This is a genomic window from Bradyrhizobium sp. USDA 3397, assembly GCF_054060965.1.
On sequence record NZ_JBSSDS010000001.1, the window covers coordinates 1,008,164 to 1,065,834 of the forward strand.

Annotated in this window: 49 protein-coding genes and 1 tRNA gene (2 of these 50 running past the window's edge); 21 read left to right on the top strand and 29 right to left on the bottom strand. The window is 63.2% G+C overall.

Translation table 11 applies throughout. The features are described 5' to 3' along the window. Positions 1-473, bottom strand: the 5' end (the start) of a protein-coding gene (locus tag ACVWYQ_RS04735) for a hypothetical protein (protein WP_456725473.1). It extends 559 nt beyond the left edge of the window; the window shows 473 of its 1,032 coding nt (coding positions 1-473); it begins with the start codon at positions 471-473; its stop codon lies off the left edge, out of view. After that, positions 451-1,704 carry an MBL fold metallo-hydrolase gene (locus ACVWYQ_RS04740; RefSeq protein ID WP_456725474.1) on the bottom strand — a complete coding sequence of 418 codons (1,254 nt, stop codon included), beginning with the start codon at positions 1,702-1,704 and terminating at the stop codon, positions 451-453. Before ACVWYQ_RS04740 ends, ACVWYQ_RS04735 begins: the two co-directional genes overlap by 23 nt. Before the next feature lie 150 nt (positions 1,705-1,854). Between ACVWYQ_RS04740 and ACVWYQ_RS04745 the strand changes: the two genes are divergently transcribed. From ACVWYQ_RS04745 to ACVWYQ_RS04760, 4 genes are all read left to right on the top strand, one after another. Continuing rightward, the gene (locus ACVWYQ_RS04745) at positions 1,855-2,013 is read left to right on the top strand and encodes a metallophosphoesterase (protein WP_456725475.1); all 159 of its coding nucleotides are present in this window, start codon (positions 1,855-1,857) and stop codon (positions 2,011-2,013) included. Positions 2,014-2,024: 11 nt separating this feature from the next. Then, entirely contained in the window at positions 2,025-2,579 is a 555-nt protein-coding gene (locus ACVWYQ_RS04750; RefSeq protein WP_456725476.1) for a serine/threonine protein phosphatase, read from the top strand. A gap of 9 nt (positions 2,580-2,588) precedes the next feature. Further along, the gene (locus ACVWYQ_RS04755; RefSeq protein ID WP_456725477.1) at positions 2,589-3,416 is read left to right on the top strand and encodes an LEM-3-like GIY-YIG domain-containing protein; all 828 of its coding nucleotides are present in this window, start codon (positions 2,589-2,591) and stop codon (positions 3,414-3,416) included. 430 nt (positions 3,417-3,846) lie between these two features. Further along, positions 3,847-4,185 (top strand): very short patch repair endonuclease, encoded by a 339-nt coding sequence (locus ACVWYQ_RS04760; protein WP_456725478.1) that lies wholly within the window; start codon positions 3,847-3,849, stop codon positions 4,183-4,185. On the opposite strand, the gene ACVWYQ_RS04765 is transcribed toward ACVWYQ_RS04760, so the two are convergent. After that, positions 4,182-10,313 (bottom strand): DEAD/DEAH box helicase, encoded by a 6,132-nt coding sequence (locus ACVWYQ_RS04765; protein WP_456725479.1) that lies wholly within the window; start codon positions 10,311-10,313, stop codon positions 4,182-4,184. The two genes, ACVWYQ_RS04760 and ACVWYQ_RS04765, sit on opposite strands and share 4 nt — an antisense overlap. A 631-nt stretch (positions 10,314-10,944) precedes the next feature. On the opposite strand from ACVWYQ_RS04765, the gene ACVWYQ_RS04770 reads away from it, so the two are divergent. Together ACVWYQ_RS04770 and ACVWYQ_RS04775 are read left to right on the top strand one after the other, a co-directional pair. Further along, positions 10,945-11,445, top strand: coding sequence for a GrpB family protein (locus ACVWYQ_RS04770; RefSeq protein ID WP_271542237.1), 501 nt, complete (start codon positions 10,945-10,947; stop codon positions 11,443-11,445). 246 nt (positions 11,446-11,691) lie between these two features. Beyond that, a complete protein-coding gene (locus tag ACVWYQ_RS04775; protein ID WP_456725395.1) occupies positions 11,692-13,044 on the top strand; it encodes a transposase in 1,353 nt (450 codons plus the stop codon). Positions 13,045-13,145: 101 nt separating this feature from the next. Here the strand turns inward: ACVWYQ_RS04775 and ACVWYQ_RS04780 are convergent, their stop codons facing one another. After that, a complete protein-coding gene (locus tag ACVWYQ_RS04780) occupies positions 13,146-13,625 on the bottom strand; it encodes a GNAT family N-acetyltransferase (RefSeq protein WP_271542238.1) in 480 nt (159 codons plus the stop codon). A 382-nt stretch (positions 13,626-14,007) separates the two neighbouring features. After that, positions 14,008-15,384, bottom strand: a complete 1,377-nt coding sequence (locus tag ACVWYQ_RS04785; RefSeq protein WP_271542239.1) for an FAD-dependent oxidoreductase — start codon at positions 15,382-15,384, stop codon at positions 14,008-14,010. Positions 15,385-16,408: 1,024 nt separating this feature from the next. On the opposite strand from ACVWYQ_RS04785, the gene ACVWYQ_RS04790 reads away from it, so the two are divergent. Then, positions 16,409-16,588, top strand: coding sequence for a hypothetical protein (locus tag ACVWYQ_RS04790; RefSeq protein WP_271542240.1), 180 nt, complete (start codon positions 16,409-16,411; stop codon positions 16,586-16,588). 193 nt (positions 16,589-16,781) lie between these two features. Further along, on the top strand, positions 16,782-16,949 hold the full coding sequence (locus tag ACVWYQ_RS04795) for a hypothetical protein (protein ID WP_271542241.1): 168 nt from the start codon (positions 16,782-16,784) through the stop codon (positions 16,947-16,949). Positions 16,950-17,325: 376 nt separating this feature from the next. On the opposite strand, the gene ACVWYQ_RS04800 is transcribed toward ACVWYQ_RS04795, so the two are convergent. The 17 genes from ACVWYQ_RS04800 to pncA all read right to left on the bottom strand — a co-directional run bounded on the left by ACVWYQ_RS04800 (position 17,326) and on the right by pncA (position 38,433). Continuing rightward, entirely contained in the window at positions 17,326-20,541 is a 3,216-nt protein-coding gene (locus tag ACVWYQ_RS04800) for an alpha/beta fold hydrolase (protein ID WP_271542242.1), read from the bottom strand. Between the two features lie 316 nt (positions 20,542-20,857). After that, entirely contained in the window at positions 20,858-22,030 is a 1,173-nt protein-coding gene (locus tag ACVWYQ_RS04805; protein WP_404541080.1) for a tyrosine-type recombinase/integrase, read from the bottom strand. A gap of 161 nt (positions 22,031-22,191) precedes the next feature. After that, positions 22,192-22,281: transfer RNA gene (locus ACVWYQ_RS04810), tRNA-Ser, on the bottom strand. A 274-nt stretch (positions 22,282-22,555) separates the two neighbouring features. Beyond that, positions 22,556-22,879, bottom strand: a complete 324-nt coding sequence (locus ACVWYQ_RS04815) for a hypothetical protein (protein ID WP_036028057.1) — start codon at positions 22,877-22,879, stop codon at positions 22,556-22,558. A 314-nt stretch (positions 22,880-23,193) separates the two neighbouring features. Beyond that, positions 23,194-23,511 (bottom strand): hypothetical protein, encoded by a 318-nt coding sequence (locus ACVWYQ_RS04820; RefSeq protein ID WP_036028058.1) that lies wholly within the window; start codon positions 23,509-23,511, stop codon positions 23,194-23,196. Between the two features lie 392 nt (positions 23,512-23,903). Further along, the gene (gene ilvD / locus ACVWYQ_RS04825) at positions 23,904-25,754 is read right to left on the bottom strand and encodes a dihydroxy-acid dehydratase (protein ID WP_225174935.1); all 1,851 of its coding nucleotides are present in this window, start codon (positions 25,752-25,754) and stop codon (positions 23,904-23,906) included. A 253-nt stretch (positions 25,755-26,007) separates the two neighbouring features. Then, positions 26,008-26,871, bottom strand: a complete 864-nt coding sequence (locus ACVWYQ_RS04830) for an ABC transporter permease (RefSeq protein WP_157284484.1) — start codon at positions 26,869-26,871, stop codon at positions 26,008-26,010. Further along, a complete protein-coding gene (locus ACVWYQ_RS04835) occupies positions 26,868-27,797 on the bottom strand; it encodes an ABC transporter permease (protein ID WP_271542252.1) in 930 nt (309 codons plus the stop codon). Before ACVWYQ_RS04835 ends, ACVWYQ_RS04830 begins: the two co-directional genes overlap by 4 nt. After that, the gene (locus ACVWYQ_RS04840; RefSeq protein WP_271542254.1) at positions 27,797-28,783 is read right to left on the bottom strand and encodes an ABC transporter ATP-binding protein; all 987 of its coding nucleotides are present in this window, start codon (positions 28,781-28,783) and stop codon (positions 27,797-27,799) included. The genes ACVWYQ_RS04835 and ACVWYQ_RS04840 overlap by 1 nt, the downstream gene beginning before the upstream one ends. Further along, entirely contained in the window at positions 28,780-29,763 is a 984-nt protein-coding gene (locus tag ACVWYQ_RS04845) for an ABC transporter ATP-binding protein (RefSeq protein ID WP_404541063.1), read from the bottom strand. Before ACVWYQ_RS04845 ends, ACVWYQ_RS04840 begins: the two co-directional genes overlap by 4 nt. Positions 29,764-29,765: 2 nt before the next feature. Further along, on the bottom strand, positions 29,766-31,403 hold the full coding sequence (locus ACVWYQ_RS04850) for an ABC transporter substrate-binding protein (RefSeq protein ID WP_404541061.1): 1,638 nt from the start codon (positions 31,401-31,403) through the stop codon (positions 29,766-29,768). Positions 31,404-31,431: 28 nt separating this feature from the next. Continuing rightward, on the bottom strand, positions 31,432-32,247 hold the full coding sequence (locus tag ACVWYQ_RS04855; protein WP_275509906.1) for a sugar phosphate isomerase/epimerase family protein: 816 nt from the start codon (positions 32,245-32,247) through the stop codon (positions 31,432-31,434). A gap of 437 nt (positions 32,248-32,684) precedes the next feature. Continuing rightward, positions 32,685-33,980: a DUF1236 domain-containing protein gene (locus ACVWYQ_RS04860; RefSeq protein ID WP_456725480.1), complete on the bottom strand. Its 1,296-nt coding sequence runs from the start codon at positions 33,978-33,980 to the stop codon at positions 32,685-32,687. Positions 33,981-34,084: 104 nt separating this feature from the next. Continuing rightward, a complete protein-coding gene (locus tag ACVWYQ_RS04865) occupies positions 34,085-34,468 on the bottom strand; it encodes a GrlR family regulatory protein (RefSeq protein ID WP_036012369.1) in 384 nt (127 codons plus the stop codon). Between the two features lie 30 nt (positions 34,469-34,498). Then, positions 34,499-36,532 carry an NAD(+) synthase gene (locus ACVWYQ_RS04870; RefSeq protein WP_271542264.1) on the bottom strand — a complete coding sequence of 678 codons (2,034 nt, stop codon included), beginning with the start codon at positions 36,530-36,532 and terminating at the stop codon, positions 34,499-34,501. A gap of 142 nt (positions 36,533-36,674) precedes the next feature. Continuing rightward, positions 36,675-37,790, bottom strand: coding sequence for an alpha/beta fold hydrolase (locus tag ACVWYQ_RS04875; RefSeq protein ID WP_271542266.1), 1,116 nt, complete (start codon positions 37,788-37,790; stop codon positions 36,675-36,677). Positions 37,791-37,806: 16 nt separating this feature from the next. Then, positions 37,807-38,433 (bottom strand): bifunctional nicotinamidase/pyrazinamidase, encoded by a 627-nt coding sequence (gene pncA, locus ACVWYQ_RS04880; protein ID WP_456725481.1) that lies wholly within the window; start codon positions 38,431-38,433, stop codon positions 37,807-37,809. A gap of 266 nt (positions 38,434-38,699) precedes the next feature. Here pncA and glk point away from each other — a divergent pair, with 266 nt between their 5' ends. Together glk and ACVWYQ_RS04890 are read left to right on the top strand one after the other, a co-directional pair. Next, on the top strand, positions 38,700-39,671 hold the full coding sequence (gene glk, locus ACVWYQ_RS04885; protein ID WP_271542269.1) for a glucokinase: 972 nt from the start codon (positions 38,700-38,702) through the stop codon (positions 39,669-39,671). 138 nt (positions 39,672-39,809) lie between these two features. Continuing rightward, on the top strand, positions 39,810-40,022 hold the full coding sequence (locus ACVWYQ_RS04890) for a hypothetical protein (RefSeq protein WP_036012396.1): 213 nt from the start codon (positions 39,810-39,812) through the stop codon (positions 40,020-40,022). A gap of 33 nt (positions 40,023-40,055) precedes the next feature. Here ACVWYQ_RS04890 and ACVWYQ_RS04895 read toward each other — a convergent pair whose 3' ends face one another. Both ACVWYQ_RS04895 and ACVWYQ_RS04900 read right to left on the bottom strand, forming a co-directional pair. Beyond that, a complete protein-coding gene (locus ACVWYQ_RS04895; protein WP_036012398.1) occupies positions 40,056-40,433 on the bottom strand; it encodes a response regulator in 378 nt (125 codons plus the stop codon). Between the two features lie 112 nt (positions 40,434-40,545). Further along, positions 40,546-41,349, bottom strand: a complete 804-nt coding sequence (locus ACVWYQ_RS04900) for a Spy/CpxP family protein refolding chaperone (RefSeq protein ID WP_271542272.1) — start codon at positions 41,347-41,349, stop codon at positions 40,546-40,548. A 491-nt stretch (positions 41,350-41,840) separates the two neighbouring features. Between ACVWYQ_RS04900 and ACVWYQ_RS04905 the strand changes: the two genes are divergently transcribed. The 8 genes from ACVWYQ_RS04905 (at position 41,841) to ACVWYQ_RS04940 (ending at position 49,745) form a co-directional block, all read left to right on the top strand. Then, positions 41,841-43,181, top strand: coding sequence for an ABC transporter substrate-binding protein (locus ACVWYQ_RS04905; protein WP_456725482.1), 1,341 nt, complete (start codon positions 41,841-41,843; stop codon positions 43,179-43,181). 134 nt (positions 43,182-43,315) lie between these two features. Then, the gene (locus ACVWYQ_RS04910) at positions 43,316-44,254 is read left to right on the top strand and encodes a carbohydrate ABC transporter permease (protein WP_456725483.1); all 939 of its coding nucleotides are present in this window, start codon (positions 43,316-43,318) and stop codon (positions 44,252-44,254) included. Next, positions 44,254-45,165, top strand: a complete 912-nt coding sequence (locus ACVWYQ_RS04915) for a carbohydrate ABC transporter permease (protein ID WP_225152665.1) — start codon at positions 44,254-44,256, stop codon at positions 45,163-45,165. Before ACVWYQ_RS04910 ends, ACVWYQ_RS04915 begins: the two co-directional genes overlap by 1 nt. Before the next feature lie 20 nt (positions 45,166-45,185). Then, positions 45,186-46,286, top strand: coding sequence for an ABC transporter ATP-binding protein (locus ACVWYQ_RS04920; RefSeq protein ID WP_456725484.1), 1,101 nt, complete (start codon positions 45,186-45,188; stop codon positions 46,284-46,286). A 37-nt stretch (positions 46,287-46,323) separates the two neighbouring features. Further along, positions 46,324-47,313, top strand: coding sequence for a hydroxyacid dehydrogenase (locus ACVWYQ_RS04925; RefSeq protein ID WP_456725485.1), 990 nt, complete (start codon positions 46,324-46,326; stop codon positions 47,311-47,313). 165 nt (positions 47,314-47,478) lie between these two features. Continuing rightward, positions 47,479-47,988: a hypothetical protein gene (locus tag ACVWYQ_RS04930; RefSeq protein WP_198400025.1), complete on the top strand. Its 510-nt coding sequence runs from the start codon at positions 47,479-47,481 to the stop codon at positions 47,986-47,988. 370 nt (positions 47,989-48,358) lie between these two features. After that, positions 48,359-49,210, top strand: a complete 852-nt coding sequence (locus ACVWYQ_RS04935; protein WP_275509917.1) for a DUF2147 domain-containing protein — start codon at positions 48,359-48,361, stop codon at positions 49,208-49,210. A gap of 178 nt (positions 49,211-49,388) precedes the next feature. After that, on the top strand, positions 49,389-49,745 hold the full coding sequence (locus ACVWYQ_RS04940; protein WP_456725486.1) for a hypothetical protein: 357 nt from the start codon (positions 49,389-49,391) through the stop codon (positions 49,743-49,745). 139 nt (positions 49,746-49,884) lie between these two features. Here the strand turns inward: ACVWYQ_RS04940 and ACVWYQ_RS04945 are convergent, their stop codons facing one another. Then, positions 49,885-50,289, bottom strand: a complete 405-nt coding sequence (locus tag ACVWYQ_RS04945) for a (R)-mandelonitrile lyase (protein WP_157287590.1) — start codon at positions 50,287-50,289, stop codon at positions 49,885-49,887. A 22-nt stretch (positions 50,290-50,311) separates the two neighbouring features. Beyond that, positions 50,312-51,010, bottom strand: coding sequence for a ribonuclease activity regulator RraA (locus ACVWYQ_RS04950; protein ID WP_036012452.1), 699 nt, complete (start codon positions 51,008-51,010; stop codon positions 50,312-50,314). Between the two features lie 257 nt (positions 51,011-51,267). On the opposite strand from ACVWYQ_RS04950, the gene pxpB reads away from it, so the two are divergent. Genes pxpB through ACVWYQ_RS04965 form a run of 3 tightly spaced genes read left to right on the top strand, consistent with a single transcriptional unit; the run spans position 51,268 to position 53,836 of the window. Beyond that, positions 51,268-51,999 (top strand): 5-oxoprolinase subunit PxpB, encoded by a 732-nt coding sequence (gene pxpB / locus ACVWYQ_RS04955; RefSeq protein WP_157287589.1) that lies wholly within the window; start codon positions 51,268-51,270, stop codon positions 51,997-51,999. Further along, complete coding sequence (locus tag ACVWYQ_RS04960) at positions 51,996-53,033, top strand: 5-oxoprolinase subunit C family protein (RefSeq protein WP_456725487.1); 1,038 nt, start codon at positions 51,996-51,998, stop codon at positions 53,031-53,033. The genes pxpB and ACVWYQ_RS04960 overlap by 4 nt, the downstream gene beginning before the upstream one ends. Before the next feature lie 32 nt (positions 53,034-53,065). Next, entirely contained in the window at positions 53,066-53,836 is a 771-nt protein-coding gene (locus ACVWYQ_RS04965; protein ID WP_271537982.1) for a LamB/YcsF family protein, read from the top strand. Positions 53,837-53,945: 109 nt separating this feature from the next. Here ACVWYQ_RS04965 and ACVWYQ_RS04970 read toward each other — a convergent pair whose 3' ends face one another. The 3 genes from ACVWYQ_RS04970 to ACVWYQ_RS04980 all read right to left on the bottom strand — a co-directional run. After that, positions 53,946-54,098 carry a hypothetical protein gene (locus ACVWYQ_RS04970; protein WP_036028094.1) on the bottom strand — a complete coding sequence of 51 codons (153 nt, stop codon included), beginning with the start codon at positions 54,096-54,098 and terminating at the stop codon, positions 53,946-53,948. A 236-nt stretch (positions 54,099-54,334) separates the two neighbouring features. Next, entirely contained in the window at positions 54,335-55,951 is a 1,617-nt protein-coding gene (locus ACVWYQ_RS04975; RefSeq protein ID WP_271537981.1) for a sulfite reductase subunit alpha, read from the bottom strand. After that, on the bottom strand, positions 55,948-57,671 hold the 3' portion of the coding sequence (locus tag ACVWYQ_RS04980) for a NirA family protein (protein WP_275509922.1). It continues 58 nt past the right edge of the window; only the last 1,724 of its 1,782 coding nucleotides appear in the window; its start codon lies off the right edge, out of view; the stop codon is at positions 55,948-55,950. The genes ACVWYQ_RS04975 and ACVWYQ_RS04980 overlap by 4 nt, the downstream gene beginning before the upstream one ends.

Here is a 57,671-nt window from a genome sequence, read left to right on the forward strand (position 1 = left end):
GCAATTTCGAGATCAACGACCTTCGGCTCCTTCCTGGCGATCTTGTGCACGCCGCTTTTCTCCGGCCCGGCAAATCGCGCTGCCGTTCTGATGAGTTGCGGCAAGGTGACCTTGGACTCGTACTCTGTGTTCACGATGTCGGCAGGCTTGAGATCGAAGGTCTTTCCATCAAACGCCACATACGGATCTTTTTTCTCAAGGTCCGGCTTCACCAGATATTTGTAGTGGATAGCGAGGCGGGGCTGGCTGACAGCGCTGCCGCCTCGGTCGAAGGCAATCTTGAAGACGCTTTGACCTTTGACATATGCGTTCAGGTATCCGTTCCGGACTGCAAGCAACAGGTCCTTGCTCTCCAGAACCTCCTTCCACCAATTGTCCGCGGGGCTCGCCGCGAGCTCCTTCAAACCCGCGAGCTGCGGACTGGAGAGACCGCGCTTGAGGAAGTTCAGTTCAGACGTCGATCCATTCGCCATCGTTTGCCAATCCCACGTTGCTAAAGAGATCCGGGAATCTAAGCCGTTCAAATGTATGGATGGGGATCAGGCGCTTCGCCGCCACGGCGGCGGCAAGGCGCTTCAGGTCGGACGCTCCGGCGTGTCCCGAGGTATGAATCGTTTCGAACGGGATGCCGCGGCGCTCGCAATCGGCCCGCAAGGCAGCCCCAGCCTGGCCGGCGGCCAGATAGCCATCCCACTGCGACCAGAACACTCGCGCGCCTGTGAGCGCGTTCGCCTGCGCGAGATCGGACATCATCCAGCCCCGAAACAGCATGACCGAGCGCGGGGCGCTCCCGGCGAGTTGACCGGGCCAGATCCGAAAGCCGCGATAACCATCGACCAGGGCCGCGATCCCCTTGGCCTTCAATTGCACGCGCTGTCTTTGCGGGATGTAGACTGCGATATTCGACCACCCCGGCGCGGGTTGGGGAATGCTGTCGCGCCCCGTGGCCTTCAGCACCTCGGCGGCGTAGGCATCGATGACGAGGGTACGGCCCGTTCGCTTCACTGCGCGATAGACGGTGACCACCCGGTCGATGTTCTGGGCCGAGCATGCGACCAGGGCGAAGCCTTCAGTATGCTCGAAGCGCGTGACGAACGTCTCCTCCAGGTCCTCCTCGGACGGAAACGTCGCATCGTCAGCCAGGCGGCCGAGGCTCGATCCTTCCAACAGCATCAGGTCGATGTCGCGGGGCGGATCGCTGATCAGCGCGTCGAATAGCCTGCGCTTACGGCCGTGGGCGCGCAGATCGCCGGAATAAAACACGCGCTTGCCGCCGGACGAAATTTCCATAGCATAGGCATCGAAGCCCGAATGATCCACGAGGCGGGGTGTGATCGTGAAGGGGCCAAGCTTGATTGGTTTGCAATGCTCGAGGTAATGGCTCGCATTCAGAGCCACGCCATCGGGAACGAAATCGGCGGCCGCCCGGATGATGCTCTCGGTCGCCTGCCCCATCGCGAGTGGAATCGCAGAATTTGCCTTCGGCACCAAGCCCCAATGGTCGCGATGACCATGAGACAGAACGATACCGAGAAGGCTGGCGCTGGGCGCGGAAAGCCCTTCGACTTCGGGCAGTGGTGTTGAAGCAAGATCCTTGGCGTTCAGCGGAAGACCGAGATCGAGCAGAATTCGGGCCCCCTCGCTCTCCAACTCAATACAGCTGCCGCCAATCTCGCGCGTCCCCCGATGGATTCGCAATCTCACGACGCGACCTCGCCCCCGCTCATTCCAATCTTCCTATATTCAATCCAGACCCCGAGAAATTTACGCATTATGGAACATTTGCGAAAAATATTTGCCTAGCGAAGCACGCCCGCTGATGTCAGCTAGATTGATTTGCAATGGGAGGTCAATATGAACGAACGCATGACCTTCGCGGTTGGAGACATCCACGGATGCTTCGAGGAGCTCAAGTCACTGCTCGACGTGTGCCGAAAGAGCGCGGGCGACATCGAGCACGATTTCATAATTCTGGGCGACTATGTCGACAGGGGCCCGCCTCTGACCAGGTGATTGGCTATTTGATGCGAGAGCAGATCAGCGCCCCCTCGCAGTTCCGCTGCCTCATGGGGAATCACGACAATATGCTTTGCTGCGCCGCCGATCAGAGCCGATCCGATGCCGAGCTCATTGAGTGGTGGGCGAACGGCGGCGAAGAGACGCTGGATGCTTACGGCATAGATGACCCCTTCGATCTCCGGGCGGAGCACCTTGCGTGGATGAGAGCGCTGCCACTTCAAATTCGCGACAAGCACAGGTTGTTCGTTCATGCCGGAGTAAGACCCGGCGTTTCCTTGGAGGCGCAGTCCAAGGAAGACATGTTGTTGATCCGTGAGCCCTTCCTGTCCTCAAGGCTGTGGCACGGTGCTCTGGTGGTGCATGGCCATACGCCAACTGCAACTCGCGCCCCCGACGGCAAAGCCAATCGCATCAACCTCGATACGGAAGCCGGTTTCGGGGGACCTCTTGTGGCTGCAGCGTTTGGTCCGATACAGCTAGGGCCCCTGTTTTTTCTCAAAAGCGACGGCTTGAAGTTTGAACCGAAGTCCGAGCCGGCAACACGGCGAACTCCTTTATGAGCTTGAGAAATGCCCCAGTCGCGCCTAGCCAGCCCCATGAATTATTACGTCTATGTCTACATAGACCCTCGCAATTACGAGGAATTCTACTACGGAAAAGGCAAAGGATCGCGCAAACTCGCGCATCTTGTAGATACCACCGACAGCGAAAAGTCCAGGCGGATAAAGGCCATCCACGCAGCCGGACTTAAACCGATAATCCGGGTAATCGCGCGCAATCTGACCGAACAAGAAGCGCTGCTTGTTGAGCGCACTCTGCTCTGGAAGTTGGGAAAACAACTTACAAACATCGCGTCCGGGCATTTCGCCAACAATTTTCGTCCTCACGATAAGCTCCATTTGGAGCTATCTGGCTTCGACTATAACGCGGGCGTTTACTACTACAACGTAGGCCATGGGCTCGTCCGAAAGTGGTCCGACTTCGTGGAGTTCGGTTTTATCTCGGCTGGGCAAGGTGCGCGTTGGCGAGACGCTATTTGCCAGTTCAGTGAAGGCGACATCATCGCGGCCTACCTCAAAGGGCGAGGATACGTGGGCATAGGGCAGATAGTTGCGCGCGCAAAACCGGTTCGCGATGTCAAAATCAAGAACAAACCACTACTGAGCCTTGGGCTCTCCAGCAAAAAGATGGACCGCAACGTTGAATCGGACGAGCTATGCGAATACGTCGCCTTGGTAGATTGGATAAAGACAGTCTCCTACTATCAGGCGAAGAGCGTGTCCGGCAAAAACCTGTTCACAACAACACATGTACGCGCCTCGCTAGACGGGCAACCGAAGACAAAGGCTTTTCTTGAGAAATCATTCGGCGTCGATTTCGCTAAGCTAGCGCGTTAGCAACATTGGCATCCGTCGCCGCCACGGACCAAGAGATCAAGTACTTAGGTGGCGCCTCTATCCGTAACAACAACGCTTCGGTCGAGGCGGCTTCTATACCCCGCCGGACCGGCTCGTAGTTTGTCTCCGTAGCTACTCACGAGCGTCTAGCCCGCACTATCAGAAATTGGCGATGCTCCAATGGCTTATCAATTTGGGTGCGGAGGAGCGGTGATCCGCCAACGGCCTCGCAACCGCTTTCGCCGAAACCACATCAGTGCGATAACTATCCCTTCGCAACTTGCTCACCAGACACGCATGAAACAGCGCGGTTCAAGAACCCAAAAGGGCCTTAGCGTAGGTGCTGTCAGGTCAAAGCAAAGCTATCGCTCCCATCGCTCGTGGACGATGGCGCAAATCAAGTCAAAAAACACCACGCCCGAGCTCAAGCGTGAGGCGCGCGGCGCACGGATTAGGACTGCGTTTCCGGCTTCATAGCAAAGATCTTCCTGGCAAGCCCGATCTCGTCTTCCGGCGGTGGAAAACGGCGGTGTTCGTCCACGGCTGCTTCTGGCATCAGCACCATTGCAAGAGAGCGCGGCAGCCCAAGACCAACATCGACTATTGGACAATGAAGCTGAAGCGCAACGCGCAGCGCGACAAGTCGACTGTCAGGATCCTCAGAAAGTCCGGTTGGCGATGTGCGGTCATCTGGGAATGCCAGGCGAATGATCCGGCAAAACTAGAAAGGATCCTCCGTCGCATTTTCGCCCAGGGCCAGCGGGGCTAGTCGGCAACGTTGGCACGGAACGGCGGCGCGGGAGCCCGGTCGTTGGCCATCTCCAACGCGCGGAGCGGCCGTCGCTCAAGATCGAATGTGTCGATCGGGATCGAGCGCGTGCCAGGAGACGAGACGCCCAACCGGCTGAGAAGCGTCGGATCGGCGCGCCAAAGCGGGTGGATGACGACCAGCCTGCGGTTCACGCGTTGCTGGCCGTCGGTTTCGACGAGGCATGGCAGCCCCACGGCCCCCGCACGCTCCGCCCGCCAAAACTTAGGCCGCATCGACACCACCGTTTCTGCCAGCGCGCGCGCCTTGGTCAGCCATCCCTTTAGTTCCGGATGGGATCCGAAGTCCCCGTCGAGCCCGCACTGGAAGTCAGGGTCCGTCATCGCGCGCAGATACGCGAGCCCGAGCCGCCAATCGAGAAGCGGATGATAGCGCCGGTTCTGGTACTGCTGGATGCACATGTAGCACGACGTCGAGCACTGCGCTTCGTGATCCGCGTCCATGAAGTCGACAAGCGGCCATTCATCGGCCTTCTCTAGGATTTCGTCGATCAGGCGCGCGATGTCAGGCCGGCCGTCGGCGCCCGTCTGGCAAAGCCGCCGGCAAAGCCCGGAGCCGTTGATCAGCGTGTCGGCGATTTGAAGCAGCGGGCGCCCATGCCTAAGTCGCGGCTCCAGAGCTTCGAATTCGTCCGGCGCCACGTCGAGTTCGAGCGCGGCCTTCTGCACCAGCAGGTGTGTCGCACTGATGGCCGCGGCTCGAGCAGCGATATGCGTCCGGTCACCCGCTTTAGCGACGAGATCGATGCTGAGCCGCTCGTTGAACCGGATGGCCTCGACGAATACGGCGTCCGTCGCCTTGCGCGCGAAGAGGCCGAATTGGCCGATGCCGTCGTCGGTCTTCAGGAAGCGCCGGTTCTTGTCCTTGATCGACACGCTGGTGTCGATGGCCTGCTCCGGAAGGTGGATGCCGCGTGGGAACGTCGCGACCTCCTGATCGGTCATGATGTCCACCTCGAACAGCTGCTGCTCGCCGAGCTCGTTCGGACGGCCGTCGTTTAACTGCATGATGGTCGTACCGGCGCCCGCGTGCACCCGGATGCTTCCGACATCCTGCGGCTTGCCCTCCTTCGCGACGGTCGCGACCGTCCTTGTCGACATCACGCCGACCTCGTCGAGATCGCCATCCTCAGGGCGGAAATCGGTCCTGAAGGCGGAGGGCGAGATGTAGTGTCGGAACTCGCCGGGAGAGACGTCGCCGCGGCAATCGTCGCATTTGACGTTTACGGCAGGCCGCTCACGTTCATGCTTGGCGGCACCGCACGCGACGCACCAGCCGACGAACCCGTACTCGCTGATCCAATCAGTCATGGGAGGCTGGACGACGACGTTCCGTCCCCTCCGCTCTGGATCCAGGAGACTGCCGGTGAAGCCGATCGCCTTGTGCTTCTCCTTGTCTTTCACAAGGAGGCTCCCAGGTGCGAACTCGAAGATCGCCATCTCCAGATCGCGGTCCATCGAAAGCCACGACAGTTCCTCGTCCGAGCCACTGCCTTTCGTAAGCATTCCCAGGTAAAGATTTCGAACGCGGGTGGGCATCCCGTACATAGGCAGCAGCCCCTGCTCGGCCAGGAACTGCGCCAAGCCGGCATTGTCGCGAGGCGCCGCGTCCCGCCTCGCCATGATTTCGTCGAGCAGCGCTTCGGGCGCGGACGCCGCGAGTAGCCGCGCTCTTTGAGCACTATCCAGAATGGCGGAATTGACGAAGCCGTCGCGGACATGCTGCGTTTGGCGAAGGGCCGCCAGCAACCGATCCGGCCAAGGAGAGCCGGCGATATAGAACGGCCCCGTCGGGATGTACTCTCCGTGGACGTCCGGAGGCACCAGGTCGTCGCCTGGAAAAGTCTCGCCGCGCGTGATGCAGTCGTCGCGGACGACCGCGAATGCCGCCCGCAGCCAGACCTTCCTGAGAAGCCTGTGCGGTATCGGATCGTGATCCACGGCGAGGAACGGCGGCGGCGGCGCATCGCCGGTGATTGATTCAGGATGGCGGAAATAGAACGCGTCGTGGCTGCGCCCGCGGCAGAATGTCGTCACGAACGAGAACGCCTGGCCGCGGCGCCCTGCCCGGCCGACGCGCTGTTGATAGTTGAAGCGCTGAGGCGGCATGTTGGCCTGGTACACCGTCTGCAGTGAGCCGATGTCGATGCCTACCTCCATCGTGGTCGTCACGGACAGCATGTCGATCTCTTCCGCCAAGCGGCCGACCTCGTTGGATTGTCCGACGAAGATGTCCTTGAAACGCCGCAATCGATCCGAGAAGTCCTCGGTCTGACCGCTTAACTCCTCGCACTTCAGGCGGAAGCGCTTGATGCCCTGGTCATGTCCCCGGACGATGCGCCGGCCTAGGAAGTTTGAATCCCACAGCGCATCGACCGTCCCAGTCGGATTGTCAGGCAGCGGCATGTAGCAGCGGGTGCATATCTGCTCGCCGCGATGCAGATGGACACGCTCGCAAGACACGCACCTCCAATACGGGTCTCCCGGCTGCGCCACGCGCAGGTGAAGCTTTCCGACCTCTATCACGCCGCCGAGGTGACCGATCGCGGCAAGGTCGTCGAGGACTTGCTTCAGGCCGTTGTCGAACGAGGCTCCGAACACCTTGTCGGCGAACCGCCGCACGCGGTTGTTCTTCGGCACGGCTTGCGGCCTGTCCCAGGTCATGTAGCTGTGGACGTCAAAGAACTTGCCTTCCCGGACCCTGGACGCGCTGGCGAACACGCGCAGCCACGCGTCGAGCTTGCGGGTCGCTTCCGAAGAGTCACGCGAAAGCGACGGATACGCGAGCCCGGTCTCCTCAAGCGCAAAAAATGTGTTCGCGAAGATCACGTCCTCCACAAGTTCGTACTGGTTGGTCATGATCTTCCGCTCGAGCTCGAGACGCCGGTCGGCCGGAAGCTGGGGCGAGAATTGACTAACGCCGGCCGTACGGACGAATGCCTCCCACCAGGGCTTGTTGTCGAACTTGGCCCTGCCGACCTCGTCGAACGGATGGATACCGAGCCCCACGAATTCGGCGGTGATGCGCGATAGCGAGCGGTCCCTGCTGCCGTATTGCAGAAGGTAGTCAAGACGGATCTTCTTCGAGCCGAGGTCGATATCCTTCAACTCGTCCTCGATTCTCGTCCACTCGGCCATGCGCGCCATCATGGCCATCATGTCGCCTTTGAGCTCGGCGTAGACCCGCTCCTTCTCTTTGTCGGTGACGTATTTCGCCTGAGCCTCGGCAAGGCATTCACGCGCGGCGGTGACCAGAATCTCTCGGCGCAGGTCCCGAAGATGAAGGCGCTCGATCTCCAGTGACTGGTTTGCGGCGTCCTGCCGGCTGTCGGAGAACACGATGCTCTTCGGCTCCGCGCCGATCGCGTGGAGCAGTTCGAAGAGCTCCGTGGCCACCATCTGCGACGCCTTTCCGACACCGGTCCGGAAGGCCCTGACCGGGGAATTCGCGCGGCCGGACCGCGGCCGCAACGAATAGTCCGTGCCGCACTTCGGGCAGCAGAAGGGCTGCGCCATTCTCAAACGGTCGACCTGCCCGCGCGAATTCGTGATCGCGGCGTCCGTCTGAAAGTAGACATGCCCGCCGATATGGCCTGCCGGGACGTCGTCGCGCTCGGTCACGGCTCCGGACGATGGGTCCAGCGCCGCCTTGGTCCAGTGGTCGTAGCCGCGCTCGGAGGTCCGGGGGTCAGCAGTCTTCGGCCAGAAGACCGCGAACTGCGCCCAAGTCATCTTGTCGTAGTATTCCGAACCGACCTTCTCCGGGATGGCCTCGAGATCGGCCGCGGAAGGCAGAAGCTCCACGACATTAGTGTTGCCGGCAGACGAGCCGCGCTGCCCGCCAAGAAGAAGCTCGCCGCATGCCTCGCAATAGAGAAGCTCGAAAAGCCGGCGGCCGCGGGCCGAGTCCGCGGACGGCTTGCCATGCGAAACGCCTCGCTCGATCGTCAAGTCGCGCACGCGGATCCCCTCGTTGCCGAGATCGACCGAACCGAACAGCCCCTCGACGTTTCGGATGAACCCATGGAAACGGAACGATGGAAGCCCGATCGGCGTATCGGCCACGTAGCCGTCGCTCTCGGGCAGCGCACGGGCCAACATCAGGCCGCGCAGAGCCTTCGCCGCGTCCTTCGCTCCGAAGATCTTTTCAGCGAGTCGGTCGATCGACGTCGCCCTAAGATTGCCCCCTGCGATGCAAGCGCTCGTCAAAATCTCGGCCGCGCGGCGCGACAGCTTCTGCACGAAGTCGGAGGCGGCGGAGTCCAAACCGAGTGCGACGGCGACGGCGCTGAGCGCGGCTTTGACGCTATCGGATCTCGGAACGTCCCTGATCAAGCCTTCCGCCTTGGGATCCGAGGCATTGACTAAGTTCTCGAAAGGCTCGCGAGGGAGCCTGACGAGCGCGATCTGGTCGAGGTGCGGTTTGCCGGGCACGACGCAATCGCGCCAGAACGCAGGATCCTGGGTGCCTGAATCGGCTGGGCCTTGGCTAGTGCCGTACGGCGCGAATAGATCGCGCAGATATCTGAGACTGTGGCGTTCGTTCTCCTCGTCGAGCGGAAGAGACGCGCTGGAAGCCAAAATGCGCAGCTTATGGAGCTTGCTTGGGTCATCGAGCCCCAGGCGCTGCAGCAGCGACTTGATGAGGAAAGACACTTCGGTCCCGGCCGAGCCGCGGACGAGATGCAGTTCGTCGATGATAAGGAAGAAATACGAGTCCGGATCGCTGGCGAGCCACTGACGTGTCGCTTCGAAGACCTTGTCCTCCACTTCGCGCGACAGCATCGTGCCCAACATCGAAGCGTTGGTGACCAGGATGTCGGGCGGCGCCCGATGCATGTCCCATCGGCTCACCATCTCCCCGCCGTCGACCGACGGGAAGATGAATCTCGTCGGCTCCGGCGGCTTCTTGCCGGTGTCTCGCGCTTTCCGGCGCTCCTCGGCGTCGTGCTGCCGCGCGGCGTCCTGATCGCTCTCGAACCCACGCATCCTATCCCTAAGCTCGGCACCGCGCCTCGCCCTGCGCGCCTTCTCACCTTTATCCTGCGATTTCCGCGGATGCTTTTCGTATCCAGTGACGGGCGTCGAGCTCGTGTATTGCCCGAAGAAGATCCGGTTGCCGGCGAACCGCTCGTCCATCACGGCTCGGGCCTCGTCGGAATCGAGCGTGCGGCGCAAGCGGACCATCTGATCGTCCACGAGCGCGTTCATCGGATAGAGAACGATCGCGCGAAGCGCCTTAGGCCTTTGCTGGCTCTCATGGCGGCGCATCTGGACGAACGCGTCGCCGCCGGCCCACCAATTCTCCTGCAGAAAACCAGGTCCAGGCGCAGGCCACTTCACCGCTTCGTTGGCGATGGTGGCCAGGACCGGCAACATGAAGCTTTCGGTCTTTCCCGAACCTGTGCCAGACGTGACGACGCCCGGCTGTCCCGGCTTCGATCCCCGAAAGAGCATTTCGACCTGGTGGATGTACGGATTGTACGTCGACTTCTTCCTGATCGGGCCATTGACATCCTTGCCGTCGAACAAGCCTGATAACGCCAGTTCGACGAAAGCCTCGCGTCCCGCCTGCGACAGATGGCTCAAGCGCGGGTCATCGATCACTTTCTCCAACGGATGGTCGTACTGCTGATAGCGCGGAACGGGCTCGATGAACGGTGCCGTCGCCAGAGCGCCGTCGGACTCCAGCAGGCTTCTGCGCTGGCCGGCAGTGTCGGCGCTCGATATACGGAACGCGGTCTCAACGTATGAAATGAAGAAGTCCTTGATGCGTTCGAAGCCGCCGATTGGATCCCTGAGGACATTATTGAAGCTGTGAGTGGTTTCGCTCACCACGCGGAAGTTATTTGGCACGTTCCTCCTCAACCAGGATCCCTCACTTCCAACGATCACTACGAGGTGGTTCACCATGTAGAAGGAGATGAGGAGAAAGGAGAGCGGCTTGCTCAAGAAGGTGGAGAACCAAGAACGGCCGGTGAGGCGCTCGCGTTTTTCCTGGCCCATGAGCTGAAAGCTCTCAAGGAAAACGGAAATGCTCCTGTGAGGAGTGGCGGACGCCTGCCTCACTCGACCATTGCCTATATCGCATTCGACCTGCTTCAGAGCTATATCGTGGCTCCGCCGGGCCCTTACCTCCGTCGTCTTCTCCAAGGGCTCCTGAAGATATCTACTGCAGCGAATGAGACAGTTAGCTCGTATATATCTCGTGAGAAGGCAGCATATATACTGGCCCAAGCCCCAGACTTAAGCTTGAGCTCCATCGCCGGTTTAGTAGACGTCGATCGAACGAACGTCTCCCGATGGACAAAAGAACAGAAATTTCAGGCTCGAATATCTCAATTGCGCGAGTATATGAAGTCACCGCAATGGACGCAGCTCAGGCAAAAGAAAGACCGCTTCAAATTAATCGAAGCACCTCATCAACCTAAAAAGTGAAAAACGCTTTGAAGGATACTCCCTCCTCCAAATCGCCTTGATAGCGTTCGTTCTTTTGCGGCTCAGATTCATAGCTACGGTTGAAAACTACGATCTCGGGCGCCCTGCAGCGTCCCGCACCCAGTAAGTGCCGGGATGTCGGCTTTTCCAGCCAGAAGCGGACTAAGTTCTGAGAAAGCCGGGATGCCCGATTCTGACCCGGAGCGGAAGTCAACCGGCGGCGGTCTTTTCGTAGGTCTGCATCTCGGCTAGGATTTGGCGCATGCCGCTCACCAGCCCAATACGGCACTATGATCCGAGGTGGCCGCAAGAATATGCGAAGGAGGAAGCGCGCCTGCGACCTGTCTTCGGATCGGCTCTGGTGGAAATCCATCACGTTGGAAGCACCGCGGTGCCCGAATTAGCCGCGAAAGGCGAAATCGACATACTTGCGGTGATCACTCTCGCCGGAGCGATAAAAGATTGGACGCAATCGCTTGAAGAGTTGGGCTATCGACGCGGAGGTGATCTGTCGGACGGCCATCATTTCTTCAAACGCGATGTGGCCGGTCTCCGGGCGCACAAACTTCATATCTGTCGGGAAGGCCACGCGCAGATCGATAGAATGTTGCTTTTTCGAGAGCACCTGCGAGAGCACCCAGTGGATCGGATGAGATACCAAGAACTAAAGCTTAAGCTGGAACGGGACAATACTGGCGGCATTCAAGAGTACCTCGCCGCTAAAGAGCCATTCATCAGCAAAATTCTCTCTGGCCTCGCTTGATCCGCTGCAATCCTCGATCTGAATTGCACCGTAGTGCGGCGAGCCGTCAAACTCATACTTGACGACGTACCTGATGCGCGCGACCGACTTCTTCTTGGCTATTCGCAGGTTCTCCTCACATCGTCCCATTTCATAACAGTCAACTCGCCCTATGTCGCCTAAGGGGCCGATTTTGTTGAAAAACGCGGCAGTTGCGACTCAAGGATAGCAGTGATTCAGTCTGTCTAATTGGCAGGACTGAAGATCATGATGGGGCATCAGCAAGTCGAGCAGGCTGCGTTGTTCTATGAGTTCTCGCTCGAGAAGCATATTCCCTCCGACCATCTTTTGAGATCGGTCGACAGGTTCGTCGACCTGCAAGAGATCAGGCGGGAGCTGGCACCTTTCTACAGTAGCATCGGCCGACCTTCGATCGATCCCGAGCTGATGATCCGGATGCTCCTGATCGGCTACTGCTTCGGCATCCGGTCGGAGCGGCGCCTGTGCGATGAGGTTCACCTCAATTTGGCCTACCGGTGGTTCTGCCGGCTCGGTCTGGATGGGGCGGTGCCGGATCATTCGACCTTCTCCAAGAACAGGCATGGCCGCTTCCGGCAGAGCGACCTCTTCCGTCGCGTGTTCGAGAGCGTGCTGCGCCGCTGCATCGAGGAACGACTGGTCGGCGGTGAGGGATTTGCGGTTGATGCGAGCCTAATCAAGGCCGATGCCAATCGGCAGAAGGGCATCGAAGGCGATAAGGGACTTCCGCCGGAGGCTGCCGGCCGAGCAATCGATGAGTATCTGGCTGTCCTCGATGATGCCGCGTTCGGAGCGGCGACCGAGGTTACCCCGAAGTTCGTATCGCCCTCCGACCCGGCGGCGCGCTGGACGGGGGCGCACGGTGGCCAAGCGTTTTTCGCTTATTCGACGAACTACCTGGTCGACGTCGAGAACGCGATCATCGTCGATGTTGAGGCAACGACGGCGATCCGGCAGGCGGAGGTATTGGCCGCCAAGCGCATGATTGAACGATCGCTGGAGCGGTTTGATCTCTATCCGAGCCGGCTACTCGGTGACAGCGGCTATGGCTCGGCCGAGATGCTCGCTTGGCTGGTCTATGAGCACGGCATCGAACCGCACGTTACAGTCTTCGATAAGTCCGCCCGCACAGACGGTATCTTCTCGCGCGACGACTTCACCTATGACCATGCTGGCGACATCTATCGTTGCCCTGGTGGCAAAGTTCTTACCACCACCGGAACGTTGGTGAATGATGGTGCCACCATGCTTTACCTCGCCAGCAAGCGCGATTGTGATCGATGCGCATTGAAGGCTCGGTGTTGCCCCAAGCAGGCATCACGGAGGGTGCCGCGCTCCATCTACGAAGGCGCTCGCGACATGGCGCGCCAGATCGCCAAATCGTGGGAGGGAGGCACCTCGCGCCGGCTTCGCAAGAAAATCGAGATGTTGTTCGCCCACCTCAAGCGCATCCTCAAGCTCGACCGTTTGCGTTTACGAGGCCCGAACGGCGCGCGCGATGAGTTCATCCTCGCGGCCACCGCCCAGAACCTTCGAAAGATGGCCAAGCTCATCCCGATGCCCATCGCGAGGCTCGCATAGGGTCGATGGAGCAGTTCGGTCACGTCGCGACGGAGCTATTACAACAAAATACTGCCGGCCTTTTTCAACGGAATCGGGCCCGAAGCGGAAGTCGCTAGCCGTTAAGTTGGATTCTTGATGAGCACCTTCAACATAGGGTAGCCAGAGCTAGTACCAAAGTTGCCGACCGGCTGGCCATCGGTCGTGTAGCCGTTCGATTTATAGAATTGAAGGGCGGTTTCAGTGCTCGTGAGGATGCACCGCGTATTGCCTCGCTCTAGTGCCCTCTCTTCGAGCGCCCGAAGCAAGGCACGGCTGACGCCTTGAAATCTCACATCTGGGCAAACGTAATTCAGAGTAATTTGGCCTGCGTCAGTGACCGAGCCCACGGCAAGAACTTTGCCTTCATCCGTGGCGACGAGCAACGAATTACCGGGCTGCTTTATCCAAGCGGAGAAAATCTCGGGAGTCTTGTTTCTCAACCAACGCTCCAAGATGCCCCTATCATTTTTATGATCAGCCTCGCACAGTTCTGCGATCGACCGCCTCATCACAAGGCAAGCAGCTTCTGCGTCCTCAATCTTGGCATCCCGAATTTCCATTCGACAATTATGTACAGAATCATGAGGGGTGCAACCATAAGATGCGATGGCGGTTCGACCGCTTTTGGCCCATCTGCGAAGTTGCGCCCTGTCTGACGGGAGTCCGCTCATCGTGGCAGAGCGGACCAGATTTTCTCAACCTGAGTTCTTCGCATTTCGACCCACTTACGAGATGGGCCACTCGCCTTCCCGGGTGGCGCACCAAGACCGCCCAGCTCGGGATGGATGCGTACTTCGCTGCCGCCGCCACGCAGTTGCAAACGCGCTTACGCAACCTACCGGGACCGCACCGCACATTGAGATTGAGTACTAACGCCTCGCGATGCTGCCTGTGGGCGCGCGACTGAACAAAGGTGTCGATTGCGACATGTCGCCACCGTGGCTAGGCGGCTTGGCGCCCCTGACCAAGGTCGGGATGCTGCATGTCCCGACTTCCAATCCACACTTTCAGCGCGTTCGCTGGGCTTAGCAACGCGGTTGGCTGTTGCATAAGGTTGGCGACTTCCAGGAACCTGGTTGCCAGCGCGCCGTCACGTTGTGCCGCTCGGTAAAACTTCGATATGTACCAGTTGACAAAGCGCACCTGCGCCGTCCGCTTGCCCTCAACGCGCGGGTTTTGCAAATCACTGCCCACGGCGATTTGCCAGGGAGTTTCGATGACCCGACTGGCCATCTGGAAGAAGCGGCGAGCAATCCCTTGTTTTCCTTTTGCCAGGCACTCGCGCAAGGCCAGCGATTCCACACAAGCTACCGTCATTCCCTGACCATAGACCGGATCGAAGCTGCACAAGGCATCGCCATACACCAGATAGCCTTCCGGAAAGTGAGTCAGTTTCTCGTAGTGACGTCGTGTGTTCGAAACAAACTTGTATGGCGTGAGCGGAGTAAGCGGCTCCGCATTCCGGATCACGTTGAATATTTCCGGCTTTTGCAAGCCACGTGCAAACTCAAGGAAACCAGCATCATCCAGTGGTGCTTGATCGTCCATGTAACCGCCTAATGTCACGGTCCAACGTTCGCGCTCCTGTGGCAGAAGGGCACCGAAGCGAAAATCAGGCAAGCACGCCCCCATAAGAACGAATTTCCTGCCATGCAGGTAATTCTCCATATGTTCGGGCTTGAGACGACAGAAGCGGGTGACATAGCCGAGATTGACAGTGACCTGCTCCTCCGGCGGTTTTGCGAAACCAAACGCATTGAGCCATGTGGGGCTTGATGACCCGCGACCACTTGCATCAACGACGAGATCGGCTTCCAGGCTTTCCTTGTCGCCTGAGCCATTTTTTGACTGGACGCGAACACCGGTCACGCGGCCGGAGGGGAGATCAAACACCGGCTCCACCACGTCACGACGCTCCTGCACCCGAATGTTGGGTAGTTGAAGGAGCCGCCGTCGCACGAAGCCTTCCAGCGTCGGTCGGCTCACCCCGAGCCCAACCATCTTGCTGGGGGCATTGTGAAGATAGACGCCGTAATTGAACCAAAGCCCATCGTTGACGATGTCCGCAGGTACCGCTCCCTGAGCGATTATTTCCTCAGTAAATCCGGGAAACGACTGCTCGAGTACCTCGCGCCCGCGGGCAAGCAATCCGTGCGTATGCCGTCCTTGCGGTACGCCTTTGCGCGCATCAGCCGAATCCGGAAACGAGTCACGCTCAAGTATGGTTACTTCGTCGAAATGATCCGCCAAAGCGCGTGCGGCTAAAAGACCGCCCATTCCCGCGCCCACCACAACCGCGTGCTTGCCAACGTGTACCATCGACCCCTCCCGGCATTTACTTAACTGCAGGACGAAGCAGGACACTCGTTGAACATTCGCCGGTACTACGCCCGGTGCAATATCATCGCGCCTTTCGGCACCAGTCGCAAGGCTGCTCGAGAACGTGTTTCGGTTCTTTGATACCGCCTGGCCAGGGTTCGCGATTGAGGGAACTCCGCAGAGCTGAACGTCTAGCCGAGGACAGTTGAGGCGCCTTGGCCTTGATCTACCGACCTCGAAGCTGTTGCAGAGGTAATCGCTTTTCCCCATGAGTCCGAAAATGGCCCATCGGCGAAGTGGAGACGCCTTTCAATGTGGTCCGCTTGGTGGCGTCGAGCGGACTGACTTTGCTCACTTTGAGCACTTCGCATTCTGACGCATTGCGGACCTCATCGACAGTTCTCATGGTTTGCCTTGGCGGGTGTCCAAGTTCGCCATTCAGCCAAAGCGGATGTGGGATAGACTACTTGTCCATTAAAGAGATGCGGGCCCATCTAGAACTGCTCCGCGTGCAAATGGCCGAATGCGAGCGCCTTCAACAGGCAGCAAGGAGCCAACTCAAGCGCGACGTCTATGCGCGGGCGCTCACTCGTTACAAGGCAATCGCAAGAGAGCTGGAACAAGCAATAGCATGCCTGCCGGACTTTAGGACCCCTGCGTCGGCCGCAAAGGCAACATGAGGAAGAGTAAGGCCGCCTCGGTTGCCTCTTCGTCCCCTCGTTGACGACTGCCGCTTCCGGACCTTGACCGAACAATGCTGAGACCATCGTATTGTCGGCTATCGGCGGCAGACCGGACGCGGCGCCGTGCTCACTTCGACCGCTGCTTTTGACCCTAAACGGACTCTGGATGTGCGGCCGGCGATTCATGATCAGTTCTGCGTTGCTTAAGTGTTCTCATGCCCTCAGGGGGCGCTGGCCTGTTTCCGACGCTAGTGGCCTAAGTTGAAAACGGGTGTGGCCCAACTTGACTTTTCACCCGCTTGGCGCCGGGTATAATCGTTCGAATAAAGGGAACGACTACGATGGACTACCGCGCTTACATCATGAGCGAGGACGGGCATATCAGCGGGGTTCATGAGTTCGAATGCGCTGACGACGAGGAGGCCAAGGCCAAGGCCGCCCAGATGCTCGACGGGCACGACTTAGAAGTGTGGCAGCGTGAACGGCGCGTTGCGATTTTGAAGCGCCATACCCGACAGTAGGGCCGCCTCAATTGGCAAGAGCATGAGCAATTTTGCTCAGATCACACGATGCGGATATGCAATCCGTTGGGCACCGGGGTTTTGCAAACCCACCCGGGGCTGGGAAGCCGCTGCCCGCGACACAGATTAAGCGGGCGGCCTTGTCCGCGCAACCGTGGGCGGCGATTGTGCACAACCGACCGGAGAGCCTGTAATGATTAGCGCCATTGAGCGTCGGAAGGCCGCCAAAGCCCTCAAGATTGAAGCTGGCGTCATCGGTATCCCCAAAGAAAGTCGCCCTGCTCACCAACATCGCCCACAGCTTGCGAGCCAGTTAGAAATGCTCGATGACCATGAACGGGAAAGCAAGCGAGGAGAGTAAGGCCGCCTCACTTTGCGGCCGCTTTCATGTCGTCGATGTGGTCCAGGTCGCCTATTGCCCCATCAGCGAAGTCGCGGCACCTCGTTGAGGTCCGCTTATCGAGGCGAGGCAGACTAGATTTGCTCAGGTTGAGTTCTTCGCATTTTGACTCAATTGAGACATCTGCTGCGCTTCGGTGACGTTTGATTGACGCTAGTGCTACACGGCAATCTCGGTCCTCGCCGCCAGCAGGGCTCGCGCCCGGAGGTCCACTATGAGTGTCAAGCGCGTCGGTCTCGATCTCGCCGCATCGATCCTTAAGTTCCGGGATGAACTCTGCTGGCCAAACCGCCCTCAGCCGACGCTTGGGCCGCAGCCAGCTGCCCTGACTTTTTGTTCACGCTGCCAGCGATCCTTGAGACGTTCTTTCCGCGCGTCCCGTGCGAATGAAATTGCGAAGCACATCGCAAAACTCGTCCGTGGCCGAGAACATCGGATTGTGCCCCTTGCCGTCGAAGACATAGAGCTGCGCGTCCGGGATGCGGGACGCGATAAATTCGCTCGCGGCGCTGGTGACCAGCTGGTCTTCTCGGCCGTGCGCGACGAGCGTCGGAACAGCGATCGATTCGAGCAGCGGCGCGATGTCCATGCCCGGATCCGGATCGTAGAAGCTGAGGATCGTCTCGGTCGGCAACCTGCACATGCGCTCGATGGCCATCCGCCGCAAATCTTCGGCATCTGGCTCGCTGTAGACGTACCGAGTTTGCAAGCGGATCAATTCCTCAACGTCGCCCCGAGCGTAGGCGTCCTTACGATGAGCCATGTAATCCGGGTTAAACACCGGGCGCCCATCCGGTAGCGCTCCCATCATCGGCGTGCCCACCGTCATCATCTTTCCGACGAGTTCCCGGTGCGCATGGGCGAGCTGGATAAGCAGGTTGGAGCCGCGCGAGATGCCGACGCCGATGATTGGGACGGCACCGGCGGCCTTGATGATCGCGCGGAGGTCCTCCATGTGTTGGAGCGTCGAGTAAGGACGCATCAGAGGTGATGATCGTCCGGCGCCGCGGCAGTCAACCGTGATGACACAGAATTCTTGGCGAAGCTGCTCGAGAATCGGTTCAAAGGTCGACAGCCCGTAGACAATGGGATTGATGAATACGATCGTCGGCTCGCCGCTGCCGTGCTCATAGAAGACGAGACGCGCGCCGTCCCGCTCCGCGTACCGGGCGCGGTGAACGCAGTTGCGCGCGCGGTCGCGGTCGGCATCGGTCTCGCCGAGCGCCATGGCGCGCTCGTAGTAGTCGTTCGCTCTGTCGAGATCGTCCTCGACGCCGGCCAAGTCACCCAGCATCAGGAGGCACTCGCGCTCGGTGCCTCGATCGGCCGATGCTGCACTGTCTCGAGGACGCGCCGTGAGCTGCAGGCACGTTTCAAGTTGGGAGACCGCCTCTTTGACGGCATGCCGCGCTTTTGCCAACCGACCGGCGGCCAGAAGATAAATTGCCCCTTGGTCGAGCAGGCCGCCTTCGACGAAATGATGGGCGACGATCTCGGGCTGGCCCGCCGCGATCTCCGGCCGCAACTGCTCGATCGCTTGCGCGATATGCGCATGCAGTTGCTGACGCGGTGATTTAAGCAAGGTGGCGTAGGCCGCGTCGCGGACGAGCGCGTGCTTGAAGCTGTACGTATGATGCGGCGGCATCCCACGTCGTTGGATGAGCCCCGCGCGACACAGTTGATCGAGCACCGCCGTCAGCTGCAGCTCCGGGTATCCCGCGATCGCGCCAACGACCTCCTCGTCGAACTCCCGGCCGATGCAAGCAGCGATCTGCGCCACCTCGCGTGCCGGAGCCAAGCGATCGAGGCGCGCCATGAGCGACTCCTGCAGCGTCGCCGGAATGGCCAGCGGCGGAAGTGGGCCGACGAGCTCGAGATGACCATCGCCGGCCGTTGTCTTCCAGATCACCGATTCGAGGACCGCTTTCGTCAATTCCTCGACGAACAGCGGCACGCCCTCGGTGCGGGAGAGGATGGCTTCGATGACGATGGGCGGAAGCTGCCGTCCGCCCGCTGCTCTCTGGATAAGCGCTCGGGATGCTGGCCGCCCCAAGCGATTGAGGCTGAGGAATGTGACATGCGGGAAATTCGTCCAAGGCGTCGGCACGTCAGGCCGCAAAGTGGCGACGAGAAGTATCGGCAGAACCCGGATCCTATCCACCATCCGCTCGAAAAGCTCCGCCGACGTCGGGTCGAGCCAATGCGCGTCCTCAAGGACCAGGAGCATCGGCCGCTGGTGTGAGAGCCCCTCCATTTGCGCCAGGAGAATGCCAAAGACCCGCGCCTTTTTCTCCTGCGGTGTCCCGCCGCGCGCCGCGTAGCGTCCATTGAGCGGCAGCCCCATCAGCTCGGCGAGCAGCGGCGTCGCGTCCTCCCCTAACCCACCCGCTTTGTCGAGGAGCTGCTCCAGCTTCTCGAGCTTCAATGAGGGTGCATCCTCACGCAGGTACCCTGCCGCCCGTTGGAGCTGGACGCTCACCGGCCAGAGCGCGCTGTCCACATGATGGGGCGAGCAGGAATATCCGATCCGGAACCGAGGTTCGTGGCGGAGACACTCACGCAGCGCGAGGACAATCCGAGACTTGCCGATGCCAGCTTCGCCAGACAACAGTACGACCTGACCTTCGCCGCCTTTGGCCATCTCCCAGCGATCGAGAAGGAGAGCGAGTTCGTGTTCGCGGCCGATCAATGGACCTACCTCGGCTCGTCGCAGGGCCTCGAACCGACCTTCGGCCGCCGCTTCCCCAACAACGCGGAACGCCGGTTCCGAGGCTTTGATCCCTCGCATCTGTTGCGGGCCCAGGTCGGTGAGCGCGAACCAGCTGCCAAGAAGGCGCCGCGTGCTCTCGGAGATCACCACAGCTCCGGGCTCCGCGAACTGCTGCAGACGCGCGGCGAGGTTCGGCGTGGCGCCGACAATCCCTTCTTCCTGGGCAGCCCCTTCCCCCATAACGTCGCCAACCACGACCAGGCCGGTTGCGATACCGACGCGCGCGGAAAGAGTACGGCCCGCTCGATTCTCTAGCCGCTCTACGGCTTCCACGACTGCAAGCCCGGTGCGCACCGCACGTTCGGCCTCGTCCTCATGCGCCTGCGGCCAGCCGAAATAAACCAGCACGCCGTCACCCATGAGCTTGGCAATGTATCCCTCGAAGCGGGCCACCTCCGCCGCAACCGCTTGGTGGTAGGCCGCAAGGATCTCACTCATGTCCTCGGGGTCGAGGCGCTCCGAAAGGGCAGTCGAACCGACGAGGTCGGCGAACATGACCGTCAGATGACGGCGCTCGGCGTGCCGCGTTTTCATCAATGGTCGTGAACTACCGGCTTCCTTTGGCGGAGGCCCGCGATCATCCTCCAGGTCCTTGCCAAGCGTCGGGGAAAGGGCGGCGATCGCCGAGAGGAGCTTCTTGCGGTGGCCCAACGATGTGATGCCGAGTTCACGCAGATCGTCTGCGGTCAAGCTGGGCAGGGTCTCCGCGTCTACGTCGTTGTCGCGAAACACGCTCTCGTACTGATACAACCCGAGGCGGCGCAGCCAATCCGTTATGTCCACATCGACCTCCCACAGGAGAGCGTCGGTCCTTGGTCGCAAGGAAGTCTACCGCAGCCTGCGACAGCACACCATCCCCGGTCCCGCCAGCTGGCAAAAGATTAGACTAGCTGCGGTCGGCGCCGGCTCGAGTTGCCGACGCAATCCCAGTCATCATCTTGCCCGACATGCCCCACTGGGGAGCCGCGCCTAATGTCGGCTGCTGGGCCCTGAGCCGACCTTTTGCCGAGCGCGTCGCCATGTCAGCTTCTTGGGGCAGACCGTACACTTTAAGATTGGACGCAACCAACGCTTTTGACCCTCAGTGTCTGCTCGACGCCTACCCTGTCCTCCGGTCATCCAATTGGGTGACATTGGCGCCGCTCAGGAATACGGCCCAATCCTTCATTAGCCCCCGGCGCTTTTCGAGCTTATGACCTCGTTGATAGGCTGCGGTGGTCTCGCTCTTGTATTTGTGGGCCAGTGCAGCTTCGCGTACGCCATCCGTCACATGTCCGTAGCCGAGTCGATCAAGTACCGCGAGCATCGCGTTTTCGGAGAATGCCCCGCTGTCCGGATTGGTGAAGATCAGTTCGCCTTGGCGGCCGTTTCGCATCTCGTCGAGGACCGCCAACGCGGGATCCGTCAAAGGAACGTAGTGGTCCTGGTCCATCTTCATTCGTTCGCCGGGGATTTTCCAAGTCGAGCCTGACCGATCGATCTCAGACCACCGCGCTTCGACCGCCTCGTTCGTGCGGCAGGCCGTGAAGATGAGGAATCGGAGCATGGCGGCAGCTGTTCCGGGTGCACCGGCAAGGAGCTTCATGAACGCCGGCGCCTCAGTGTACGGCAAGGCCGGATGATGACGGACGACCCGCTTGGGGCGCTTTGGTAGCTTTTCGCGCAACTGCCTCGTAAGCTCGGCCGGATTGCGGAAGTCTGGATCGTCGATGTCAACGTTCTTCGCAATGATCGTTTCGATCCGGCCGCGAACCCGGTTTGCAGTCTCGCGCTTCTCCACCCAGATCGGCTTGAGCAGATCGTGAATGTGGCTCGGCTTGATCTCCGGGATGGTCAGCTTGCCGATTGTGGGATAGGCGTAACGCTTGAGGGACGATGGCCACTGATCGCGATGCTTCTCGCTCCAGGTCGACCAATTCGTCCGGATGTAGGCTTCCGCGCATTCCTCGAACGTTGGCAACACAACCTGGGCCTCGACGGCTTTCGCTTCTTCACGCGCCTTTCGCCTCTCCTGCACTATGTCCACGCCGGCGGTGCTGCGATCGCCTTTCACGCGCAGCCTCGCCGCATCCCGTGCCAGCCGTGCATCTTTTAGCGACACTTCCTTCAAGGAGCCCAGGCCGTGCCAGCGCTCTTTGCCGTCTTTCCAATATCTGTATGACCAGCTCTTCGACGTTGGTCCGGTGATGATCAAGTAGAGCCCATCACCATCGGCGTATTTACCGGGCTTGCTTTGGCGCTCTACGTCGAGCGGTTTGAGCCTTCCAGCCATTGTTCCTCCAGGAAAACCGTCCTCCGAACCCACGGGCTAATGCTACGGTCAGTGCCCCGATTAGGGGGAACACCGGCGAACTGCAAAGTACAGCTCTTCGGCGCAAGTCACTGATTTTGCTGTGGAGTTCGAACGACTGCGAACAGTGGAGAACAATATACTGGCGGAAGGGGTGGGATTCGAACCCACGGTACCCTTGCGGGCACGCCGGTTTTCAAGACCGGTGCCTTAAACCACTCGGCCACCCTTCCAAGCCTGGAACGGCTGTCGCTTAACCCAGTCGCCTGCACAAGGCAACGCGAAGTTGGGCCGCCCTCACCTCCGGCTCCCTGTCAGGCGAGTGTCAGCGTGTTCGCTTAGGCTACGCCTTCGCAAATCCGCAGACGCTGGCGACATCTCCCATGGCGTCGCCGGTTGCGAGGCCCGGCTGGATTGGTCTCCATACCCGGGCCTCGTTTTGCACTTAGCCCAAAAGCAAACGGCGCCCCGTGGGAGCGCCGCTCGAAACCGGTTCTCTTGGGGGTGTCAGTAGCCGCAGGACGCGCAGTTCATCTGCACCGGGGCGTAATAGGAATACCCCGGCGAGACCATCTCGACTCGCTGCCGGGTGGCGTATTGCGGCGGGATGCGCTCGTACTGGACGCTGGGGGGCGCGACCATCACGGTCTGCGGCACCATCACGGTGCGATACTGCGCCGGCGTGCGGTGCGCGACCACGGAGCCGGGCGAGACCATCACGGTCTCGTCGACGGTGCGGTATTGCGGCGGCACATATTGTTGCTGGTAGCAGGTCGTGCACGGCGGCGGCGTGTAGCAATTGTAGCAGCCGGCGGAGGCCGCGCCCGTCATGGAAATGGCGGCGACGGCCGTTGAGAAAACGACAGCGAGAGTACGAGACATTGCGGTGGTGCCCCAGTTGCCCGAAACGGATCTGCGAAGGTCGCGGGAGTATACGGCGCAAAACCTTGCCTTGCCGAACTTCGTCGAGGCATCCTTAATGCGAACGATCGATCGCGGCGGAGCGGTAAGAACTCATTGACCACGCGCATTAACGCGCGGGATGTTTGCGCGGGGGGCGCATGACAGCGAGTCCGCGATCGGACATCGCCGCGGTACTCGTTCGAGCATGATTTGCAGTTCATCCGCGTTCGATGTTCGACCTTTCAACGCCTCGCTGCTCTTTCCAGAAACTCCAACAGCGAGGGATCGGTCTCCTCGAGTTCGACGAAGCGGCGGCGCAGCTCATCGGCGATTTCGGCGGTGGCATCGCGCGACCATCCCTCCGCGGTATTGAAGGCCACAATACGTGCGGGATGGAGATATTGCCCTTCGGCGAGATGTCTGAGCAGGGTCGCGCGATTGGCGTCCTCCTCGGCCGTCTCGCACCAAGCCCGGCCCAGGCGGCGGCCGAAATCATCGAGCACAAGATAGACGTCCCGGTCTGTCGTGATTTGCGGCACGAGTGATGGAGAATGACTCATGGCTAACTCCGCTATTGGCAATCCGGACCCTTTGCGGACGAATCTCGATACGGCGACCGCCTCGGCTGGATTCGGAAAAAATGGATTTCGACGATTTTTCTTAGGATGGCACGATTAAATAAAAATAAAAACACATTAATAAAAATTAAATAGCAAAATGTGGACAATGCACTAAGTTGATGATGCCTGGCGGGCGAGCCCGCACGTCGGGTGCCCACTGAGCAAACGGCTCCCGCTCCCCACCCCAACCAGCCCCACGCCCTAGGGAGGCGGGGGCCGTTCTTTCCCGATCTCCGTTCCGGCTACTTCCTGCAACGGCGCATCCGGGTGGTCGCACGGAGCCGCGAGGCGTTCCGAAGATCGCCGATCCAGGCCAGTGGCGCCGATGCTGCCTACTTCGGACGCCGCTTGACCTCGCGCACCGCACCACGCGCGGCACTGGTGGTGAGCGCGGCGTAAGCCTGCAGCGCGGTCGAGACGTTGCGCTTGCGGCCTTGCGCCTGCCAGGCGGCATCGCCCTTCGCCTCCTCCGCGGCGCGGCGCTTGGCGAGCTCCTCGTCGGAGACCTCGAGGCTGATGCTGCGGTTCGGGATGTCGATGGCGATGATGTCGCCCGTCCGCACCAGACCGATATTGCCGCCTTCGGCGGCCTCTGGCGACAGATGGCCGATCGACAGGCCGGAGGAGCCGCCGGAGAAGCGGCCGTCGGTGACGAGCGCACAGGCTTTGCCGAGGCCCATCGATTTCAGATAGCTGGTCGGATACAGCATCTCCTGCATGCCGGGGCCGCCGCGCGGGCCTTCATAGATGATGACCACGACCTCGCCGGCGACGACCTTGCCGCCCAGGATGCCGTCGACGGCCGCGTCCTGGCTCTCGAACACGCGCGCGGGGCCGGAGAATTTCAGGATCGAGGCATCGACACCGGCGGTCTTCACGATGCAGCCGTCCTGCGCGAGATTGCCGTAGAGCACGGCGAGGCCGCCGTCCTTGCTGAAGGCGTGCGCGAGATCGCGCACCACGCCCTTCTCGCGGTCGGCGTCGAGCTCGTCGTAGCGGCGCTCCTGGCTGAAGGCGACTTGCGTCGGGATGCCGCCGGGCGAAGCGCGATAGAAGGTGCGGACCGTCTCGCTCTTAGTGCGCTTAATGTCCCAGCGCTCCAGCGCCTCGTTCATGGTCGGCGCGTGCACGGTCGAGACCGAAGTGTCGATCAGCCCGGCGCGGTCGAGCTCGCCGAGAATGCCCATGATGCCGCCGGCACGGTGCACGTCCTCGACATGCACGTCGGCGACGGAAGGCGCGACCTTGCAGAGCACGGGCACGCGGCGCGACAGCCGGTCGATGTCCTTCATGGTGAAGGCGACCTGCCCCTCATGGGCGGCGGCCAAGAGATGCAGCACGGTGTTGGTCGAGCCGCCCATCGCGATGTCGAGCGTCATCGCGTTTTCGAACGCCTTGAAATTCGCGATGTTGCGCGGCAGCACGGAGGCGTCGTCCTGCTCGTAATAGCGGCGGACCAAATCGACGATGGTGTGACCGGCCTCGACGAAAAGGCGCTTGCGGTCGGCATGTGTTGCGACCACCGAGCCATTGCCGGGCAGCGCGAGGCCGAGCGCCTCGGTGAGGCAGTTCATGGAATTGGCGGTAAACATGCCCGAGCAGGAGCCGCAGGTCGGGCACGCCGAGCGCTCGATCACCTTGACGTCCTCGTCGCTGACCTTGCTATCGGCCGCGGCAACCATGGCATCGATGAGGTCGACGGCCTTGGTCTTGCCGGCCAGCTTGACCTTGCCGGCCTCCATCGGCCCGCCCGAGACGAACACGGCGGGGATGTTGAGCCTGAGCGCGGCCATCAGCATGCCGGGCGTGATCTTGTCGCAGTTGGAGATGCAGACGAGGCCATCGGCGCAATGCGCGTTGGCCATGTATTCGACGCTGTCGGCGATCAGCTCGCGCGACGGCAGGCTGTAGAGCATGCCGTCATGGCCCATGGCGATGCCATCGTCGACCGCGATGGTGTTGAACTCCTTGGCGACGCCGCCGGCCTGCTCGATCTCGCGTGCCACGAGCTGGCCGAGGTCCTTCAGATGGACGTGGCCGGGCACGAACTGGGTGAAGGAGTTGACCACCGCGATGATTGGCTTGCCGAAATCGGCGTCCTTCATGCCCGTCGCGCGCCAGAGGCCGCGGGCGCCCGCCATGTTGCGGCCGTGGGTGGTGGTGCGGGAGCGATAGGCTGGCATGGCGGTTTCCGTCCTCGGGTTTGCGTCGGCCGGGGCGGGAAAATGTGGAGCCACCTCAGGCCTTTCCGGCCGGATAGCGCACGGGGGCAGCCCGCGCAACGGGAACTTGGGTCGGACAGGGCTCCCCTGCTCCCGGCGCGGGGGGCATAGGCGATCTCAGCCGTCATGCCCGGGCTTGTCCCGGGCATCCACGTTCTTGGTTCTGCGCGGCAAAGACGTGGATGGCCGGGACAAGCCCGGCCATGACGAGCATTTATTGCAGCGTCGGATCAAGCCGATCGCGCAGCCAGTCGCCTATGACCGAGACCGCCAGCGTGGTGACCACGATGGTCGTCGCCGGCGCCAGCATGATCCAGGGCGCCCGGGTCAGATATTCGCGGCCATAGCCGACCATGTTGCCGAGGCTGGTCATCGGCGGCTGCACGCCGAGGCCGAGGAAGGACAGGCCTGACTCCATCAGGATCACCTCGGGGAACACCAGGGTCGTCGAGACGATCAGGGTCGAGGCGATGTTGGGCAGGATGTGGCGGAGATAGATCCGCGACGGCGTCGCCCCCAACTGGCGGACGGCGGCGGCGTAGCCTTGCGCATTGGCGGAGATGGCAAGGCCCCGCGCGATGCGGGCGTAGCGCTCCCAGCCGAACAGGCCCATCAGCCCGACCAGGAGCGGCAACGAGTTGCCGAAGAAGGCGAGCACGGCCAGCGCCATGATCAGGAAGGGCATACTGGCCTGGAAGTCGGTCAGCATCAGCACGAGCTGCTCGACGAACCCACGAAAATGCGCGGCGAGGAAGCCGAGTGTGGTCCCGACCACGGCCGAGATTGCGGTCGCGCCGAACGCGATCAGGAGCGAGATGCGAATTGAGACGAGCAGCCGCGACAGCACGTCCCGGCCAAGCTCGTCGGTGCCAAGCCAGTGCGCGGCATTGCCGGGCGCAGCAAGCCGGTTGCGCAGGTCGAGCTGCGTGAAGCCGTAAGGCGCAATCTTCTCCGCGAAGGCCGCGATCAGCAGCATCGCGACGATCCAACTGATCGCCAGCGCGACCGAGACCGGAATCGCCGGCAGGCTGAAGCGGCGTGAAAATGCTTTGGTATCCTTCAGCGTCGCGTCGGTCATGCATGTGCTCCCTTGCTGCGCAGGCGCGGGTCGAGGAAGCCGTAGAGGAAGTCGACGATCAAATTGGACGTCACCATGGTCATCGCGACCAGCAGCAGGATGCATTGCACGACGGCGAGATCGCGGTTGGCAACAGCGACGACGAGAAGCCGCCCTACTCCCGGCCAGGCGAACACGCTCTCGACCACGACTGCGCCTGCGATCAGCGTGCCGACCATGAAGCCGAGGATGGTCACGGTCGGGATCGCCGCGTTCGGCAGCGCGTGCGAGGTCACCACCTTGCGCCACGGCACGCCTTTTGCGGATGCGGTGCGGATATAGGGCTGGCCCAGCACCTCCAGCATGGCGCTGCGGGTGAAGCGCGCCAGCACCGCCGCGCCGCCAAGGCTGAGCGTTGCGATCGGCAGGATGGCGTGGCGCCAGCTGTCCTGCCCGCCCGAAGGGAGCCAGCCGAGCTGCACGGCGAAAACGAGCACCAGGATCAGCGCGAGCACGAAGCTCGGGACGGTGAAACCGGCGACCGCCGTCATCATCACGGCGCGGTCGATTCCCGAGCCGCGATGCAGCGCGGCGTAGATGCCGGCGGGGACGCCGAGCGCGACCTTGAAGAAGAACGCCGGCAGGGTCAGCGCCAGGGTCGCGGGGATGCGCTCCAGGACCAGCTCGATCGCGGGGCGGCCGTCGCGCATGGAGCGGCCGAGCTCGCCCTTGGCGATGGCGCCGAAATAATCGAAATACTGCGCCCAGATTGGATCATCGAGGCCCCAGGCCTTGCGGAACGCCGCGAGCACCTCCGGCGGCGCCTCCGGTCCCAGGATCATCAGCGCGGGATCGCCTGACAGCCGCAACACGACGAAGGCGAAGGTGACGACGAGCACGATCGTGAGCGCGGCGCGTCCGATCCGAATGGCGAGATAACGTCCCATCACGCGGCGTCCCGTGTCGCAGCGCCGGTGACGAGATGGCAGGCGACCTGCCTGTCGCCGCCGACGGCGGACAGCGCCGGCATCTCGCGCGCGCAGCGCGCGATGGCGCGCGGACAGCGCGGATGGAAGGCGCAGCCCGTCGGGCGCGCGGCCGGATTCGGCGGGTCGCCTGACAGCACGATGCGGCCCGCACTGCGGCGGCCCGGCGCGGGCGAGGCCGAGACCAGCGCCTGAGTGTAGGGATGCTCGGGTCGCGCAAACAGATCGTCGGCGCTGCCGATCTCGACGATGCGGCCGAGATACATTACGGCAACGACATTGCTGATCTGCCTGACGACGCGCAAATCGTGACTGATGAAGAGCAGCGTCAGCGACAGCTGCGCCTGCAGATCGCAGAGCAGGTTCACCACCTGCGCCTGGATCGAGACGTCGAGCGCACTGACCGGCTCGTCGCAAACCAGGAAATCCGGGTTCGTGGCCAGCGCCCGCGCCAGCACGATGCGCTGACGCTGCCCGCCGGAGAGCGCGCCGGGATAGCGCGCGCCATGCGCCGGCGTCAGCTCGACCGCGCGCAGCAATTCGCGAACGCGCTCCTCGCGCTCCACGAGCGTGCCGATGCCGTGAATGTCGAGCGGCTCGCGGATCTGCGTTGCAACCGGCAGCCGCCGGTCGAGTGCGCCGAGCGGATCCTGGAAGATCATCTGCATCCGCGCGCGCTGCGCACGCCAGACCGTCGTCCCGGGCGCTGCCATCGCCTTGCCGCCAAACCGCACCTCGCCGCTATCAGGCGGCTCGAGGCCAAGCACGATGCGGCCTGTGGTGGATTTGCCCGAACCGGATTCGCCGACGAGACCCAGCGTCTGGCCCCTGGGAATCGTCAGCGACACGCCGTCGACGGCATGCACGGCCGCAGCTCGCCCGAACATTCCAGAGCGCATCGCATAGGTGCGCGAGATCGCGGAGACCTCGACGAGCGGCGGACTCATTCGGCGGCAATCCCGAGCAGCGCGCGGCGCGAGGTCTCGGCACGTACGCAGGCGACGCTGCGATCATCGGCGATCGGCGCGAGGGTCGGCGCCGCAAGGCCGCATGCTTCCGCGACCAGCGCGCAGCGCGGCGCGAAGGCGCAGCCCCCGGGCATGTGCGCGGGATCGGGCACCGTGCCGGGAATGGCGGTGAGGCGCCGCCGCGGACCGTCGAGCGGCGGCAGCGCGCCGATTAACCCTTGCGCGTAGGGATGTACGGGATCGGCGAACAGCTGATTGCTCGGCGCCTGCTCGACGATGCGGCCGGCATACATCACCGCGACGCGGTCGCAATTCTCCGCGACGACGCCGAGGTCGTGGCTGATCAGCACCATGGCCATGCCGAGCTCGCGGCGGACCGTGGAGAGCAGCTCCAGGATCTGTGCCTGAATGGTGGCATCGAGCGCAGTGGTCGGCTCGTCCGCGATCAAGAGATCGGGATTCCCGGCCAGCGCCATCGCGATCATGATGCGCTGGACCTGGCCGCCGGAGAATTCGTGCGGATAGGCCTCGAGCCGGCGGCCAGCGTCGGGAATGCCGACGAGATCGAGCAGCCGCCGCGCCTCCGCCTTCACGGCGTTGCCTTGGAGATCGCGATGCAGCGCCAGCGCTTCGCACAGCTGCTTGCGGATAGTCAGCACCGGGTTGAGCGCGCTCGCCGGATCCTGGAAGATCATGGCGATGCGCCCGCCCCTGACCTGGTCGAGCTCGGTGGCGGGCGCGCCGAGAATCTGGCGCCCGTCGAGCCGCACCGAGCCAGAGACTTGCGCATGGCGCGGCAACAGGCCGAGCGCGGCGAGCCACGTCACCGATTTGCCGGAGCCGGACTCGCCGACGAGGCCGATGGCCTCGCCCTTCTGCAAGGCAATGTCGACGCCGCGCAGGACCGGCACGCCATTGAAGGCGACACGCAAGTCCTCGATGCTGACCAGCGGCTTCACCTTCAGACCTCGAAATTGCCGGCGCGGAAATCCATCGCGAAGGCGGGCGCTGCCTTCCACTTGATCGATTTCGGCTTGGCCGTGAAGGTCGCGTTCTGGTGCAGCACCGTGTAGGCGGGATCTTCGCGCTCGGCGATCTCCAGCATGCGGCGGAACGCCTTCTTGCGCGCGGCCCGGTCGGTCGAGGTCTCCAGGAATTCGGAGAGCGTGTTCAGCTCGGCATTGGTCCATTCGCCGATCTGCTGCTGCTGGCCGTTAGGGCCGTGCTGGGCGACCAGCGACGACACCGGATCGTTGAACGCGGCCGAGTTCGACCAGTCGCGCACGGCGCGTACCGGCCCGCGCTCCATGATCTGCGACCAGTTCTCCTTGGTCTCGATCTGCACGTTGAGGCCGACCGACTTCCACATCTCGACCAGGATCTGCGCGGTCGCGACCTGGTTGGTATAGTAATTATTGAGCAGGCGGTACGGGATCGGGTCGCCCTTGTAATTGGCCTGCTTGAGCAGATCCTGCGCAAGCTTGGGATCGTAGGCCGGCACATTCCAGTCGGCGTTGAACATGTCGCCGTAGAATTCCCATTGCAGCCCCTTTGGCACGCGGGTGCGGCCGGCCCACAGGCTGTCGACGATCGCCTGGCGATCGATCGCGTGGGTGAAGGCGCGCCGCACGAGCGGATTGGCGAGCACGGCGTGGTTCTTGTCGAACACGGTAAGGCGGTGATTCTGAATCGTGCCGCCCTGCACTTCGAACGCGGAATTCTTCTCGATGCCGGCGATCTGGTCCGGCGGGATGTCGCAGGCGAACTGGTATTCGCCCGAGAGCAGGCCGTTGATGCGGCTGGCGACCTCAGGCGCTTCGAGGAAGCGGATGCGCTTCAGCGGCGGCCGGCCGCCCCAATATTCGTCGTGGGCTTCCAGCGTCAGCGAGACGTCGGGCTTGAGTTCGACGACCTTGTAGGGACCGGTCGTCACCGGCTTGCGCGCCCAGTCGAGATAGCTCGCCGCCTCTTCCCAGGCGCGGCGGTTCATGATGTCGGAGCCATAGCGCGACAGCCGGCCCTCGATCGTGACATCTGGCGTCGCGTTGTAGAAGCGCACCGTGTACTTGTCGACGGCATCGACGCGCACCAGGTCCGGCCAGATGCGGCGGGCGACCGCGGGGACGTCCGGCGGCAGCTCCTTGCCCGGGCGCGGCGTCGGGATCTTCTCGAACGCCTTGATGGTGGAGCGGTTCTTGGCCTCGGTCTCGCCGAACATGCGCTCGCGGCTGAAGGTGAAGACGACGTCTTCCGCCGTGAGCTCGTCACCATTGTGGAACTTGACGCCCTGGCGCAGCTTCACCTCGACGGTCTGGTCGTCGATGCGGCGCCATTCGGTGGCAAGGCCCGGCACGGCTTCGAGCTTGCCGCGCCAGTTCTTGGAGATCAGGCCTTCCCAGATCGAGGAGAAGAACACGCGCTCGCCGACATTGGACTGCTCGCGCAGCACGTCGAGCACGTTCGAATTGGTGACCTTCTGCACGGCGACCGTCACCGACGGTCGATTGTCGCCTTGCGCGATGGCAAAGCGCGGCAGCAGCAAGGTGCTTGCGGCAGCGCCGCCGGATTTCAGGATGGTGCGACGGGTGAGCTTGCTCATGATGTGACCCTGCCCTTTGTGATTGCGGTTATTCGGCGAGACCGAGCGCGGCGAGATGCGCCGCGCCCTTGCGGACATCGTCGTGGTTGCGGAGTTCGAGGATCAGCCGCGGATTCGACGTCAGCCGTCCCAGCGCGCGGAATACGGCGACCCAGGGAATATTGCCCTCGCCCGGCGCCCAGTGCCGGTCGGCAAAGCCGTCGGTGTCCTGCAGGTGCACATGCGTCAGCATGTCGCCGGCGGTCTCGACGTAATAGTCGACCGGCGGCGCGCCGGTGGAGATGTGCGCGTAATTGGCGTGCCCGGTGTCGAGCGAGACGCGGACCTTACTGCTTTCCAGCGCCTTGGCGAGGCGCACGCGGTCGCGTGGATCCTTGTCCTCGATGTTCTCGATGACGATCTCGCAGCCGATCGTCTCGGCACGCGCAATCACCTCGGCGAGCGTCGCCTTGACGCGCTCGACGATATTGGCCCGGTTATCGGGATAGAGATCGAGATTGTTGTGGTCCCAGGTCGTGAACGGCGAGTGGATCACCATCTGCGTCGCGCCGAGGAACTCGGCGGCGTCAAGGCCCTGCAGCAGGCGCTTGGTCACGGCCTGGCGGATCATCGGATCGTGGCTGTCGATCTTGAAGCCCCAGAACGGACCATGGATGCCGAGCCGGCCGGTGTGCCCGGTGAGCATCTGCTTGATCTCGCCTGCCGTTGCGCGCCAGTCGCTATCGAGCAGATCGGCGCGGAAGAAGTCCTGGATTTCCAGATCGCGCTGCTTTTCGAGAAGCCAGTCACGATGCGCGGGGATCGATTTGATGGACAATGCGGCGCCCAGCACCGGCTTCGACATGGCATGCTCCTTCGTCGTCAGCGATGACGGGAGCAGCGCTAGACCAGTTCAATGACAGGCCGGTGAAATGCGCCTTCCGCAGCGTGGACGAGATGTGGACATCCCGCCCGCGCGTGCTGCGATCGCTGCCACCGATGCAGAACGGGCACATGGCAAGCGCCATCGTGTCCGTAGTGATCCGGAATGGAATCCTAGCGGTCCTTCGCGTACATCGCGGGACATCGATCGGCGGCCACTTCCACGGGCATCACCCTCTGATCGCGCTACATGGGGTTGGGGGACCACATGGGGCGGGGGATTGAAGGCTGGGGCAAGGTGACGAGGTCCGGACTCCTAGGCACTCCGGACCTCGAAACTTTTTAGATTGAACGCAGCAACGCGCCGTCCGGTGGGCATCCGGGCGGCGCGCTGTCGTTTCAGAGCCTCTTTGTTTCGGCTTAGCGCGTCTGCGGCTCCAGCGTCACCGTGCAATCGCCCTGCCCTTGCGTCGCGACCACGACGTTACCCGCGGGAGCGCCGAGGGCGATCGGCGCGGACGAGCCGCCGCCAGGCATCTGGACGATCACGCTCAGGGAATCGGTGCGCGCAGTCGAGCCCACGGTGGTCGGCTCCGCCTGGGCGACGTTGCCGGAGGCATCACGTCGCATGATCTGGCAGTTCACCATGTTGTTTCCGCCGGCCGCCGCCATGCCTGACGACGAGGAGGCGCTGCCACCCATTTGGGCCCGGGCCCGCGACGGATCGCGGGGTACCTGGCTGACGATGCGATGCGAGCGCGGCTCCACGATAATGACCTCGTCTTCCGTCGTGAAATATTCGTAGCCCCGATATGCAGGCTCGATCGAGACGATCTCGGGCGGAAGCCGATGCAGACGCACGCGCGAGGGAATCGTTTCGCCAACCCGGATTGAGATATTCAAATTGCGCTCCGGCTGCGCCAGGCGTGCGCGGCTCACAGTTTCGGAGATCCGCACCTGCCTCTCGGTCGTCACCTGGGCCTGCTGGTTGACCTGCGTGTTGGTCTGCGTGGTCTGATTGGCCTGGTTGGTCTGCGTGCCCGTGGAGCCGGGCGCGGTCTGTGCGTTGTTAGTCGGAGCCGCGCGGCTGGTATCCGTCGCAGTGGCCGGCTGGTTGCTCTGTTGCGCCGGCGGCTGCTGCTCGGCGGCACTGCGCGGCGGCTGGGCCTGGTTGCGCTCGTTCTGGTTGGCTGTAGCTCCCGTGCGCTCGTTCTGCTGGCCAGCCGGACCAGTCGTCGGGCCAGTCTTGGATCTCTCGGATTCGGCGGTTGATTTCTGCGGCGCAGCCTTGTCCTGCGCAGCCTTGTCCTGCTTGGTTTCCGCACCGCTCTTGCCCGCATCGCGTCCGGGCTTGGTGCTCTCGGCCTCCCGGTTGCGATCGCGCGAAGGCTCGCGAGAGTCTTGTGCCTGGTCCCTGCCCTTCGGTTGATTGCGCTCCGAGGCCGCCGCCGGCTGGCGCTTGTCGTCACTTGCCTCGCTCTTGGCAGCGCCGCCTCGATCCTCGCGGCCTGCGCCCTGAAGCCGCTCCTGGGCGCCTTGCGCGCGCTCTTGAACGCGTTCTTGAGCCGCACCACCGCGCTGCGGAGAAGCGCCCTTGGCCGGCTCCTCGGTCCGTTTCGGCTCGTCCCTGCGCTCACCGGGCGCCTGGGCATAGGCAAGGCCGGATGCGAGCATGAGCCCGACGGCCGCAGTCGATAACATCAAATGTTGACGCATGGTCCCTCTCCTCGACAATTCGCAACAATAAACGCGAACGTTCTGTTCGTACGAAGGTTCCTGAGCAGGAACGCAGTCGTGGAGGTGAGCCAATCAAGTCGCCATTACATCGCATCCTTCAGCGTCAGTCGCGCCGTGAACGTCACGCTGGTCTTGCCGACCAGCGCCATGCCTTCGACTTCCGCACCGCCTGGGAAATAGTCGCCGGAAAAGCCGCAGGTGACCTCCCTGCCGCCGAATGCGAGCGTCCTGCCGACCGCCTCGGTGTGCTGATTGACGATCATGTCGCCCCGCCACTTGCCGTTCCGGAAGGTGTAGCTGCCGGTGTAGTAGAAGTAGCTGTCGCCGCCCATGATGCGGCCGTCGCTGAGCACGACCACGCCCCTGGCCTGCCCACGCTTGCCGTCCCGCATCTCGATGTCGAAGATGTAGAGGCCGTTGACGACCCTGGCCTCCTCACCCGCTTCCGCTTCATCGCCAGCTGACATCCGATCATCCCCACCGATCCGCTGCCCCGATCAGTTCGGCACGTTCCGCTCGAGATCCTCGAGCCATGCCGCTGCACTCGAATCCGAGGGCGCGCGCCAATCGCCACGCGGCGACAATGAACCGCCGGCCGAGACCTTCGGCCCGTTCGGCATGGCCGAGCGCTTGAACTGGCTGAAGGCGAAGAAGCGGCGCAGGAACACGTCGAGCCAGCGGCGGATCTCCGGCAGGTCATAGGCCCGGCGCCGGTCGCTCGGGAAGGCCGGTGGCCATTCGCCCTTGGCAACGTCCTTCCATGCCTGAAGCGCCATGAAGGCGATCTTGGACGGCCGCATGCCGAAGCGCAGCGTATAGAACAGGTTGAAGTCCTGCAGCTCGTAAGGTCCGACGGACGCTTCCGTGCTCTGCGGCTTCTGGCCGGCCTCGACCGGCACGAGCTCAGGCGAGATCTCGGCCACAAGGATCGAGCCGAGCGTCCGGTTGACGTCGTCGCTGAACTGCTTGGAGGAGATCACCCAGCGGATCAGATGCTGGATCAGCGTCTTCGGCACGCCGGCGTTGACGTTGTAGTGCGCCATCTGGTCGCCGACACCATAGGTGCACCAGCCGAGCGCGAGCTCGGAGAGATCGCCGGTTCCGATCACGATGCCGCCGTGATGGTTGGCGAGCCGAAACAGATAATCCGTGCGCAGGCCGGCCTGCACGTTCTCGAAGGTGACGTCGTAGACCTTCTCGCCCTTGCCGAAGGGATGGCCGATATCCTTCAGCATCTGCGTGGCCGTGGTGCGGATGTCGAGCTCCTGCCAGCTCGTCTGCAACGCCTTCATCAGCGCGAGCGCGTTGGTCTTGCTCTCGCTGCCGGTGGCAAAGCCCGGCATGGTGTAGGCCAGGATGTTCTCGCGCGGCAGGCCGAGCAGGTCGACCGCCTTGGCGGCGACGATCAGGGCGTGGGTGGAATCGAGGCCGCCCGACACGCCGATCACCACGCGCTTGGTGCCGGTGGCGCGCATGCGCTGCACCAGCCCCGCGACCTGGATGTTGTAGGCCTCGTAGCAGTCCTGCTCGAGCAGGCTCTCGTCGCTCGGCACGAATGGAAAGCGCTCGACCTTGCGCAGGAAGCCGATATCGGCGGCCGGCGGCTTCAGGGCAAATGTCACCTTGCGGAAAAACGCCTCGCGCTGCCGCCGGTTGTCTTCGAACGTTCCCATCAGCGCGCGCTCCTGCCTAAGCAGGTCGAGGTCGACGTCAGCCAGCGTGATCTGACCGCCCTGGCGGAACCGCTCGCCCTCGGCCAGCAGCACCCCGTTCTCGTAGATCGAGGTCTGGCCATCCCAGGCAAGATCGGTGGTGGATTCCCCGGCCCCGGCCGCGGAATAGACGTAAGCCGCGAGGCAACGCGCCGAGGTCGATTGGCACAGCAACGCGCGCGAGCGCGCCCGGCCGATCGTGATCGGACTGCCCGAGAGGTTGATCAGCACGCTCGCGCCCGCAAGCGCGAGCTCCGAGGCCGGCGTCACCGGGATCCACATGTCCTCGCAGATCTCGACGCCGATGGTGAGGCCCGGAACGTCCTCGGCCGCGAACAGGAGGTCCACCCCGAACGGCGCGTGCAGGCCGCCAAAGGCGATGGTCTCGCCGGCCATGCCGGCGCCGGAGGCGAAATGCCGTCCCTCGTAGAACTCGCGATAGGTCGGCAAGTAAGATTTCGGCACGACGCCGAGGACGTTGCCGCGATGAATGACGACGGCGCAGTTGTAGATGCGATTGCCAAAGCGCAGCGGCGCCCCGACGATCAGGACCGTCATTAGCCTCGCGGAAGCTTCAACGACGCTTGCGAGCCCGCGCTCGACCGCATCGAGCAGCGGATCCTGCTTCACCAGGTCCTCGATCGCATAACCGGACAGGCACAGCTCGGGAAACACCGCGACCGCGACCGATTGCTCATGGCAGGCATTGGCCGCCGCCAGCACGGCCTTCACGTTGGCGCTGGGATCGGCGACGTGGGAGGTGGTCACGCAGGCTGCCACGCGCGCAAATCCGTGGGCGTAAATCGAGTGGAAAGTCATCGAGCGCCGTACCCTCAAATCTCTCGCCGGCGGCCAAAGCCGTCAGCTCCGGTCATATTTAGCCCATCGGTCTGGCCCCGTGCAGGCCATCCGCCATCATGCATAACGGATTTGCGCCCCATCCGGTCCAGTGCCGGCGAGCTCAGGCGCTGCGGGCCAGCACGCCGGGCAGATCGCCGCGCAGCCACCCGGCGATCCGGGGCCAAGCATGCGCATGGGTGCGCGCGCCCATGAACAGGCCGAGATGGTTGCTGGGCTCGGATGCCGCTGCAACGAAGGCAGGTGGCGTACCGACGAGCCCCGCGGTGGCCAGCGCTTGCGTCGCCGGCACGACATCGTCGTCGAGGCCGGCGAGCAGGAAGATCGGCGCCTTGACGTCCTTCAGATCGATCGGGCGGCCGAGCGCGACGAAACGGCCCTCGGCGATGCGGTTCTCCCGGAAGATCGCGTTGACGATCTCGAGATAATAAGTGCCCGGCAGGTTGAGCGTCTCGGCGTTCCAGCGGTCGAACCGCGCCAGCAGCTCGGCGCCCTGCTCGTCCGAGAGATCCCGCTGCAATGCCGTCCTGATATCGTCGTTGTCAGGCGTTTTGGACCAGAGGCGCAGCATCTCCTCGCCACTGACATTGCCGCCACCGCGCGCGACCAGCTGGTCATAGACCAGCTCGGGCGCGTTGCGGGCAAGCCGGGACAGCGAGGACTCGATTGACAGGTCCACGGGAGCACCGACCAGAACCAGCCGCCGCACCTTGGCTGGAAAGCGCGCGGCATAGAGCAGCGACAGCCATCCGCCCTGGCACAGCCCGACGAGATCGACCGGCGCGCCGATCTCGTCGATGGCGACGTTGAGATCGCCGAGATAGCTGTCGATCGAGAGATAGCGCATGTCCGGCGTCGCCGACCGCCAGTCGGTGAGATAGACCCGGTCGATGCCGCCATTCTGCAGCGACTGCACCACGCTGTGTCCCGGGGCGAAATCGGCGATCAGGGCCCGGTGCAGCGCATAGGGCGCGCAGACCAGCGCCGGCTGGCCCGACCGGGTCTGCGAGCAATCGCGCAAGCCCATCGTTGCGAGCTCCAGCGCAATGCGGCTCGGCGTCGTCCATGGCAGGCTGCTGTCACCCTGTTGCTCGGGTACCCGCTCCAGCCACCAGAAGCAGGCGTCCATGGCGAGCTGCGCTGCGGCAAACGGCCAGAGCCGCGGATCATCAGGAGCCTGCGCTGGCCCACGTGGCGGTTTGGCGGTCTTGTCCACCATGGCTACCTCGACATCCTCACAGAAACGCCTCGAGGCTCACGACGGCAATGCCGAGGTCCCGAAAACTCCGATGGGTCGCCGCGACCGAGCCGCCCAGATCGATGCCGCGACAGGCATCCTCGATGACGGCCACCTCCAACCCTGCCTTGCGCGCATCTTCCGCCGAGAAGCGGACGCAGAAGTCCAGCGCCAGACCTGCGACAAAGACGGTCTTCAGCTCGCGTTCGCGCAAATAACCAAGCAATCCAGTCGGTGTCCGATGGTCGTTCTCGAACAATGCCGAGTAGGAATCGATGCCGCGGCGAAAGCCCTTGCGCACCACGAGGCTCGCTCGTGTCACGTGGAGATCGCGATGAAATTCCGCGCCGGCCGTGCCTTGCACGCAATGCGTCGGCCACAGCACCTGCCGGCCATAGTCGAGCTCGATGGTCTCGAACGGCTGCTTGCCGGCATGGTTTGGCGCGAACGAGACGTGGTCGCTCGGATGCCAGTCCTGGGTCAGCACCAGATTGGCGAATTTTTGGGCGATCCTGTTGATGGCGGGCACCACCTTCTCGCCCCCTGGTACCGCCAGCGCCCCGCCGGTGCAGAAGTCGTTCTGCACGTCGATCACCAGCAACACGTCGCGGTCGGAAATCTTCATCGCCGTCCCATTTCGATCTGCCGGGCGCGAGGGCGCCGGGCGACCACCTCAGTGTCGGCCTTCCCGCGCGGCTTCGCAACCACTGGCACGCGCGGCAGCTGCGCGAATTGGTCACCGTGGCCGCCACGATGCAACGGTTTGACCTCGTCCGTGTTGACTAGGCGCACCCAAGGGCAGATTCTCGCACCGCCCGCGCCAGGCGGATCGGGTCGAAGCAGCGGAGGACAGGGCTGCCAGGGCCTGAAGGTCGTGGCGGCGATGAGGCCATGAATATCGGCAAGACCGGAAAAATTCTTCTCGCCGATATCGGCGGCACCAATGCGCGCTTCGCGCTGAGCCCGAGCGGTCAGACCGGACCGATCGACTATGTCAAGGTCGCCGACTTCCCGACCGTGCGCGAAGCCATCGCGGACGTTTTGGCGCGCCGGTCCAACGGCGAGCAGCCCCATCGCGCGGTGCTGGCTGTGGCCGGTCCCGTCACCAACAATCGCTGCGTCATGACCAATAGTCCCTGGGTCATCGACGGCAACGAGCTGCAGTCCGCGCTCGGCTTCGACAGCGTCCATGTGCTGAACGATTTCGAGGTCGTGGCCTGGTCCCTGCCTGCCTTGGAGCCTTCGGACCTGGTCCCACTCGGCGGCGGCGACGGCCTGGCCGGCGAGCCGTTGCTGGTCGTGGGGCCTGGAACCGGATTTGGTGTGTCCTGCCTGGTCGACCGGCATGGTTCGCGCCTGGCCGTCGTTACTGAGGCTGGACATGCGACCCTGCCGGCGGAAAACGAGCGCGAGGAGCGCGTGATCGCCTGCTTGCGCCGGCGCCTCGGCCATGTCTCGATCGAGCGCGGCGCCCTCTCGGGCTCCGGGCTGCAAAATCTGTATGAAGCGTTGGCTGAGATCGACGGCGTCCAGGTGCCGCATCGCGATGCCGCAGGGATCACCAAGGCCGCGCTGGAGAACAGCTGTCCCGTCAGCCGCGCGACGCTCGATATGTTTTGCGCCATCCTCGGCTCGGTCGCCGGCAATCTCGCGGTGACTTTCGGCGCCCGCGGCGGCGTCTATGTCGCCGGTGGAATCGTGCCGCGCTTCCGCGAGTTCCTCGCGGCCTCTGCGTTCCGGGCACGCTTCGAAGCCAAGGGACGGTTCCAGGATTACCTGCGCAACATCCCGACCAGGCTCGTGATCAAGCCAGATGCGAGCTTCCTCGGCCTGACGACGTTTGCCGAGCACAATTCCGGCTGAGTAGCGGTTTCAGGCGGCGAGTTCCCGTCATGCACAGCTGATTGCGGCGCACCTGCGGTTCCACGCAGGTTCTGCTTGCCTGCGTGTTCCCGATGAGAAACAATCTAGCCGTGTGTGGCGTAGTTGCGGGGGCGTGACATGCGTAAGCAGGATTCGGGTTTCGACTATCACCGCTATCATCGCCTATTGCGCGAAGCGGACAGCGAAGACAAGCGGCTGGCGCTCATCGAGCTCCTGATCGAGGAAAAGGCCCGCGACCAGCTGGCTGCCCAGCGCGCTTCGGACCGCGCGGCCATGACGGCGCATACCATTGCCAGGGTGCTGAGGAACGGCCGCAGCCCCGGCGGTTGAGTTCTTCCCGCCAGGCGGCAAAAGCGCGATCGGTCAGCTCGGGATGGTGGCTGACGGCTCGGGAAACATTGAATCGATCATCGCCTTGAGCTGATCCATCGCGATCGGCTTGCGCAGGATCGGCCTGCGCCGGAGCAAGGACGGCAGCAGCTCAGGACCGTAGCCTGTGGCGAAGAGAAACGGTTTTCCGCGACGTTCGATCAAATCGGCGACGGGGTCGACATAGACGCCCATCAGATTGATGTCGAGGATGGCCAGATCGTACTGTGCGGTCATGGCAAAGGCGCTGGCGTCGCGCACATTGTCTGCCTCCGCAACGACGTGGTGGCCGAGTTCCTCCACCATGTCGGCGATCATCATCCGGATCAACGCCTCGTCTTCGACCAGGAAAACGGAGAGTCCGTCCGCCATATCAACCCCGCAATCAGCCGTGCGAAGCTAAGCATAACCGAATTGCGCTGTAGATACACGAATTCGTGGCGGGCGCCGTTAATTCACACGCGCCCGAACCGATTCAACTTGATCAATCCAGTCCGCGCTCGTGGCTGAGGCGCACCATTGCCTGGATGAACACCTGCTTCTGCTTGTCGTCGAGGCTGGAAAAGAGCGGCTCGGCGGCATCGGCGACGTTGCGCTGATCGCCGGCGCGATCGATCAGGAACTGGGCCTCGTTGCGCATCTGCTCGATGATGTCGTCGGGCGGATCGCGCTTGGCGCGCGCAATCCGCAGGTTGAGCCGCTCTGCGCCATTATGCCCGAGGTAGTGCATCGCGCTCGAGAATCCGTACCAGTGCTTCTCCTGATCCGGCGTGAGATTCAGCTCGCTCTTGATCCGCTCGATGTAGGAATCGCTGTTGGCGACGATCTGCTCGGCAGTCAGCTGCGGCGCACCGGGCTGGGTCAGAACCGTGACTTCCTTGTTGTCTTTACCCTTGTTGTCCTGCGGCGCGTTCTTCGCCTCCTTGGTCGCCTTGGCGCTCTTGCCCTTGGCGCTCTTGGCATCCTTGTCCTTGGCCCCGCCCTGCTGCTTGGAATCTTTCGTCGCCTCCTTGCCGGCCTCCTTTGGCGGCGGCGCCTGATTGCCGGTGTTGGTGTTGCCGACACCGAGCACGCCGGTGAAGACGCCGACCACGCCGCCGATGGCGCCACCGAGCACACCACCGACCGGACCTGCCGCCTTGTTGCCGGCCGCGGCGCCTTCCTGAACGCCCTTGACCAGACCTTGAGCATTCGCCACCGCGGCGGCCCCGAGCAACAGCGCGAGCACAGACGCCAGCGCAAGACATCGCCGCAGATGAAGCCGCGCGGGTGCCGCCGGTTTGATCATTCTCGTCTCCATCATCGATCGGACCTGTCAGCGGGGATCAGCCGCCAGGCGCAACTCTATCGTTTCCACCGCTCCGAGGTCCAGACGCGGCCGATTGCTGTCCACGCTCGAAAAGTCTTTCACGCGAAGCGCTTATCCAGGCTTATGCGAAACTGCGGCGTAAATGCGCACGCAGCGTTCAGACCGTTTGGCGCGCGAAGTGTGCGTCGCAAAAAAATACCGTGTCCCGCACCTGAGGCGCTTCGACTCGACACGCGTTGTGGCGTTTCCAGGCACACCATTAGTTTTAGACGCAGAGTCCTTCGGCTTTCTCGACAGACGCGATCAATCATGATCTGATCGCGCTACCAATTTGCTGCGACAGGCGTGAATTGCAAACGCAGGCCGACGGCACCAACAAGAAAATCGACCAACAACAACTCAAGAAACAAGAGTTCAAGAAAGAAGTCTCAGAGGAAACTCCAACAACAACACCCAAGCGAGGAAACGAGATGTCACGCAAGAAACTGACGCGACGTCAATTTGTGGCTGCCACTGCAATGTCCTCCGCGGCGCTGATCTCGGCGCCCTATGTCCGGGGCGCTTACGCCGCCGGCAAGCTCTCGATCGGCTTCTGGGACCATTGGGTGCCAGGCGCCAACAAGGCCTCGACCGACATCGTCAACGAATGGGCGGCGAAGGAGAAGGTCGAAGTTACGATCGACTACATCCCCAGCCAGGGCAACAAGAACCTGCTCACCATTGCTGCCGAAGCGCAGGCAAAGTCGGGCCATGATATTTTTGCCATGCCAACGTGGTGGGCCCACGCCAATGCCGACCAATTGGAGAACGTCAGCGACATCATGGGGCCGATCATCGCCGAGAATGGCGACGTGAACGGCACGGCCAAGTATCTGGGTACGTCCGGGAGCAAATGGCTTGGAGTTCCGGCTTCCGTCGGCAGCCAGATCAAGGGTCCCTGCTCCCGCATCGACCTGATGAAGAAGCATGCTGGCATCGACGTGCAGGCGATGTATCCGGTCGGTTCTGAACCAAAAGCTGATGACTGGACGCTCGAAACATTCCTGAAGGCTGCCGAAGCCTGTCACAAGGCTGGCGTCCCGTTCGGCATCGGCCTCGGCGAGACCACCGACAACGTCGATACGGCGGGCGCGATCTTCCTGTCGTTCGGCGCCCAGCTCGTTGACGCCAAGGGCAATCTCACCGTCAAGACCGATGCGGTTCGTCAGGCACTCGAATTCTACAAGAAGCTGATTAGCTTCCTGCCGCCCGACGCCGCAGCCTGGGATGACGCATCCAACAATAAATGGCTGGTCTCCGGAAGGGGGGCGATGATCATGAACCCGCCGAGCGCCTGGGCCGTTGCCAGGCGCGACGCGCCGCAGGTTGCGGAGCAATGCTGGACTCACGGCTTCCCGGCCGGACCCAAGGGGCGTTTTGCCCCCTACCTGCCGTACTTCTGGAGCATCTGGAATTTCTCGAAGAACAAGGACGCGGCGAAGAGCCTCCTGGTCCAGCTCTCGAAGCCGGCGTCCATCGAAAAGATGGTGGTCGCAAGCGGCGGCTACGATCTACCGGCCTACGAAAAGCTGACGACGTTGAAGGTGTGGCAGGAGGAAGGGCCGCCGAAGGGTACGCTCTATCACTATCCCAACCCCTACAAGCATCAGACGCTGTCGATTGCAGCCTCTCCCGCGCCGCCAAAGATTGCACAGCAAATCTACGCGCAGGCCACGCTGACCAAGATGTGTTTGCGTTATCATCAAGGTGAAGCGATGGAAAAGACGCTTGCCTGGGCCGAAGGCGAGTGTGAAGGCTTCATGCGGAGCTGAGACGGCCAAGGTGTCGCCGCAAGCGGCCGCAAGTCGTCTTGCGGCGACCCCTCGCCTCGGCACGAGCCACGAGCAGTTCGGCTCTCGTTCCGACATCGAGCTCTTTGTACTAAATCGCGCGAGGAAAATGCATCATGGCTGATGTGGCAGTGCGGCCGGACGGGATTGGCGCCACGCGACCGGCGCGAAAACGCTCCGGTTTGCAAAAGGCGCTCAAGCGCAGATCAACCGCGGCGTTCCTGATGACGCTACCGCTGATCATCCTCATCGCACTTCTGGTGATTTATCCCGCGTTCTATTCGCTTCACCTGGCGACCCTCAACAAGTCGATGCAGAAATTCATCGGCCTCGGCAACTTTGAGTTCCTGTTCAGGCGCGACACATTCTGGCTGGTCGTCAAGCAATCCTGCATCTTTGCCATCACCGCCGTGGTCTTCAAGGCGCTGATCGGGTTCATCGTCGCACACTTCGTCCACAACATTCCGGCCAAAGGCCAGCGCAAATGGCGCGGCATGCTGCTGGTCCCATGGGTGATCCCGCCCGCCATGAGCACACTGGCATGGCTCTGGCTGTTCGATCCCTCCTACAGTGCATTCAACTATACACTGTCGTTCTTCGGGATAGGCCCGATCCCGTGGACCGGCGACGCAGCCTGGGCGCGTTTCTCCGTCATTCTGGTCAATGTCTGGTACGGCGCGCCGTTCTTCATGATCATGTATCTGGCGTCCCTCAAATCGGTGCCCGAGCAGCTCTATGAAGCCGCGGCAATCGACGGCGCCAATTGGTGGCAGCGGATCTGGTACGTGACGCTGCCGATGATGCGCAACATCATCGCGATCACGACGCTGTTCTCGCTGATCGTCACCTTCGCCAATTTCGACATCGTGCGAATCCTGACCGCCGGCGGCCCGCTGGACCACACCCACATCTTTGCCACCTGGGCGTTCAGGATCGGCATCGAGGGAAGCGACATTCCGCTCGGTGCCAGCGTCTCCCTGTTCATGGTGCCAATCCTGGCGATCGCAGCGATCTTCATCCTGCGGGACGTCAACAAGCGCGGGAATGAAGCCTGATGAGCTCAGTCACGATCGACAAGGCCGCGCCGACACGCACGGTCAAATATGGCAGCATGAGCCGCGACCGCAAATGGGCGCTGAGATGGTCGTATTTCTTCCTGACGCTGTTTGCGATCTTCTCGCTGCTGCCGCCCATCTACATGCTGATCACCTCGCTCAAGAGCAGCGCCGAAATCTCTGCGGCGACTAATCCCTGGTGGGTCTTTCACCCGACTCTCGAGAACTATATCGGCCTGCTGACGTCGAACCAGTTCCTGCGGTTCTTCTGGAATTCGGCGCTGGTCTCGATTTTCGTGGTCACCATCACGATGCTGATCAGCGTGCCCGCGGCGTTCGCCCTTGCCCGGATGCGGTTCTGGGGTTCGGCGACGCTAGCGACCGGCGTGTTCCTGACCTACCTCATTCCGGACAGCCTGTTGTTCATTCCGCTGTTCAAGGTGTTCGCCCTGTTCGGCGACTGGACCGGCATCCAGCTCATCAACCGCTGGTATGTGCTGCTCTTCATCTATCCGACGCTGACGGTCCCATTCTGCACCTGGATCATGATCGGCTATTTCGCCTCGATCCCCAAGGAGCTTGACGAAGCCGCCATCATCGATGGAGCGTCCTGGTTCCAGACTCTGACCCGGATCTTCATTCCGGTCGCGCTGCCCGGGCTGATTGCCGCGACCATCTTCGCCTTCACCGTATCGTGGGCGCAATTCCTCTATCCGCTCGTGTTCACGACCTCAACGGACCAGCTTGTTCTGCCCGTCGGCATCATCACCACGCTGATCAAGGGCGACGTCTTCAACTGGGGACAGATCATGACCGGCGCGCTGCTCGGCGCCGCACCGCCGCTGATCATCTACGCCTTCCTGATGGACTACTACATTGCCGGCCTGACTGCCGGTGCGACAAAGGGTTGAAAGCGAAGGGTTGAACTGAAATGGCCGACGTTTCCTTGCGGAAGGTAGTCAAGCGTTACGACGATGTCGAAGCCGTGCGCGGCATCGACCTCGACATCGCCGACCACGAGTTCATCGTGCTGGTCGGCCCCTCCGGCTGCGGCAAGTCGACCACGCTGCGCATGATCGCGGGCCTCGAGGACATCAGCGACGGCGACATCATGATCGGCGGCGACATCGTCAACGACGTGCCGCCGAAGGACCGCGACATCGCCATGGTGTTCCAGAACTACGCGCTCTACCCGCACATGACGGTCGCAGAGAACATGTCGTTCGGGCTGCGGCTGAAGCACTATCCCAAGGCCGAGATCAAGGCGCGGGTGACCGAAGCCGCACGCCTCCTCGACATCACCGACCTGATCGACCGCAAGCCGAAGCAGCTCTCCGGCGGCCAGCGCCAGCGCGTCGCCATGGGCCGCGCCATCGTGCGCAACCCGAAGGTCTTCCTGTTCGACGAGCCGCTGTCCAATCTCGACGCGAAACTGCGCGTGCAGATGCGGATCGAGATCAAGAAGGTGCACCAGAAGGTGCGCACCACGACGGTCTACGTCACCCACGACCAGGTCGAGGCGATGACGCTGGCCGACCGCGTCGTTGTCATGAACAAGGGCAAGATCGAGCAGATCGGCACGCCGAACGAGCTCTACCACAAGCCGGCGACGCGCTTCGTTGCCGGCTTCATCGGCTCGCCCGCGATGAACTTCATCCCGTGCCGGCTCGAGGATGTCGGCGGCACGCTTCAGCTGCGCCTCACCGACCGCATCGCCTTCCCGCTGCCGCCGGCTCGCGCCGCGCGCTACAACGCGCTGCCGCGCTCGGACAAGCTGCTGCTCGGCATCCGTCCCGAGCATCTCACCGAGTGGCATGCGCATCTGGCGCCCGGCGTCGAGACTTTCGACACCGTGCTCGACGTCACCGAACCGATGGGGATGGAGACGCTGGTCTATTTCGGGCTCGAGGGCACGCCGGTCTGCGGCCGGGTCGATCCCAATGCCGGCGCCAAGGACGGGGCACCCATGCGCCTGGCGATGGACCTCAACAACATGCACCTGCTAAATGAGGAGACCGGCGTCGTGTTGTGACGCCGCGATCCAAGAAAAGCGAGCAGGTAGGGGAGCGATGGCGACCAATAAGAAGAAGATTTTCGTTACGCAAACTTTGTCGCAAGGGGCACGTGCCGTCCTCAACCAGCGGGACGATATCGAGCTCGTCGAGTTTCCGAACCTGATCTCGGCGAAGGATTTCGAGGCCTTGTTGAAGAGCCATGCGCCGGTCCATGGCGTGGCGCTGGGCGCCACCGCCTTCGGCGAAACCGAGCTCGAGGCCGCGCGCGACATGAAGGTGGTGACCCGCATCGGCGTCGGCTACGACGCCGTCGACGTGCCCGCCCTCTCCCGTCGCAAGGTGCCGCTGATGGTCGCCGGCAGCGCCAACTCGCCCTCGGTTGCGGAAGCGGCGCTGTTCATGATGCTGACGCTGGCCAAGCGCGCGCAGGAGCTGCATTCCTGCGTCAAGGAGGGCACCTGGGCCGACCGGCTCGGCATGCTGCCGTTCGATCTCTACGGCAAGACCGTGCTGATCGTCGGCTTCGGCCGCATCGGCAGCCGCACAGCGAAGCGCTGCCTGGCGTTCGAGATGAAGGTGCAGGTCTACGATCCCTACAAGGATGCCGCCAACATCAAGGCGGCCGGATGCGAGCCGGTCACCGACCTCGACGCCGCGCTGCCTCACGCCGACTTCGTCACCATCCACTGCCCGAAGACGCCGGAGACCGTCGGCCTGTTCGATGCCGACAGGATCGGCCGCATGAAGGATAGATCCTACCTCATCAATACCGCGCGCGGCGGCATCGTGAAGGAAGCGGCGCTCTATGACGCACTGACGTCCGGAAAGCTCGCCGGCGCCGGCATCGACGTGTTCGAGGTGGAGCCGCCGCCGGTCAGCAACGCGCTGTTCGCGCTGCCCAACGTCATCATGGCCCCGCATGTCGCCGGCGTCACGGTCGAGGCGGTGAGCCGCATGAGCGAGCAGACCGCGCGCAACATTTTGAGCGTGCTGGACGCGGATCCCATCAGGCAAAACGTCATCAACCAGGACGTGCTGGGCTGAGATCGCGAAGGTCGGCGGCTCCCCCGGCCTTCGGAAGGCCAGAAAGCGTCCCATTTTGGTGCAGATCGGGCCCCAACTCAGCCTTAATCAAACGCGCGTAATGGAGGCGGAAGCGCGGCGGCAGTGGGACAGACTGGCCGGCGTGCCGAGCTGGAGGATGGACCCTTGACCGAGATCGACCCGACCGACCAGACACTGGCCACCATCGCCAGCATCCTGGAGAACCCCGAGCCCGTCCTCGTCATTCGCAAGACCGAGACCGAGATCGTGGTTGCAGGCGAGCGCGAGCACATCGCGTCTGACGAGCCGCCGATCGTGGACGAGCATCCGGCGATCGACGAGCATCAATTGCTCGAAGAGCATCCCGTGGTCGAAGAGCAGCCGCTGGCGCCGGAGCACACCGATGCCGACGGCTACAGCAAGGTCGGTCCGGGACCCATGGTCGCGATCCGTCTGAAATGGACGGTCCACCGCGGCGATGACGGCCAGTACTATGTCCACGAGACCATCGGCGAGCAGTCCGCGCCCGTGGTCAGCGGTCCCATGACGAGCGAAGCCGCGGTGCGTTTCGTCGACACCCAGCAGGATGAGGCGAACAGGCGCTTCGAGCTGCTGCGCAGCGAGATCGCCGGCCGCAGCTCGCTCGCCGATTACGAGCGCAAGGGCGAAGCGTAGGCTCTCGCATTTGAACATCTAGTAGTCGTCGTCATGCCCGGGCTTGTCCCGGGCATCCACGTTTTCTGTGCTGCGAGCACAGGCGTGGATGGCCGGGACAAGCCCGGCCATGACGCTGTGGAGACAAGCGTGCCCACGGCCCACGCCTCATCTGCGATTACCCGTCGTTGGACAGAGTTGAGCCTGCCGGCCTGCGCTGGGCCGCGTCCTCCTGTCGCTTTGCCTCGCCAAACTTTGGACCGGCTCCGGGCCTATTGAACCCGGAACCGCCGGCAGACGACTCATAACAACGACAGTGATCTAGATCACTTTCTGCAAGCGAGCCGGCGCGTAAGCGTCGATGCGGGGACCACCTGTTCAGGAGACGGAAATGAGGAAGCTGTTGGCCACGGCCGCATTCCTTTTGGCGAGCACTGCCGCGCAGGCGCAGTACACGTTTGAATATGGCGGGCGCACCATCCGCATCGATCCGGACCGCGGCACGGTGCAGATCCCCGGCGTCTACGACAACACAGGCCAGAATAAGCCCAAGAAGGCCAAGAAGAACGAGACGGCGCCGCAGCAGGCCACGGTCGATCCGCAAGCGCCGGCTGCTCCGGCCCCACCCCCCGCTCCTGCTGCGCCGCCCGCAGCCGTGCAGGCGCCCGCGGCCGCCGTCGCGCCGCCTCCTGCGCCGCCGGCTCCGCCGACGGCCGCGACTGCGGCCAATACGCCGGCCCAAACGGCCGTTGCGCCGCCGCCTGCACCACCTCCGGCCCCTGCGCCGGTCGAGCAGCAAGCCGCGCCCGCCGTGGCCCCGCCGCCCGCCCCGGCCGTGGCTGCGGCTCCGCCGGCCCCGCCTCCGCCACCTGCGCCTGCTCCCGCTCGCGTTGAAGCGGCCGCAGTGCCGCCTGCACCTGCAACCGCGCCGACGCGCGACCTCAATTCGCCGGTCGGCGTCTGGCTCACCGAGGAGAAGGAAGGCAAGGTCCGCATCGAGCAATGCGGCACCAACCTCTGCGGCTATTCCGTCGACAGCAAGTCCAACCAGAACGGCGAGCAGGTGCTGATCAACATGAAGCCGGGCAAGGACCAGAAATGGTCGGGCCGCATCCTCGATCCGAACTCGGGCTCGACCTACGATTCGACGATCGCCATGAAGGGCACCGACCGGCTACGTGTGCAGGGCTGCGCCTTCGGCGGAATGTTTTGCGGCGGCCAGACCTGGACGCGGGTGAATTGAGATCCGCCTGATCGTTCTTACGCAGACAAGGGGCCCGCGATGCGGGTCCTTTGCTTTTGCGCCCTGGCGTGCCGGCGTGCGCAGGCTCACACAGCCTCCTGCGCACGTGACAGCCCTCACATCGCCGGTTCCGCGCACGTGTCACGGTCCCCCGCATGGTCAACCACAGGGGCGTGTCATGAACGTGTTTCGCAAGGCTCTATTCGCCACCGCCGTCGTCATCGCTGTCCCGCTCGCGCAAGCCGACGCTGCGACAAGCACGTTCGATGGCGCATGGAATGTCCGCATTGCCTCCTCTAGCCAGGCTTGCGGCAACGGCGCGACCGTCGCGATCGGCATCAATAATGGTCAGATCGCCTCGAGCAGCGCCGCAGTGACGGCGTCGGGGCGCGTCGTCGAGGCCGGCAACATCAAGGTCACCCTGAGCACCGGCATCAAGCGTGCCGTCGGCTTCGGCCGGCTCAGCGGCGCGTCCGGCTCCGGCACCTGGCGCGGCGCCATGTGCACGGGCACGTGGACGGCGGAGAAGATTTAGGTGCCGTGTCCCGGACAAGCGGCAGCGCGAAGCGTTGCCGCGCAGAGCCGGGACCCAGTGCTCTCAGCGGGTCGAAGATCTGGGTCCCGGATCGGCGACGCATTGCCTTGGGCGATGCGTCTTGTCCGGGACACGAGAGTCAGCCCACCGCCGCGCCATACTCCGCGTCAGTGACCGGCTCCAGCCAGGTCGAGTAGACGCCGTCGAGCGCTTCCTGCATGGCGATGTGGCACATGCCGTTGGTCGGCGATGCGCCGTGCCAGTGCACTTCACCCGGTGGAATCCAGACGGTGTCGCCGGGACGGATTTCCTGGACCGGGCCGCCCTTGGTCTGAACGCGCCCGACGCCCGAGATCACGTAAAGCGTCTGGCCGAGCGGATGATGATGCCAGTTGGTGCGCGCGCCGGGCTCGAATGCGACGCGCGAGACGTTCAGTCGTGCAGGCTCGGGGGCCATGTTGATGGGGTCCTGCCACACGGTGCCGGTGAAGTGTTCCTTCGGCGCGCGGCGGGTCGGCCGCGTGCCGGCGAGCGTGATGTCCATGAGGGTCCTCGTTCCTTGTCCGTTACTTCTTGCTGGCGGCGTAGCGCGCCTTGGTTTCGGCGTTCATGGGATAGAGGCCCGGCAGCACCGCGCCGTTATTCACCTCGTTGACGATCCAGGCTTCCATCCGCTCCTGCTCGACGCCCTCATTGAGGACGTGATCGAGCATCGCCTGCGGGATCAGCACGCAGCCGTCCTGGTCGGCGACCACGATGTCGTTCGGGAAGACGGCAACGCCGCCGCAGCCGATCGGCTCGCCCCAGCCGACGAAAGTGAGGCCTGCAACCGACGGCGGCGCGGCATAGCCGTCGCACCAAACCGGCAAATTGGTGCCGAGCACGCCCTCGACGTCACGCACCACGCCGTCGGTGACAAGCGCGGTGACGCCGCGCTTGACCATTCGCGCGCAAAGGATGTCGCCGAAGATGCCGGCATCGGTGATGCCCATGGCATCGACCACGGCGATGCAGCCCTCCGGCATCGCCTCGATCGCGGTGCGGGTCGAGATCGGCGACGACCAGGATTCCGGTGTCGCCAGATCCTCGCGCGCCGGCACGAAGCGCAGCGTGAAGGCCGGTCCCACCAGCCGCGGCAGGCCCGGCCGCAACGGACGCGCGCCGCGCATCCACACATTGCGCAGGCCCTTCTTCAGCAGGACCGTGGTGATGGTGGCGGTGGTGATGCCGGCGAGGGTCTTGCGGGCTTCGGGGGACAGCGACATGGACGAGAACGAGCTCCAAGGTGCGGGAAAGAACGCGCGCATCTTGCGAGCCGCGAGCTTTGCGTCAAGGGCCAAGAGGCTAGCAATTACGCAGGGCCGCAGCGCCGTTATGCGATGCGATAACAAGGCTTTATCGCTTCCCCTTGCATTAATTTATTGGACTTGCGGGCACATTTACGCGAAGCAGGGACAAGCGGAACTCAAGGTCGAGCCCGCGTTCCCGAGAAGCCCGATTCCGACAGCGCTCTGACAGCTCAATGGCCGCGACGCTTCCCCCGCCCCGCCTTCTGCCCAGTGGCGACAGTGCCGTCACGGTCGAGTTCAGCCGCACCATCGACGACGATGCCAACCAGCGCGTGCTGGCGCTCGACAAGGCGCTGCTAGCTGCGCCCATCGACGGCATCACCGAAACCGTGCCGACCTATCGCTCGCTGCTGGTCCATTACGATCCCGGCAAGATCGGCTTCGATGCGCTGGGCGAAAAGATCCTCCCGATCGCCACCCGGCCGCTGCCGCCGGTCACGAAAGCGCGCCGCTGGCGCGTTCCCGTCGCCTATGGCGGCGAGCACGGCATCGACCTCGAGGACGTCGCCAAGACGTTGGGCACCACGCCGGATGACATCGTCATCAGGCATTCGGGCGGCGATTACAAGGTCGCCATGATCGGCTTCACGCCGGGCTGGTCCTATCTCAGCGGCCTCGACAAATTCCTGCACATGTCGCGGCGGCAATCGCCGCGACTGTTGACGCCGGCCGGCACGATCTCGATCGGCGGCGTCCAGGCCGGCATCCAATGCCTGGCCGCCCCGAGCGGCTGGCATCTGCTCGGCCGCACCCCGGTGCGAACCTATCAGCTCCACCGCAATCCGACCTTCCTCACCGAGCCCGGCGACCGCGTCACGTTCTACCCGATCGACCACAAGACATTCGAGGACATGGACCGCGCTGCGGAAGCCGGCGAGATCGTCGCTGAGCAGGTGGACGCATGAGCCGGCTCGTCGTTGCCAGCATCGGCCCTGCCAGCTCGGTCCAGGACGGCGGCCGCCACGGCGCGCAGCGCTACGGCTTGACCGTGAGCGGAGCGATGGACCGGCTGTCGCTTGCGGCGGCGAACACTCTGGTCGGCAACGAGCCGTTCGCGGCCGCCATCGAGATCGGCCCGTTCGGTGCCTCCTTCACCGCCCGCGACGGCGCCGTGCGCGTGGCGATATCGGGCGCGCCGCGCAATGCGGACATCGCCGGCAGCGCGGTCGCGATGGACACCTCGGTGACGCTCAAGGATGGCGAGACGCTGACGCTCGGCTTTGCCCGCGGCGGCGCCTTCACCTATCTCGCGATCGAAGGCGCCATCAAGGGCGAGGCCGTGTTCGGCAGCCTTGCCGTGAACGCCCGCGCCGGCCTCGGCAGCCCCTACCCGCGCCCGCTCCAGGCCGGCGACGAATTCACGGTCGATGCCGCGAGCGGCGCACCGGAGCTGCGCATCGAGCTGCCGAAGTCGGCGAGCGGCCCGATCCGCGTGCTGCTAGGGCCTCAGGACGACGAATTCGACGACGCCAACAAGGCGCTGTTCCTGGATAGTGAGTGGAAGATCTCGGCGACCTCGGACCGCATGGGGTACCGGCTCGAAGGCCCTGCGATCAAGCATCTCCACGGCCACAACATCGTCTCCGACGGCACGGTCAACGGCAGCATCCAGGTGCCCGGTAACGGCGCGCCGATCGCGCTGATGATGGATCGCGGCACCTCCGGCGGCTATCCGAAGATCGCAACCGTGATCACGGCCGATATCGGCCGCCTCGCCCAGACCTCGGCAGGAACCGCGTTCCGCTTCAAGGCGGTCAGCATGGCCGAAGCGCAGGACGAGGCGCGCAAGTTCGCGCAAGCGATCCGCAGCCTGCCCGATCGCCTGCGCTCCTCCGACATCGTCGCGCTCAACATCGAGGCGCTCAGCGATGCTAACGTGGCGGGCTATGCGGTCAGCGCGGTCGATGCTGGGACGTGGCAGGTCACGGCGGAGCCATAAGCGACAACAAGACCAGAGGCGGAGAGCAACCCATGAAAACAGTCGATCTGAATTGCGACCTCGGCGAAGGTTTTGGCGCGTGGGAGATGGGCAACGACGCCGCGATGATCGAGCTGGCAAGCTCGGTCAACGTCGCCTGCGGCTTCCATGCCGGCGACCCCGACATCATGCGCCGGACGGTGGAGCTTGCGAAGGCGCGCAGCGTCTCGGTCGGCGCGCATCCCGGCTATCGCGACCTGCACGGCTTCGGCCGGCATCCGATCGCAGGGCTCAAGGCCTCCGAGATCGAGAACCTCGTCGCCTACCAGATCGGCGCGTTGCAGGCTATCGCGACTGCGGCCGGCCACAAGGTCACCCATGTGAAGGCGCACGGCGCGCTCTCCAACGTCGCCTGCGAGGACGACATGACGGCGAAGGCGATCGCTGCCGGCATCAAGGCGGTGGATCCCAGCCTGATCTTCGTCGTGCTCGCCAATTCGAAGCTGGTGAAGGCCGGCGAAGACGCCAACCTGCCGATGGTCCACGAGGTGTTCGCCGACCGCGCCTATGAGGATGACGGCAACCTCGTCTCACGCAAGAAGCCCGGCGCGGTGCTGCACGACGCCAAGGCGATCGCCGAGCGCGTGGTGCGCATGGTGCAGGACGGTGCGGTGGTGTCCGTCACGGGCAAGGTCATCAAGATGCGCACGGATACGGTCTGCATCCATGGCGACACGCCCGGCGCGGTCGAGATCGCGCGCGGCGTGCGGCAGGCGTTGAAAGCTGCGGGGATCGATGTGGCGCCGTTCAAGCGCGGGGCGTGACAAACGCTCGGTAGCGTAGGGTGGATTAGCGAAGCGTAATCCACCTCTTCTGCTGCATCCATACAAGTGGTGGGTTACGCCTTCGGCTAACCCACCCTACGCAGACACATCAGAACGGATGCACCGACAGCGTCCCGAACACGATCGCCGCGATCACCGCAAACGCGCTGTACATCGCAACGTGGTGCATGCTCGCCCCGGTCCGGCGCGAGAGCGAGCGCGCGTAGAAGTGCAGCCTGGCTTCCGCCGATAGTTCGCGCATGGTCGATCTCCAACGCCCCATTTGCGGGAGTATGAAGGATCAACCAGGACGGGAGGCAAGACGGTGGCGGAAATAGCGATGAGGGTTCTCTGGAGGCCCCCCATCGCAGACGCAAATTCTCTTGACCAGCAGGTTCCGAGAATCTTATTCGTTAAAGTCCGAGCCAGTTGGAACCGACTCGGATGACAATCGGATGACACCGAAGGCCGAAGCGCGATGATCCGACGTTTCAACCGCTAATACACATCAGCCTGGAAGCGGCCGGTCTTCTTGAGCTCGGCGACGAAACTGACGGCTTCATCCGTCGAACGTGCCCCGAACTGGGCGACGATGTCGACCAGCGCGCGCTCGACGTCCTTGGCCATGCGCTTGGCATCGCCGCAGATGTAGAGATGCGCGCCCTCGGCGAGCCAGGTCCACAATTCGCGGCCAACCTCGCGCATGCGGTCCTGCACGTAAAACTTCTTCTCGCCGTCGCGCGACCAGGCCAGCGACAGGCGCGTCAGAAGCCCTGAGGTCTTCATGGCGTTGAGCTCGTCCTGATAGAAGAAATCGCAATCGCTGCGCTGATGGCCGAAGAACAGCCAGTTCTTGCCGGGCGCGCCGGTCGCCTTGCGGTCGAACAGGAAGGCGCGGAACGGCGCGATGCCGGTGCCGGGACCGACCATGATGATCGGCGTCTTCGGGTCCTGCGGCAGGCCGAAATTGTGCGCCTTCTGCACATAGACCTTGAGCTTCTCGCCTTCGTTGATCCGCTCGCCGAGGAAGGTCGAGGCGACGCCGAGCCGCCTGCGCTTGCCGATGACGTAGCGCACCGAGTCCACCGTCAGTGACAGCTTTCCCGGCGTCGCATTGTGCGAGGACGAGATCGAGTAGAGCCGCGGCTGCAGCGGCTCCAGCGCCTCGACGAAGGCCTCGGGATGCGGCCGCGTGCCGGAAAACTTCTGCAGTGCCGCCATCACGTCGAGCGTCGCGGCATCGCCATCGGGATCCTCCCCCTGCGCCAGCGCCCGCGCCTTCTCGCGCTGCGCGCCGCCGGTGATGAAGGAGATCAGCTCGAACAGCGTGTCGGGCGCCGGCGACAGCGAGACGTCGTCGATCAGCACCTCGCGCAGCGTCTTGCCGTTGACCTTGGTCGTGTGGGAGGCGCCGAGCAGCGCGATGATCTGGTCGACGAGGCCGACGTCGTTGCGCGGGAAAACGCCGAAGGAATCGCCAACGACATAGTCGAGCTTGCCCTCGGAGAGATCGAACTCGATGTGATAGGTCTCCTTCTCCGACTTGCCCTTGTTGAGAAGACGGCGCGACAGGAAGGTCGCCTGGATCGGATTATCCCGCGAGCGGCCGGGCTCTGCGATCGTCACGGTCACGGCCGGCGCCGGAGCGCCGGCCTTGTCAGCGGTCTTGTCCGTGATCTTGGCCGCGGGCGCCTTGTCGAGCTCCTCGTACAGCGACTTCAGCATCCGCGCAGTTTCCTTGCCGCCGGGGACGCACAGATTGAGCCGCGCTTCGCTGCGGGACGCGATCGCTTCCGAATAATCGTGGCAATTGTAGCCGCACTGGCCGCAATCCTGCTGTGCCATCGCCGCCATCATCTTGCGGCGCAGGGGACGGCCTTCGGCAAGCTTCATCCGCTCGGCGATCGGCATGGTCTGATCGTGCCACGGCGCTTCGCCGTCGTCGCCGTCACCGGCCGGCATGACCGCGGCGCCCTGCTCTGGCGACAGCGGCGTTGCGACATCAGGCGAGAGCAGTCCGGCAAAGAAGCCGTTTAGCCAGGAGCGCTGCGCGTCGGAGAATGGCGCGCTGGCGGGGATGATATCGAGTTTCGGCGGAGGCGTGATCTGGTTCATGCGGACACCTGTGCATCGGCAAGCTTGCGCAGCGTTTCGCCGTCATGGCGGCGCGCGAAGGAGAGGAAGGTTTCGTCGGGCGAGGCGCGATTGGCGAGATAGGCCTTGAGCAGCGCCTCGACCGTCTTCGGTGCGTCCTCGGCCTTGAGGTCGTGATAGACTTCCTGCCCGACATCGGCGTCGGGGCCGAACCCGCCGCCGGTGAAGAGGTGATAGCCCTCGACGGTGTCCTCCTCATTGACCGGCACGCGCGCGCCGATCAGTCCGATGTCGCTGATGTAATGCTGCGCGCAGGAATGATGGCAGCCGGTCAGGTGGATGTTCACCGGCTTGTCCATCGCGACGCGCGGTTCGCACCAGTCACCGATCTCCGCGGCATTGCGCTTGGTATTGGACGCCGCGAAGCGGCAGCCGGCATTGCCGGTGCAGGCGATCAGGCCGGCGCGGATGTGCGAGGCCTCGACCGCGAGCCCGATCTGCTTGATGGCGGCAATGGCAAGCTCGACATTCTCGTCGCGCACGCCCGAGATCAAGAGGTTCTGCCAGACCGTGAGGCGGATCTCGCCGTCGCCGAGGTCGCGCGCGACCTTGGCGAGGCCCCGCATCTGATCGGAAGTGAGCTTGCCGAGCGTGAGCGATACGCCGATCCAGTTGAGGCCATCCTGCTTCTGCTTGTGCACGCCGATATGCGCCATGCGATCCGCCGCGGGCCGCGGCGCGAACGCCTCTTCCGGCACGCGCGTGAACGGCGTCTTCAACCGCTCCTCGACCAGCTTGAGGAAGCCGTCATGGCCCATCGCGTCGAGCACGTATTTCAGCCGTGCCTTGTTGCGGTTGGTGCGGTCGCCATGCTCGATGAACACGCGCACGATGGCGTCGGCGACGGCGGTCGCCTGCTCCGGCCTGACGATGATGCCGGAATATTTCGCAAAATCCTTGTGGCCGGTGATACCGCCGAGGCCGAGCCGGAACCAGACCCCCGGCTCGACGCCGAAACCGTCCTTTACCTCATAGGCCGTGAAGGCGATGTCGTTGGTCTCTTCCAGCACCGCGATCCGGCCGGCGCCGTCGAAGGCGACGTTGAACTTGCGCGGCAAGCCGTAGAGCGAGCGGTCGTTGAGGATGTGGTAGTGCCACTCGCGAGCATAGGGCCGCGTGTCGATGATTTCCTGCGGATCGATGCCGGCGGTCGGCGTCCCCGTCACGTTGCGGATGTTGTCGGCGCCGGAGCCGCGCGAGCACAGGCCGAGATCCTGGATGCCCTCGATCATTCTGATCGCGTGCTTCGGCGGGATCTCGCGCAGCTGGAGATTGGCGCGCGTGGTCACGTGGCTGTAGGGGCCGCAGAGCTCGTCGGCGAGATCGGCAAGGCCTGACAGCTGCCAATGCTTCATGATGCCGTTCGGGATGCGCAGGCGGCACATGTAGGAGTCCTGCGTCGGCGCGACATAGAAGATGCCGTAGTAGCGCCAGCGGAAATTGTCCGCCGGGCTCGGCGGGGTGTTGTCGAGCGCCTGCTGGCGCAGCCGCGGATAGGCGTCGAAGGGATGCTCGTCGCGCTTGAACTTCTCCTGATCGGCGAGCTTCTTGCCCGACGCGATCACCTTGTCCTGCGCCTTGATGTGCACGGCATCGGGACCCACAGGCTCGGCATTCGCCTTGCCGCTGCCGCCACCGAGGCCGCGGCCGACGCGGCTGATCTGCAGGCCGGTCGTGAAGC

Excerpts from the sequence above, each read along its gene's own strand:
- ACVWYQ_RS04975 (WP_271537981.1), bottom strand. The coding sequence starts at position 55,951 with ATGAACCAGATCACGCCTCCGCCGAAACTCGATATCATCCCCGCCAGC.
- ACVWYQ_RS04775 (WP_456725395.1), top strand. The coding sequence starts at position 11,692 with ATGATGGGGCATCAGCAAGTCGAGCAGGCTGCGTTGTTCTATGAGTTC.
- ACVWYQ_RS04790 (WP_271542240.1), top strand. The coding sequence starts at position 16,409 with ATGGACTACCGCGCTTACATCATGAGCGAGGACGGGCATATCAGCGGG.
- ACVWYQ_RS04875 (WP_271542266.1), bottom strand. The coding sequence starts at position 37,790 with ATGGTGGACAAGACCGCCAAACCGCCACGTGGGCCAGCGCAGGCTCCT.
- pxpB (WP_157287589.1), top strand. The coding sequence starts at position 51,268 with ATGGCCGCGACGCTTCCCCCGCCCCGCCTTCTGCCCAGTGGCGACAGT.
- ACVWYQ_RS04770 (WP_271542237.1), top strand. The coding sequence starts at position 10,945 with ATGCCGCTCACCAGCCCAATACGGCACTATGATCCGAGGTGGCCGCAA.
- ACVWYQ_RS04860 (WP_456725480.1), bottom strand. The coding sequence starts at position 33,980 with ATGCGTCAACATTTGATGTTATCGACTGCGGCCGTCGGGCTCATGCTC.
- ACVWYQ_RS04905 (WP_456725482.1), top strand. The coding sequence starts at position 41,841 with ATGTCACGCAAGAAACTGACGCGACGTCAATTTGTGGCTGCCACTGCA.
- ACVWYQ_RS04895 (WP_036012398.1), bottom strand. The coding sequence starts at position 40,433 with ATGGCGGACGGACTCTCCGTTTTCCTGGTCGAAGACGAGGCGTTGATC.
- ACVWYQ_RS04830 (WP_157284484.1), bottom strand. The coding sequence starts at position 26,871 with ATGACCGACGCGACGCTGAAGGATACCAAAGCATTTTCACGCCGCTTC.
- ACVWYQ_RS04940 (WP_456725486.1), top strand. The coding sequence starts at position 49,389 with ATGAACGTGTTTCGCAAGGCTCTATTCGCCACCGCCGTCGTCATCGCT.
- ACVWYQ_RS04840 (WP_271542254.1), bottom strand. The coding sequence starts at position 28,783 with ATGAGTCCGCCGCTCGTCGAGGTCTCCGCGATCTCGCGCACCTATGCG.
- ACVWYQ_RS04935 (WP_275509917.1), top strand. The coding sequence starts at position 48,359 with ATGAGGAAGCTGTTGGCCACGGCCGCATTCCTTTTGGCGAGCACTGCC.
- ACVWYQ_RS04900 (WP_271542272.1), bottom strand. The coding sequence starts at position 41,349 with ATGATCAAACCGGCGGCACCCGCGCGGCTTCATCTGCGGCGATGTCTT.
- ACVWYQ_RS04855 (WP_275509906.1), bottom strand. The coding sequence starts at position 32,247 with ATGTCGAAGCCGGTGCTGGGCGCCGCATTGTCCATCAAATCGATCCCC.
- pncA (WP_456725481.1), bottom strand. The coding sequence starts at position 38,433 with ATGAAGATTTCCGACCGCGACGTGTTGCTGGTGATCGACGTGCAGAAC.
- ACVWYQ_RS04820 (WP_036028058.1), bottom strand. The coding sequence starts at position 23,511 with ATGAGTCATTCTCCATCACTCGTGCCGCAAATCACGACAGACCGGGAC.
- ilvD (WP_225174935.1), bottom strand. The coding sequence starts at position 25,754 with ATGCCAGCCTATCGCTCCCGCACCACCACCCACGGCCGCAACATGGCG.
- ACVWYQ_RS04785 (WP_271542239.1), bottom strand. The coding sequence starts at position 15,384 with ATGGTACACGTTGGCAAGCACGCGGTTGTGGTGGGCGCGGGAATGGGC.
- ACVWYQ_RS04925 (WP_456725485.1), top strand. The coding sequence starts at position 46,324 with ATGGCGACCAATAAGAAGAAGATTTTCGTTACGCAAACTTTGTCGCAA.
- ACVWYQ_RS04920 (WP_456725484.1), top strand. The coding sequence starts at position 45,186 with ATGGCCGACGTTTCCTTGCGGAAGGTAGTCAAGCGTTACGACGATGTC.
- ACVWYQ_RS04915 (WP_225152665.1), top strand. The coding sequence starts at position 44,254 with ATGAGCTCAGTCACGATCGACAAGGCCGCGCCGACACGCACGGTCAAA.
- ACVWYQ_RS04795 (WP_271542241.1), top strand. The coding sequence starts at position 16,782 with ATGATTAGCGCCATTGAGCGTCGGAAGGCCGCCAAAGCCCTCAAGATT.
- glk (WP_271542269.1), top strand. The coding sequence starts at position 38,700 with ATGAATATCGGCAAGACCGGAAAAATTCTTCTCGCCGATATCGGCGGC.
- ACVWYQ_RS04815 (WP_036028057.1), bottom strand. The coding sequence starts at position 22,879 with ATGACGGGCGCGGCCTCCGCCGGCTGCTACAATTGCTACACGCCGCCG.
- ACVWYQ_RS04960 (WP_456725487.1), top strand. The coding sequence starts at position 51,996 with ATGAGCCGGCTCGTCGTTGCCAGCATCGGCCCTGCCAGCTCGGTCCAG.
- ACVWYQ_RS04970 (WP_036028094.1), bottom strand. The coding sequence starts at position 54,098 with ATGCGCGAACTATCGGCGGAAGCCAGGCTGCACTTCTACGCGCGCTCG.
- ACVWYQ_RS04945 (WP_157287590.1), bottom strand. The coding sequence starts at position 50,289 with ATGGACATCACGCTCGCCGGCACGCGGCCGACCCGCCGCGCGCCGAAG.
- ACVWYQ_RS04870 (WP_271542264.1), bottom strand. The coding sequence starts at position 36,532 with ATGACTTTCCACTCGATTTACGCCCACGGATTTGCGCGCGTGGCAGCC.
- ACVWYQ_RS04755 (WP_456725477.1), top strand. The coding sequence starts at position 2,589 with ATGCCCCAGTCGCGCCTAGCCAGCCCCATGAATTATTACGTCTATGTC.
- ACVWYQ_RS04750 (WP_456725476.1), top strand. The coding sequence starts at position 2,025 with ATGCGAGAGCAGATCAGCGCCCCCTCGCAGTTCCGCTGCCTCATGGGG.
- ACVWYQ_RS04780 (WP_271542238.1), bottom strand. The coding sequence starts at position 13,625 with ATGGAAATTCGGGATGCCAAGATTGAGGACGCAGAAGCTGCTTGCCTT.
- ACVWYQ_RS04850 (WP_404541061.1), bottom strand. The coding sequence starts at position 31,403 with ATGAGCAAGCTCACCCGTCGCACCATCCTGAAATCCGGCGGCGCTGCC.
- ACVWYQ_RS04835 (WP_271542252.1), bottom strand. The coding sequence starts at position 27,797 with ATGGGACGTTATCTCGCCATTCGGATCGGACGCGCCGCGCTCACGATC.
- ACVWYQ_RS04865 (WP_036012369.1), bottom strand. The coding sequence starts at position 34,468 with ATGTCAGCTGGCGATGAAGCGGAAGCGGGTGAGGAGGCCAGGGTCGTC.
- ACVWYQ_RS04745 (WP_456725475.1), top strand. The coding sequence starts at position 1,855 with ATGAACGAACGCATGACCTTCGCGGTTGGAGACATCCACGGATGCTTC.
- ACVWYQ_RS04910 (WP_456725483.1), top strand. The coding sequence starts at position 43,316 with ATGGCTGATGTGGCAGTGCGGCCGGACGGGATTGGCGCCACGCGACCG.
- ACVWYQ_RS04805 (WP_404541080.1), bottom strand. The coding sequence starts at position 22,030 with ATGGCTGGAAGGCTCAAACCGCTCGACGTAGAGCGCCAAAGCAAGCCC.
- ACVWYQ_RS04950 (WP_036012452.1), bottom strand. The coding sequence starts at position 51,010 with ATGTCGCTGTCCCCCGAAGCCCGCAAGACCCTCGCCGGCATCACCACC.
- ACVWYQ_RS04965 (WP_271537982.1), top strand. The coding sequence starts at position 53,066 with ATGAAAACAGTCGATCTGAATTGCGACCTCGGCGAAGGTTTTGGCGCG.
- ACVWYQ_RS04890 (WP_036012396.1), top strand. The coding sequence starts at position 39,810 with ATGCGTAAGCAGGATTCGGGTTTCGACTATCACCGCTATCATCGCCTA.